Consider the following 57,368-nt stretch of genomic DNA (forward strand, 5'->3'; position numbering starts at 1 on the left):
CCGAACCTCGATCCGACGACGAGTGATTACGAGGGCGACGCGCTCGCCAAGATCGCCGCGAACTTCCGGGTCCACGACGACATCCGTCAGGCGGTCCGGGATCTCGTCGAGCTGCCCGCCTACCGGAGGATGCCATGAGCGCGTCTCGCCTCGGTTCCCTCTGCGCGCTCGCCGCGCTCGCCGCGGCCGCGTGCACGAAAGAAGCGCCGTCCGCCGATCCCCAGGCGCCGTGGGAAGCGCCCGCGGTCGCCGCGAACGGCGAAACCGAGAATGCCCCCGCGGACCTCGGCGGCGGCGCGCTGCCCGGCCCCGCGCGCGGGGTGCGGCGCCTGCGCATCGATACGCTCCAGGCAGCCATGAGCAAGGTCGCCGGAAATGACGTTTACGGCGCTCCCATCATCTGGCGTGTCAACAATCGGGACGGGTTCAGCGACCTCGCGTTCGGCAAGGCGCTCGGCCGGCCCGATTATCAAACGTCGACCGAGGAGAGCACGGTCTCGAACGCGCTCTACCTCAAGTTCGTCGGGGACGCGGCGCGCGACATCTGCATGCAGATGGCCAAGAACGACATGAAACGCTCGGATGCTTCACGCGCGCTCTTCCCGAAGGCGCCCGTGGACGGGACCGCGACCGACGCGCAGGTGAACGAGAACCTGCAATACCTCGTGCTCCGCTTCCTCGGCCTGCGCGTTTTGGCGGACGATTCGATGGTCACGAACCTGCGCGCGGTCTACGACGCGGGCGTTTCGAGCGTCTCGTCGCCGAACGGCGGCGAGATCACGGCGGCGGCCGAGGGATGGCGGGGCGTGTGCGTCACGCTCTTCGAGTCTCCCCTTTTCCACAACGATTGAGGAGGAACACGCCATGAGCCAGAAAGGCCAGATTTCACGACGCGCGCTCCTCGGCGCGCTCGGCGCCGCGAGCGGCGCGCTCCTCCTCGACGGCCTGCTCGGCCTGCGCCACGCGCGCGCGGACAACGTCGATCCGGACACCGCCCCGCTCCTCGTGATGTGCGAGTTCGCGGGCGGCTGGGACACGCTCTATTGCCTCGACCCGCGCAATCATCACGATTACGGCGAGTTCGCCGGCGGCATTTACACGGGCTTCGACATGGTCACCGATGGCCCGACGAAGAAGGTCATCGAGGACGAGACGGGCGGCACGGGCCTCGTGAAGCCCGCCGGCTCGAGCGTCGCCTACGGGCCCACGATGTCGAAGCTCGCGGCCGCGCATTACAAGGATCTCTGCGTCGTGCGTGGCATGAGCATGGGCACGCTGACGCACGAGGTCGGGCGGCGGTATTTCCTCACGGGCAAGTTCCCGCGGGGCCTCGCCGCGAGTGGCAGCTCGCTCGAGACGTGGTGGGCGGCGGCCTCGGGCCTGCTCGATCATCACGAGATTCCGAACCTCGTCACGGGCGGCGCGGAGACGTACAACGAGGGGCTCTCGCCGCTCGCGAGCGGCCTCTCGGTGCCGAGCTACAACGAGATGCTGCAGGTGCTCCGGCCGCTCAATGCTTCGCTCTCGCTCGACGGCAAGGTGGAGCAGGCGGCCTCCAAGTTCCACCACGTCGAGTATTGCCTGCACCAGCAGCTCGACGCCCGGGGCGGGCAGGTCTCGACGCACCTCTCGGCGTGGCGCTCGGCGCAAACGCTGGCGAACGGCGGGCTCTGGAAGCATTTCGATTTCAAACCGAACCCGCCAGCGACGAGCCAGCTCGCGAAGCTCTACGAGACGTTCGGCGTGAACCCGACGAACCCCGGGGCGACGCTCGCGGGCCAGCCGAAGGGCCAGGCCGCGCTCGCGGCGCAGGCGCTCGTGAATGGCATCTCGCAGGTCGTGCTCCTCAGGCTCGTCAACGTCACCGACGCCCATTTCGACGACGACTGGCCGTCGAACCACCCGGCGCGGCAGCGGGCCGGCTTCGACGCGGTGAGTGATCTCATCACGTACCTGAAGAACACGCTCGATAGCAATGGCAAGCCCTACTGGGACCGGACGACGCTGCTCTGCTTCTCGGAGTTCGCGCGCACGCCCCGGATCAACCCGCAGGGCGGACGTGATCACCACCTCGCGTCGGCCTGCCTCGTCGCGGGCAAGGGCATTCGAGGCAACATCGCGATCGGCGCGACGAAGGACACGAACTACGACGTACGCCCGATCAACCTCGATACTGGCGCGCCGGACGACGAGATGGGCACGGTCGTGAAACCGTCGGACGTGCACGCGACCATCCTCACGGCCGCGGGTTTGCCCTACGATCACATCTCGAATCAGGATCCGAAGCTCATCAAGGCGATGCTGAAGAACGCCTGATGGCCTGACGGAGAGAGAGGGCCTCGCCCGGCGAACGACCGGGCGAGGCCTTTTTCATTTCAGATGGGATCGAGCACGAGCGTCGGCGTCGAGAGGAACGGAAGACCGCTGCCGAGCTGCCCGTAATACGCCGCGCCCCAGCAGGAGAGCACGCCGTCCTGCGCGATACCGCAGGTGTGCTCGTTGCCGAGGGAGACGACCTTCCACGGGCCGAGGCTCGGAATCTTTTGCGGCGCATTGAAGCTCGACAGGTTGCCGAGGGCGAGCTGGCCGAAGGAGCCGACGCCCCAGCAATGGAGGTCGCCGTTTTTCTTCGTCGCGCAGGTGGTCAAACCCTGGCCGAGGAACGGCCGCGCCCAGTCGGTCGCATTGCCGACCTGCGTGGGCGTGGGGATCGGCGTGACGGCATTGCCGAGGCCGAGCTCGCCGTTGTTGTTGCGGCCCCAGCACCAGAGCGTGCCGTCGAGGCGCACGCCGCAGGTGTGGTTCGCGCCCGCGTCGATCGCCGCGTACGTCCCCGGAACGGGCTTCGGCACGTTCACGGGGGAGACCGTGTCGCCCTGGCCGAGGTGGCCGAGGTTGTTCAGGCCCCAGCAAAACACGTTGCCGCCCTCGCGGAGGCCGCAGGTGAAATCGCCGCTCGCCACGACGTCGAGCCAATTGGCGGGCTCGGCCGGGACGATCTGCTTTGGATCGGGCCGGGTCGTCGTCGAGGCGTCGCCGAGCTGGCCGCTCGCATTGCGGCCCCAGCACCAGAGGGTCTTGTCCTGACGCACGGCGCACGTGTGGTTGTACCCCGCGGCGATCTCGACCCAGGGCGAATCGTTGCCGACGGTGGTGTTGACCGCGGTGGGTACGTTCTGGTTCGTCACGACGGACCCATTGCCGAGCTCGCCATTTCCGTCGAGGCCCCAGCAATACGGGACGTCCGGGCCGCCGCCCTCGCTCGCGATGCCGCAGGTGTGCGTGCGCCCGAGTGTGATGCGCTTCCAGACCTTGCCCGCGCCGATCTCCACGGGCGTGGCGCGCGTGCGCGTCGTGCCGTCGCCGAGGTGGCCGTAGACGTTGCGGCCCCAGCAGAAGAGCTTTCCGCCGGTGCGAATGGCGCATCCATTGTCGAGCTGCGTGTCGACGCGCTCCCAGTCCGTATCGGCGGAGACGGGCGTGGCCTCGGTCCGGTCCGCGGAAAAACCCGCCCCGAGCGCGCCGCGGCTCGCCGAGCCCCAGCAAAGGAGATCGCCGGTCTGCCGGACGCCGCAGGCGAAACGCAGGCCGCTGGAGAACGAGATCCAGTCGCTGATGCCGGAGACGGGCGAGGGGGTCAGCGTGGGCCCCTCGTTGTCCGGCTGGCCGGTTTGTCCGACGCTTCCATCACCCCAGCAATGGAGCTCGCCGCTCTTTTTCTGGCCGCAGCCGGCGAGGTCACCGACGTCCAGGTTCGCGGACCAATCCGTGGCCATGTCCGCGGCCTTCGGCGAGACGACGGTCGCGAGCAAGCCGTCGCCGTTCTGCCCGAGGGAGTTCGTGCCCCAGCAATGGCGCGTTCCGTCGGTCTTCGTGGCGCAGGTGAAGGCATTGCCCGTCGACACGGTCGCCCAGTCGGTGGCGACGGTGAACTCCTGCGTGGGCACGAGCCGCTGCCCGGCGTTCGTACCGTCGCCGAGCTGGCGGGCATTGTTGAAGCCCCAGCAATGAAGCGTCCCGTTCGCCTTGACGCCGCAGGTGAACTCGGTCCCCGCCGAGACCATCGACCAGGGACCCGCGTCGACGAGCACGGGCGAGAGCGCGTTCGTCGTGGTGTTGTCACCGATCTGGCCGCGGTTGTTCTGGCCCCAGCAATAAAGCGCCCCGCCCGTGCGAATGCCGCACGCATGCGTCGAGCCGGCGCTCAAGGCGATCCAGTCCTCGTAGCCGCCCGCGCCGATGGCGGGTGTCGATTGCGCGACGCCGAGGCCGTCGCCGATCTGGCCGACGCTCCCCGAGCCGAAGCACGAGATGCGCTTGTTCTCGTCGAGCGCGCAGGTGAACGCGCCGCCCGCGCTCACGGAGACCCAGTTCGTCGCGCCAGAGGCGGGCACGGGGCGCAGAAAGACCTGGTCCGACGTGCCGGTGCCGACCTGCCCGCTCGTGTTGAGGCCCCAGCAATGCAGGGTCTTGTCATTGCGGATCGCGCAAGCGTGGTATTGACCCGCCGACACGGACGCGTACTTCGCGTCGCAGGTCTTGCCGTCGCCGGCGAAGCCCGCGGGGCACGCGCAATCGAACCCGCCCGGCGTGTTCGAGCACGTCGCGTTCGTGTCGCAGTCGTGGAGGAGCGTCGTGCATTCGTCGACGTCCACGCACGTCTTGCCGTCGCCCTCGTACCCGGGCTTGCACGTGCAGGTGAAATAGCCGGGGGTATCGACGCATTCCGCGTCGGGCGCGCAGTCGTCGAGGCCGAGCGCGCATTCGTCGACCGCGAACGGGTCGCCGCCCGCGCCGCTTCCGCCTGTGCCGCCGCTCCCGCCTGCGCCGCCGCTCCCGCCTGCGGTTCCGCCGCCGCCCCCGCACGCGGCGGCGGCGAGCGACACGAGGACGAACCACGCCCGAGCCCTTGCGCCTCGCAACATCGAAACCGATCTCCTTCAGCTCAACTCAATAGGATGCCGCAATGGGAACGGGCGCGAACGCGAGCCCGTCGCCGCGCGCATTTTGACCGATTTCCCCCGACCCCCAGCACGCGAGATGGCCGGCCTGCGTGACGCCGCAGCCGTGGCTGAAGCCGAGGGTCGCCGCGACGAACGCCCCGGAGAGCGCGGTCGGCACCTTGCGCTGGCCCGTATCCCCGAGGCCGAGCTGGCCGACGTTGTTCGCGCCCCAGCATTGCAATCCGCCGCCGACCTTGCCCGCGCACGTCGATGCGTTGGCCGCGATGACGAAGGCCCAATCCGTGGCCGAGCCGATCTGCACGGGGGACGGCCGGTCGACGTTCGTGTTGTCGCCGAGCTGGTTGTTCGCGTTCCGACCCCAGCACCAGAGCGTGCCGTCCTTCTTGATCGCGCAGGTATGGTTGATGCCGGCCGCCACGGGCCCCTTCCAGTCGTCGCCCAGCGAATACGGCGCGGTCTTGCCGGACGCCGGCGTTCCATTGCCGATCTGGCCTTCCACGTTGCGGCCCCAGCAATACAGCGTGCCCGTGGCCCGCGTCGCGCATGTGTGGTATTGACCGGCCGCGACGCTCACCCAATCGATGGGCGGGGCCTCACCGGCGACGAGCTCGAGCTGGATCAGGTTGCCGAGGGCCGGGTTTTTCATGCCAATCTGGCCCTCGTTCGTGCGCCCCCAGCACCAGAGCGCCCCGTTCGTGGCGATGGCGCAGTTGTGCTCCTCGCCCGCGGCGATCTCCTTCCACTGGAGCGCTTCGTAGGGTTTGCCCGTCTTCAGGATCTCGGCGAACGTCGTCGCCGGGGTGTTCGTCCCCCGGCCGAGCTGGCCCTGCGCATTGCGGCCCGAGCAAGCGAGCTTGCCCGTGGCCGTGATCATGCACGCGTGCTGGCGGCCGAGGGCGACCTTCGCGGCGGCCTCGAAATCGACCTTGGCCGGCTGAGAGCGGGTCTTGTTGTCGCCGAGGCCGAGCTGGCCGCTCTCGTTGTTGCCCCAGCATCGAAGCTCGCCGGCCCCGCTCGAGGCGCAACCCGACTCGCCATACGAGGTGACGCTCGTATGGGTCGTGTCCGCGCCGATGTTGGCGATTGCGGGCCATAGGCTCATCGCGCCGTCGCCGAGCTGGCCGAAGATGCGCGAGCCCCAGGTGAGCACGCGGCCATCCGAGGTGACGCCGCTGCTGTGCACGACGCCGACGGCGACATCGAGCCATTTCGTCCCCGGCGCGACGTCCATCGGCGCGGTCACCCAGCCCGGCGCCTCGCCCGAGATCTGCGCGGCCTGGTTGCGGCCCCAGCAATGAAGGGCGCTCTGATCGTCGAGCGCGCAGATGTGGAATGCATTGGCGCGCACCCGCTTCCAGGTCTTGCCCGCGCCGATCGCCACCGGCGCCGCCGTCGCGGGCCCGAGCGGCGTCCCGAGCTGGCCCTCGTTCCCGCGGCCCCAGCAATAAAGCCGCCCGTCCTTCTTCACGGCGCACGTGGTGAAGCCGATCGAGGCCGTCGCCCAGTCGGCGTCCGCCGCCATCGGCGCCGTCTCCACGAGGAACGGCGCGGTCACGGAGCCGCCGCCGACCTTCGAGACCTGCAGCTCGTTATTTTGCCCCCAGCAATAAAGCCGCCCATCCTGCTTCGTCGCGCACGTCGTGTCGCGGCCGGCAAAGACCTCTTTCCAGTCCTTGTCCGACGTCGCCGCGAGCGGATCGAGGCTCACGGGCGAGAGCTCGAGCTTGCTCTCGAGGTTGCCGATCCCGAGCTGGCCCGCCTGGTTGCGGCCGAAGCAGAAGAGCCCGCCGTCGCTCTCCACGGCGCAGCTATGGTTGTCGCCCGAGGCGACGCTCGAGAACGTGCGTTCGAGCGAAAGCCACGCCGGGAGCGTCTGGTTGTCGGTGTATCCGAGCCCGAGCTGGCCGAAGTTGTTCGTGCCCCAGCACCAGAGCGTACCCGTTTTCTTGATCCCGCAGGTATGGGCCGAACCCGCGACGACCCGGATCCAGTTGTCCGCTGCGCCGGCCTGCACGGGCGCCGGTTGGTTCGCGCCGAGGCCATTGCCGAGCCGGCCGCCGCCGCCCGCGCCGAAGCAGAAGATCGAGTTGTCCATGCGGCGCGCGCAGGTGTGATACGCCGCCGCGGTGATCTCGACGAACCGCTCCTCGCAGCCGGTCTTCGGATCGCCCACGGTGCCCGGCGGGCAACCGCAGGTGAACGATCCCACGGTATTCGTGCAAGCGGCGGTCGGATGGCAATCGTCGAGCTGCTCGGTGCACTCGTCGAGATCCACGCAATCGCCGCCGTCGTTCACGTAGCCCTTGTCGCAAACGCAGGCGCCGCTCGCGTCGCAGCTCGCATGGTCGCCGCAGGGCCCGCACGTCGCGCCGCCCGCGCCGCCCTGCCCTCCGGCGCCGCCCGTCGACGACGACGAACCGCCGCCCGCGCCGCCGGAGCCGCCGGTGCCCGAAGGCGTGCCTTCCGCGCCCCCGCCGGAGCACCCGGCGAGGACGATGGTTGTCCACAGGAAAGGAAAGAAAGCGCGCGCTCTTCGATGCATCTCCGCTATTTTCGGATGCTACGAAGCAAGCGGGACGACTGTCAACCCTCGATTCCGTGACATTCTCACTTCACGATGGTTGCGCAGCCGACGAGGACGTCGATCTCGGCCTTGGTGTCCTTCGCGACCTGCGAGCACGTCGCGTCGCAGAAGATGATCTGCTTCGGCGCCCCGGGGACGTCGTAGTACCAGGCGAGCCCCGCCGCGGGGCATTCGGCCGCGGATTTCACTTGCGGGATGACGACCGAGATCCCCGACTCCGGCGTGTACTCGACGTTGATCGCGTTGTAATCGATGTCCTCGCCCGGAGGAGGCTGCGGGATGAGGTACGAGCACGAGAGCGCGGCGCCGCGAATCTCGTTCATCGCCATGAGGAACTCCTCGGTCGCATTCTGGCTCCCGTCGACGATGAACGCCGACCCCGTCCCGCCGGCCGCGGCGACGCTGTTCAGGCTCGCGATGTCGCCGACGCCGATGACGAAGGTCTTGATGCTGGGCACGCCGCTGAGTGCATTCGCCGCGGCGGTGACGGAGCTGATGGCGGCCGTGCAGCCGGTCGGCTCCCCGTCCGTCGCGAGCACGACGACCGTCGTGTGCGTGGGGTTCAAGGTCGCCCATTGTTTGGCATAATCGACCGCGCCCTGGAGCGCCGGCCCGGTCGGCGTGCTGCTCCCGGACGGGGAATGGGCGTTGATCGAGTTGATGATCGTCGTCCCGACCGCCGGCAGCGGGGCGATCGGCACGTCGGGCTTGGCGTAGTCGGAGGGGTTGCACGAATCGCCGCCGGCGGTCGAGCAGGTCTTGATGGGGAAGCCGGGCGCGGGCGGGGCGCAGGGGCCGCAGGCGGCCGGCCCGCAATCGGCGTCCGTATTGCAGAATGGTATAACGGGACAGACGACCCCGCTCGACTGCGGGAAATACTGGATACCGACGCCGATCCCCGCGGCGGCAGGCTGCTCGACGAACGCCTTGAGGGCCGCCTTCGTCGAGGTCCACTTCGAGTTATCGTTCATCGAGGAGGACTGGTCGAACATGATGTACATGTCGAGCGGGACCTGCTCGGCCTTGTTCTTCGTGGCCGCGCAGCTATCGTTGCCGCCCGAGCCCTGGTTGCCATTGCCACCGGCGCCGGCCGGGATGAAGCCGCCGCCGTCGCCGCCATTGCCATTGCCCCCGGGGTTGCCCGCGCCGGAACCATTCTCACTGCTCGAATCGCCGAATTCGGTGTTGCCGCCCGTCGCCGAGCAGGCTGCGATCCATGCGCCGGACAGCGCCGCCGCGCAAACGACCCTCGAGACGCCCGAAGAAAACCACCCGTTTCGCATGCTTCTGCCCTCCGAGCGGCGGATCGGAACAGCCGAGCGGGCGTGACGTCAAGCCCGGCGAGCGGGTCGACGTCACAAAATCGACGCGGCTCCGGCACGCGTTCGTCAATGTCGTCGCAAATGTCCGCGGCGAGCACCCTCGCCGCCCCGCTGGCGCAGCGCGTCGCTCGGTTGGCGAGGTGCATGCCCCGCCGGCGAGGCGGGTAGAAGACTTGGCCCTCACCTCACGGCGAAGGTAGCTCCCCCCGATCATGGTGAACCTCGTCCCCGCCCCGGCGAGCGACCGTGCGCCGATGGCGCCTCCGCGCGAAGGCCGCGGCCGCTCGTTCCAGAAAGCAGCCGCCCCCGGCCTTTCCAGGTTCACCCGCGACGCGGCGCAATCCCGGAATCGAAGCCTCGATATCAGCTCTTTCCAGGTTCCGAGCGCGACGGTCCCCCATCCTCTGCCCGCTCGCCTCGAATGGCGTGCCCGTTGCCCCAAGGCGACAGGCGAGGCGATGATGGGTACACAGAGCACGTCCACGCGCGGGAGCCTGGTCGGGAATACCCTCGTCACGGTGGGCGCGCTGTCGAGCGCGTTCGGGGCGGTCGGATGGCTCTCCGCCCTGCGTTCCCCCTCGATCCTGACGATCGCGCTCGGGTTTGTCCTGTATGGCCTCTTGCCGCTCGTGGTGGGCGTCAGCTTCGTGTGGCGCGGCCTCGGCGTGATCGAGGAGGCCGAAGCCGCGCGGCGCGCGGACGCGGTGAGCCGCGCGGCGCTGCTCGACGCCCTGCGCGGCGGCGCGACGGCCCGCGAGGTCGCCGCGAGGCTCTGCATGCCGAGCGCGCGTGACGCCGAGCGCGCGCTCGACGGGCTCGTGCGGGACGACCTCGCGAAGCTCGACGTCACGGACGACGGCGAGCTCGTCTACCGGCGCGACCCGGAGACGCTCCTGCTCCACGACCACGACGTGAACTGACCCTTCAATCGAGGACGCGCCTCAGCGTGCGCTCGCCGAGCTCGCCCTCGGCCGCTTCTTCGAGCGCGCGCTTCATCGCCTCGTCCGCGCACGCGTCCGCGGCCACGCGAATGCGCACGCGCGCGTCGGGGTGCTCTGCGATCCGGAGCGCCATGGCCGCCCCGAGCCGCTGCCCCGGCGGCAGGTCCGGATCGTCGACCACGGAGAAGAGCTCCTCGTGCGTCACGGCGGATTTCCGGTATCCCGCGTCGAGCAGGAGGGCCTGGAGTTTGTCCTTCCATTCCGTGAACGACTTGCCCGCGGGATCGAGCTCCGCCCCCACGGCTGGGCCGCCCGCGCCGTTCGACCCGAGCGCAATTGCCAGGCGCAGCCGGCCGGCCACCGCCATGATGAAGCTCGGGTCGCCCGTCGCGACCTCGACCCGCCGGGTGGGCTTGCCTGCCGCGCCCACTTCGAGGAACAGCTCGCGTTGCTTCTCCTCGATCGTGTGGATGTGTGAATGCGGGATCCATTGATCGGCGAAGCCACCGCGGATGCGTAGCCCGTCGTTCCCCACGATGATCTCGTGCGGCCGCGTGAGCCGCACGATGAAGGTCATCGTGAGCATGACGGCCCAGGCGAAGACGCCCATCGGCCACCGGGCGGCGGGATATTCGGTGACGAGATAACCGAGGGGTATGAAAAAGAGGATGCAGACGATCGGGAGACTCACGCAACCCGTGACGAGGGGCCGGTATGCCGAGCCGCAGAGGACCGCCACGCGCCGCCGCGCCGCGTCGATGCCGAGCCGGTCGAGGAGCCGATGCGCCGCAATGCCGTCGGGGACCTCGGCCGTGAGGGCCGAACCATTGCGCAGGTAAAGCTCGACCCGCGGACGCTTTCCATCGAGGAGCGTGCCTGGAAGGACGAGCCCGCCTTCGATCGCCGCACGCGCGAAATGATGCTCCTTTCCGCCCTGCACGGCCACGAGGCCCTGGCCATCGACCCGGAGCACGCCCGAGCTTCGCAGCGGAAGCGATAACGACGTCAGGACGGCGCCTGCGAGCGACACGAAGGGCGCGACCAATAACCCGAGGACGCCGAGGAAGATGAGCAGCGCCGAGAGGGCCATCGACGTGTCGGCCATGTCCGCCCCCGCGATCGCCAGGATCGTCACGATGAGCCCGGGGAGCCCGACGAAGGCGCCGAATCCCGCGCGCATGAGCCACCCGCCGAGCCGGGGGCGGCGGTGTTCGATGGACGAGCTCGCGACGACGAGGGGCTTTGCGCTCATGGGGGCGGAGGGGCGGAGCCTATCATAACGACATCCGCGGACGGATTGTGTACATTGCCTCCATGGCTGACTCCGGACGCTCTCTTACGCGGACGCGGCGCCTCTTCGCCTCGTCTCTCGTCGTGTGCTGCTTCGTGCCGCTCGCCATCGCGAGCTGCAGCTCGGGGGACGCGGTGAACACGTCCACGACCACGGGCGGCACCGCGACGACCGGCGCGGGCGCGGGGAACGGCGGCGCGGGGAACGGCGGCACGGGGAACGGCGGCGCCGGGAGCGGAGGCGCGGGGGCCACGGGCGGGACGGGCGGTGCAGGCGGGACGGGCGGATCGTCGACGTCGAGCACGGGCCCTGGTGGCTCGGGCGGAGGGCCGGCGGCGAAGGTGGTCCGTCTGCTCGCGATCGGCGACACCGGCGAGGGCAACGAGGCCCAGCACGCCGTGGCCGATCGAATGAGCGAGAAATGCGAGAAGGTGGGCGGCTGCGACGCCGTGCTCGTGAACGGCGACAATTTCTACGACAACGGCGTGGCGAGCGTGGACGACCCGCAATGGGCCGAGAAATTCGAGCAGCCGTACGACCGGCCGCACCTCGAGGGCGTGCCGTTTTACGCGGTGCTCGGCAACCACGACCACGGGCCCACGTCGAGCGGGAACAAGCAAGCGCAGATCGACTATGCGTCCTTGCCGCTCGGGAGCGGCCCCGGGATGCGGTCGAGCGAGAAATGGCACATGCCGGCGGCGTGGTACGACGTGACGATCGGCCACGTGCACCTCTTCGCGCTCGACACGGTCGATTTCTTGAACGGGACGCAGAAGAACGACATGAGCACCCGGGTGAAGAACTCGAAGGCGACGTGGAAGATCGTCTTCGGCCACCACCCGCGGTTCACATCGGGCGAGCATTTCTGGGACAACAACCTGCTCGGCATCGCGGGCATGTTCGCGTTCCAGAAGGCGATCTATTGCGGCACGGACATGTTCATGGCCGGACACGACCACAACCTGGAGTTCATCGACAGGGGCCGTGACGGCGACTGCCCCGGCACGCATTTCGTGGTGAGCGGCGCGGGCGCGAAGACGCGCGACACGTTCGATTTCGTCCCGACGGACGAGAAACAGCTCTACTTCGCGGATGGCTTCGAAGGGTTCGCTTACCTGGAGTTCGACGGGCCGAAGCTCTCGTTCGAGTTCATCGACAGAAACGGCGCCGTGGTCTTCTCGAAAACGATGACGAAATGAGGATCCCCATGCTCTCCCCGCGCTCTTTGCTCCTGCTCGTCCCCGCCCTGCTCCTCGCCTGCCAGGATCCGCCGCCGGCGCCCGCGCCCGCCACGTCCGCGGCGCCCGCCGCCGCGCCCTCACCCACGCCTGCCCCGACGGCCGCGCCCGCGCCCACGCCCGAGAAGACGGCGGCCGCGCCGGAAAAACCCCCGGAGTGGATCACGGCGCAGCACGTGCTCGTCGCGTACAAGGGCGCGAAGAACGCGCCGAAGACGGTGACGCGGTCGAAGGCGGACGCGAAAAAGAGGGCGGAAGAGGTCGCCGCCAAGGCCAAGGCCGGCGATGATTTCACGGCGCTCGTGAAGGAGTATTCGGACGACGCGGCGACGGCGGAGAGGCTCGGGAGCCTCGGGAAGTTCAAGGCGGATGGAATGGTCAAACCCTTCAGCGACGCGGCATTCGCGCTGAAGGTGGACGAGACGAGCGGCGTGGTGGAGACACCGTTCGGGTTTCACGTGATCAAGCGCAATCAGTGAAACCCGAACGACGAGGGCGATCGTCTACTCGCCCTTCCACTCCGTCCGCTGCACGACGGGCAATTGCAGCGCGCGCTCGCGGTCGAGGTCGAGCGAGCCGAGGTGAATCGCGAGCGGCGATTGCACCCACTTGAAGATCGATTGCGTGAACAGACGCGCGAACTTCTCCGCCCACGCCGTGAGCACCGCCGGATCCCGGTCCGGGAACACGCTCGTCAGCGCGAGCGCCACCTCGTTCGGCGCGAGCTTCTCCGCGCCGTAAAGGTAGAGGCAAGCGTCGAGCACCTCGAACGGCATGAGCTCGGCCTCGCCCGACTGGTTCGCCGCGAGCTCGGGGCCCGCCGTGGTCTCCAGCGTCGCGCGGATGCCCGGATAACCGAACCGCTTCTCCAGCCGCTCGAGCATCGCGATGACCACGGTCTTCGGCAGGTTCGCGATCACGCTGAACGCGCCCTCCAGATCGCCGCCGACGGTCGTGTACCCGAGCGCCTTCTCGCTCATGTTCCCCGTTTGCAGAAAGAGCGCGCCGCTCGTGTTCGACCAGTTCCACATGCGCTGACCACGAATACGCGCCTGCACGTTCTGCTTCGTGAGCTCGGTCGGCTCGGGCCCGCCCGGTCCGAGCAAGGTGCGCGTCGCTTCGAGCTCGCGCACGAACGCGTCCTCGATCGGCACGACCATGAACTGGACGCCGAGGTCGGCGCAGATCCGCGCGGCCGCGTTCTGCGTCGCGTCGCTCGAATACCGCGACGGCATGTAAAACGCGCTGATCATTCTTCCCGCCGCCTCGTGCCGCGCCGCGCCTTCGAGCTCGGGGTGGAGCAATTCGGCGGCGCGATGCGCGACGAGCAAGGTGAGCAGCGAGTCGCGCCCGCCCGAGAGCGCGAGGCCGATGCGGCGGAAGGCGCCGATCTTGCGGTAATAATCGGCGACGCCGAGCGCGAGCGCGTCGTGGAAATCGTCGAGCAGCTCGTCGCGCGGCGTCTTCGCCGGCAGGCTCGCCGAGGGCAGGAAGAACGAGGTCCCGGGCGGCGGCGCGGGATATCGCAGCTTCGCTCGATCGGCCGTCTTCTCGCCCACCACCTGCACGGGCACGGGCTTCTGCTCGCGCCGGAAGGTCTCGAGGTCGCTCCGCCAGGTGCTCGCCTCGCGCCGGCTCCGGACCGTGCGATCGAGGTCGACGACGGTCGCCGCGTATCCCTCGCGGAACCGCTTCGCCTCGAGCATCGGCCGGCCGTTCTGATTGACGAACCCGCCGCCGTCGAAGACGAGCCCGTCGTTGCCGCCGACGAGGTTCGCGTACGCGATCGTGCACTGGTTGTCCGCGGCCCGCGTGGCGATCATCTCGCGGCGCGTGCCCCCGATGCCCGCGCGGAACGGCGAGGCCGAGAGGTTGCAGACGATCTCGGCGTCCGAGTAACAACGCCGCCGCATCGGTCCATCGGGCGACCAGATGTCCTCGCAGACCTCGACCGCGACGATGCCGAAATCGAACTGGAAGATCCGATCGCCGCAGAACACGCCGCGCGCCTCGCGGTCCATGTGCGGCATGCCGCGGGAGAAGACGCGCGACTCGTAGAAGACGTTGTACGTCGGGAGTTTTTCCTTGGGCACGAACGCGAGGATCTCGCCGCCGTGCACGAGCGCGCCGACGTTGAAGAGGTCGCCTTCGACGCCGACGGTCAAGCCGAGGGCGAACACCGTGCGGAGCCGCGCGGTCTCCGCGGCGAAGCGCTCGAGTTCACGCCGCTGGCTGTCCACGAACGCCTGCCACTGCACGAGGTCCTCCGCCGCGTACCCGCCGACGACCTGCTCCGGGAACACCGCGAGCGTGACGTCGTCCTCGGCCATCGCCGTCGCGAGGCGGATGCACCGATCCACGTTCGAGCGGACGGCGCCGACCGTCGCGTTCACGCTGGCAACCCCGATCTTCACGAGCCTCATGGGGGCCGAGCGTAGCAGTGGGATGACGCGAGCGTCAGCCGGCGTGTGCGAGGGTGTTCTACAGGCGCCGCGAGCGGCTCGAGGCTAGAGAGGCCGAGCGAGGCGTACACTGTACGCCGAGCGAGGCCGACCGACGCATCGAGCGTCGGGATGACGGCCTGCCACCGCTCGACCCCGTGCTCGTCCGAGGCAGAGACGTGCGCGTCGCATCGTCCCTGACAACCGGATAACCGAACCCCGACGAGAGCCACATGATGAAGTCTTCGCGGCCCATGCAGCCGCGAATCGTGCGGGGCGGGGTGTATTCGAACCGGAACGCCACACGGTTCGGCTCCTCGCCCGCGCTCACAGGAGGAGGCAAAGGCAGATGAGCGGGGCGAGGGCTGCGGCGCGACGGCATGGCAGGGAGAAGATACCGCAATCCACGCAGGAAAAGGGGGAGGCCAACGTGAACGTCTTGATGCTACTCGGGTCAAGAGCGCACGCCCAACGTCAGCCTCCGAGGACAATCCTTACCGGAGACAAACGTGGCTGTCAAGCCGTGGACAAACTTTTGGTTCCGGGACGAACGGGGCGGGGGAGATCACGTGCCGTCGATGCGGAAGAGCCACGCCTCAGTCGCTTCATGATTCTTCCGCGGCCCTGGGCCTCCGGGCGGCGCGCCTCCAGCGCGCACGAGGCGCTAAAGACTCGCGAACGCGCATCGGATCTCGTGTACCCTGGCCAGGGTGCACACGGGGGAGAGCCGCACATGACCCGGAACGCGCTCTGGCGGCCCTGCACGACGGGCCGGAGCGTTCCTCGGGCCCACCACGGAGCCCGAGCGGCTGTGTCATTTGAAGCTTGGAAACATGAGATCCTCCCCGCCGAGGAATGTCACCTTGCCGCCCGTCAACATTTCAATTCCTCGCACGTCGACGGGCACGCTTCCCATTGCCATGTGAAGCGCTTGCACTGAATCGACCCCCCAAACTTTCCGCTTTTCTCGCCGCCTACCGGGCCCGCGTATCTCGTACACGACGGACCAATCGTTTCCTTCTCTTTGAGGTGCGCTGATTCGCACCCTGACATTTTTAGGCTTTGACTCCTGGGAGTGGCGGAATTCGAGTATCCTCTCGGCAATGATCCTTTTTATCGTGGGCATTTGTCCTTCATTGCCTCTCGTTCGCAGGCGCGCCGACAGTTCGCCCGGTCCTCGTTCGATTGCGCCCAGCAAATGGCCCTATCCCTCGCACTTCGCAACTTGCGGCAGCGCGCATTATCCATATTCCAAATGGCTTCACACGCATTGTAACATGCCTCGAGGGGGGTATAGGCCGCATTCTTGCACCGTTCCCTCTCAGCTTCCTCGTCGGTATCATCCTTCAACGACACGGCCGCGACCACCACGAGCACCGCGACCGCGACGACGATCATCGTCCCAGACGACCCGACGACCACCGGGATCAACCTGATCACCTGGGGCAGCGCCCACGTGTTCGCCAGCAGGCCTCGCGTAGGCAAGAGGCCGCCGCGCGAGACCAGCTCGTCGCTGTCCGGCGAGAACCCCGCGTCCGCCATCGCCCCCAGCGCTTCCATCATGCACTGCTGGACGCCAGCGTCGTCGAGCCGCGGGCCCTTGGGCTTCACCGCCGTGACGCGGTCGCCCGTCAACTCGACCGCGAACGCGATCTCGTACGCGTTGTGCCGAAGCCGCTGGCCCCCGTCTTTGACGCACGCTTGAAGCGCCTGGACCGTCATCGGAGGGAGCGCGTGCCCGCTGCCCTGCCTGGGCGCGACGGCGTGCTCGTCGCTCGCCCCGCATCCCATCGGCAACATGGACACCGCCATGCACATAACGACCAAGGCCACCCCCGCAAGCCGCCGCTTCCGCACGAGCCCACCTCCTCGCCCTCGCCGCAGGTGGGGCAGGCTACGGAGACGCCGATGCCTCCGTCAACCGTTTCCCGGTGTTTTCCCGCTGTTTCACGCGCCAACATGCCTCGAGTCGTCCCGCGACGGCTCGCCACCCCATTTCGAACGCTTCAATCGCGTTCGCCACCGAGCGCCGCCCCGCCTCCGCCCGCGCTTTTCGAACAGCGAGAGTTCCTGACCCCCCGTCGCGGAGCCGAGCCGGAACGTCGACGCTCGACCACCTCGCGCCCCTCGCCGAAATCGCGGCGCTCGTATCGGCACGCCCGTCCGCGCGTCCAAAGACCGGCGGCGAAACGCGCGCGCCACGCGCCACGGGCGCCCCGAGCCGCGACGCGACCGCACGCGCCCCCCCTTCCCGCGCCCCTATCCCACCCCGTCGACGTTGCAACCCCACTTGCGCCGCCCCGAGCGCCCCCGGCCCGCGTTGCGACCCCACTTCGGCCCCCTCGAATGCCCCCGTGACGCGTCGCCGACCCGTTCGAGCCCTCCCGGCGAGGAAAGGGCGGCGTCGCCGACCCGTTCGAGCCCTCCCGGCGAGGAGAGGGTACCGTCGCCGGGCCGTCTCTGCCCTTGACGCCCGGTAAGCGCCCTCTCTAGCATCCGCCACCATGGTTGGAATCAAGACCCTGCCCGATACCGCGACCACGCCGACCGGCGAGAGCCATTTTCGCTTCATGGCGGCCCGCATCCGGCGCAACCCATACACGCAGGCGCTCGTCGCCGAGGTCGATGCATTCGAGCCGCGCATCGAGGCCGCCATCGCCGAGGAGCGTAACCTCCTCATCGCCGAGGCCTCCGCCGCCGCCGCCGTCCAGTTCGCGGATCACGACCTCGATGCTTCGGTCGATTTCGTCTCGGTGAACGTGGACAACCGTTCGCTCCTCGGGCAGCGCCTCTTCGGCCACCTGCGCCCGAGCGAATTGAAGCGGCCGGTCCTCGGCGGGCAGCTCGATGTCATGAAGACCTGGCCCGAAGCACTGGCGGAGGCCGATAAAGCCGTGCTGAAGGACCACGCGCCCGTGGTCGCCGCGCGCGCGCAGGCCGGCGAGGAGGCGGCGAAGGAAAAGAAGATCGCAGCGCAAAACCTGATCGACTTCCGGACCATCGGCACGCGCGTCAAGCTGAACCAGGACCACAACAAATTGCGGAAGTCCCTTTTCGGCAAGCTGGGCGAGATCCAGCACGAGCACAAGCTCGGCGCCGGCTGGGCGGAGTCGTTCTTCTTGCAGGATTCGGCCGAGGAGCTGAGCCCGAGCCAGCTCGACAAGAAGATTGGCGCGGCCACGGCGGAGCTCGACGCATTGAAGAAGCAGCGGGAAGCGCTCGCCGCACAGGAGGCGATGATCGCCGCCCAGCGGGCGCAGGCCGCCCAGCAAGAAAAGAAGGCGAAGCTCGAAGCGCTCCAGAAGCTCAAGGCCGACCTCGCGGCACAAGAGGCGGCGCTGCTCTCGGAGCTCTCGGAAGGCTGAGATCCCCCTACGACATCAACGGGGCATGAAGGTATCGGCGAGCGTGAGGAGCCGATCGATCTCGGACGGCGTGAGGTGAAGGTCGCTCTTCACCTGCGCGCCCTCCGCGCGGAACACGACGGGCGCGAAGAGGCGAACTTTCACGATCCCGAGGTTCAGCGAGGTCGCCCGGTCGATCGAGGCCGTCAGCGCCGCCGCGTCCGCGCTCGCCTGCACCGGATCGGTGCTCTCGCCCGTGCTCGACACGTCGACGCCGCCGTCGGCGGCGAGGCGCAGGCGCGCGACGGCGTAACGAATCGTGGACGGCACGCGCGGCGCCTGCGAGCCCGCGAGGCTACGCGAAGGATCGTCGGCAGTCGCGACGACGGCCTCGGGCCCCTCGGGATCCGGAAAACCACCCGTGCCCTCGAAGCGCGCCGCCTGCGGGGCGAGCGACTCCGGCAAGACCGCGAGGAAGCCTTCCTCGACGAGCGCGACGACGCGCGTCTGTCCACGCACCGTGACGCGCGCCGAGGGCACGCTCGCCGTCGTGATCCATTCCCCGCGCGGCTCGCTGCGGGCGATCATCGTGTTCAGGCCCTGGCGCGCGCGCTGGTCGTCGAGCTTGTGCTGCACGATCGCGACGGCGAGGTCGCTCTGCGTGACGCCGGTCGAGGCGACGTAGGCCGCGACGACGTCGCCGGTCGCGTCGATGCCCGTGCCTTCGAGCATGCTCCGGAGCGGGTTCATCGCGCGCAGGCGGAGCTCGAGCGGATGGCCTTTCAGCCGCTCGGGCCAGACCATCATGCCGACGCGGCCGTTCACGATCGAACGCGCGATCTCGGCGGCGTTCTTCGGCCGAGGCGGCGGGGGCGTGGCTGCTTCGGGGGCCTGCTCTTGCGACGCGCAGCCGAGGAGCCCAAATGACGTGAAGGGCGACGCGGCGAGCGCGAGCAGCAAGACAACCGAGCAAAAGCGCCTCGTCACCAAACCAGGTTAGCGAAAGCCCGGAGGGGATGCTAGGGGCCGAAGTCATGAGCCACGGTCCGAAAAAGGTGGGAATCCTCGTCGGCGGCGGGCCCGCGCCCGGCATCAACGCGGTCATCGGCGCGGCCACGATCCGCGCGGTCCTCTCCGGCTACGACGTGGTCGGGATCCAGGACGGATTCCAGTGGATCATGAAGGGCGACCTCGAGCACGCCCGGCCGCTCTCCATCGACGACGTGAGCCGCATCCATTTCCGCGGCGGCTCGTACCTCGGGATCTCGCGCGCGAACCCCACGAAGTCGCAGGACCTGCTCGAAGAGACCGTGCTCTCGCTGCTCCGGCTCGAGGTGGACAAGCTCATCACGATCGGCGGCGACGACACGGCGTTCTCGGCGTCGCAGGTCGCGCTCCAGTCGAAGGGGCGCCTGCGCGTGGTGCACGTGCCGAAGACGATCGACAACGATCTCGATCTGCCGGGACAGGCCGATACGTTCGGCTTCCAGACGGCGCGGCACATCGGCGTCGAGCTCGTCGAGAACCTGATGGTCGACGCGAAGACCACGCACCGCTGGTACTTCGTGGTCGCGATGGGCCGGAAGGCCGGGCACCTCGCGCTCGGCATCGGCAAGGCCGCGGGCACGACGCTCACGCTGCTGCCCGAGGAGTTTCCGGAGGGGCACGTGCGGCTCAAGACCGTGGTCGACCTGCTCGCGGCGGCCATCGTAAAACGCCTCGCGACGGGGCGCGCCGACGGCGTGGCCATGATCGCCGAGGGGCTCGTCGAGCGCATGGAGGAGCACGATCTCGAAGGGCTCGCGGGCGTGGAGCGCGACGCGCACGGGCACGTGCGGATCGCGGAGATCGCGTTCGCCGACATCCTGAAGGCCGAGGTGCAGAAGCGGCTGAAACAGTTCGGAGTCAAAGCGACGATCATCCCGAAGAACATCGGCTACGAGCTCCGGTGCGCCGATCCGATCCCGTACGACATGGAGTACGCGCGAGACCTCGGGTACTGCGCGGCGAAGTACCTGGCAGAGGGCGGCACGGGGGCGCTCGTGGCGATGGTGCAGGGCTCGTTCCAGGCCGTGCCGTTCGACACGATCATGGACCCGAAGACGGGCCGCATGCGCGTGCGGATGGTGGACATCGCGAGCGATCGGTACATGATCGCGCGAAGGTACATGCTGCGGCTGCGCAAGGACGACTTCGACGATTCGAGCCAGCTCGCGCGGTTCGCGAACGTGCTCGACATCTCGATCGAGGATTTTCAGAAGGAGTTCGGCTACCTCGTGGAGCACGAGCCGATCCCCCGCACGTTCTACCCCGACGAACGGCCGAAGCCGTCGATCGCGCCGCCGGGCAAGTGAGGCAAGAGCCGATGGAGCCCGTTTCGATTCGCCTCGCGCACGCGGGGGACGTGGAGACGCTCGCGCGACAGCACCGCGCGATGGCGCTCGAGACCGAAGGAAAAACCCTGGATCCGGAGACGACGATCCGGGGCACGCGCGCGGTGATCGAGGACCCGGCGAAGGGGTTTTACCTGGTGGCCGAGCGCGAGGGGCTGGCCGTGGGGCAGCTGCTCGTGACGTTCGAGTGGAGCGACTGGCGGAACGGGACGTTCTGGTGGATCCAGTCGGTCTACGTCGCCGAGGGCGCGCGGCGCACGGGGGTCTACCGGGCGCTGCACGATCACGTGCTCGCGAAGGCGCGGGCCGACAAGGGCGTCTGCGGCGTGCGGCTCTACGTGGACAAGGAGAACCACCGCGCGCAGGCGACGTACGCGGCGATGGGGATGCGCGCCGCGCATTACGACTTCTTCGAGATCGATTTCGTGCTCGGCTGAGCGCGACGTCAGAACGCGGGCAGCACGACGCGCGCGCCGGCGCGCAGCTCGAACGTGTACACGAGCGTGCGCGTCGCGTGCGCGCCGACCTCGACCGTGGCGCGCAAGAAGCCGTCCTTGTCGAGGGAGAAGCCGCCGGCGTCGGCGAGGTGGATCTCGACGTCCTCGATCTCGCTGACCGGGATCCGCTCGGTGACGAGGACCTTGCGCGCCTTGTTCGAGAGGTTCGAGAGGTAGAGCGTGACCTTGCGCTCGAGGCGTTGCGCGCCGGTGATCGCTTGCGTGTCGCGCTTCTCGTCCTCGCTCCGGCGGACGCGGATCGCGTCGTCGGGGCCGAAGCCGAGCTCGAAGGGCTCGCCCTTGCCCACGAAATCGAGGCGCGCGCGGCCGACGAGGCTCGCGCCGCGCGCGAGGCGCACCGGGCCCGCGAGCAGCGGCCCCGCGCCTTCGAGCGTGGCCGTGGCGCGCAGGTGCGCCGCGGGGGAACGCACGGCGACGACGGCGCGGGCGAGCTCGGCCTTCACGGTCACGCGGCCGATCTCCACGCGGCACGGGCGTCCATTCGAGGGGAGCGAGGCGCGCTCCTTGCCGGTGTAGGTGATCGGCTCGCCGCCGTCGTCGACGCCGGGCATCTCGGAGGCCGCGCGAGCACCGCGATCGAGGCCCGCGAGCTGGATCGACTGCTCGCGCGCGGCGACGACGATGTTGCGGCGCTCCTCGTCGGTCTTCTTGCGGGTTCCGAGCACGTCGTCCGCGAGCAGCGGCGGCGAGGCGGCGCGGGTAGGGCGCGCCGTGGAGAAGCGCAGCTCGACGTCGTCCCAGGTCTCGCCCGTGCGTTGCCACGCGGTCGCGTACGTGACGATCTCGACCGTGCCCGCGGTGGCCTCGGGCCCGTCCGCGACGAGGCGCGCGAGGTGCTCGGGGCGAAAGAGCGCGCAGGGCAGGCGGTAGGTGAGCTCGACCTCGACGTCGTCCGCCTCGGGGGCGTCGATCTCGACCTCGATCACCGCGTCGTACCGCGGTTTTTCCGCGCGCCCCTCGGCGAGGCGCGCCTCGGCGCGGCGACGATCGAGGTCGGCCTGCGCGCGCTCCTCGCGGACGCGGGCGACCTCGTCGAGCGAGGCCTGCGCGGCCGCGTCGATCGCGCGCCATCCATCACGGTACGAGCCCGCGACCTCGGGCTCCGATGCCTTGCGCGGGCCGAGCGAGGCGCTCTTCACCCATTGCGTGGCGAGCTCGTAATGGTGCTGCAAACCGCGCTGCAGGCGCTCGATCGCGCGGTCGGCGGCGGCGACGCGATCCCGAGCGGCGCGCGCCTCGCGTTCGAGCGCCTCGATCTCCTCGCGCCCGAGCACGCGCTCCTCGTGCGCGCGCCGGAGCACGCGGGCCGAGAGCACGCGCGCCTCGCCTCTCGTGATCTTCGCTTGCACCGTGCCGTCGTCGACGAGGAGCGAGACGCCGGCGATGGCCTCCCAGCGCGCGCCTTTTTCGGCGCGGAAGGAGGCGCGACGCACGACCTCGGCGCGGTCCTCGAACAGGGTGACGCGCGCGGCTCGGCTCGAATGAGCACGATCCTGCGAGGGCTTTTCCGAACGAACCTGCTCCACCACGGGCTCACTCACGGCGGTTTCCTCCGACGATCTCGCTCTTGGCAGGCAGCTTGATGCGATAGGCGTAGGTGATCTTCGACTTGCCGCTCGCGGGCACCTCGACGCGGAAACGGCGGCCGCCACGCACGGGCGCGCCGATGTCCGCTTGATCGTAGACCTCGGGCTCGGGCTCGGCGGACGTGAGTTTTACGGCGACGTCCTTGTCGTCGGTGACCGGGATCCGTTCGAGGATCTCGACCTGGATCGGCACGCCGAGCGACGAGGTGAGGTCCACGGTGACGTGGTGATCCACGACGGTGGATCCGCCGAGCAAGCCGGCCGAGCTCTCCTCGGTGCGGGCGTTTCGCGCGATGCGCACGCGATCCTCGACGCCGAGGCCGACCTGCACGTAACCGCCGCGATCGACGGCCGCGATCTCGGCGGTGGTGACGAGGGCGCCTTCGAGGAAGACATCGACGGGGCCGGCGCAGAGCGGCGCGCCGAGGGGATTTTCGATGCGGGCCTCGCGATAGACCTCGCTCGATTCGCGCGGGACGGCGCGAAAACGCGGGCTCGCAGGGCCCTCGCCGATCTTGACGTGCACGCGGTGCGGACGGCCGTTCGAGGGGACGTCGCCGCTTCCTTCCGCGTCGTAGCGGTGATCGAAGCGGCCGCGGGAGACGAGCGGATCTTGCGTGCGCGCAGGGTTCGGGAGGTTTCCGATGCGCTCGCGGGCGAGGCTCGCCTCGCGGCGCGAGGCGTCGTCGGGGATGCGGCCGAGGCGGCCGCGGCGCGGTTTGTCCTCGGCGGCGGCGAGCACGAGGGCGTCGAATTCGAGCCAGCTATCGTCGGGTTCGAGAGGCGGCGGCGGCGCGGATTCGTTGTTGGCGACGGCATCCTGTTCTTGGAGGAGGCCCTCGGGGCCGCCTCCGCCGGCGGCGACGAGCGCCGAGAGCGAGTACAGGACCTCCGCCTCCTCCGCCTTCGCCGCCTTTTTCGGCGCTGGCGCGGACCGGGCAGGCATGGGCATGGCCGCCGCCGCGGGCTTCGCCGCCGCCGGCATATCCATCGACGGGCCGTTCCCCGGGGCCGGGGGCGGCGCGCCGTACGATTGCGGCACCACGCCAGCCCTCGGCGGCCCGCCGAACGTTTGCTGGGGCGGCGGGGGCGCCGCGGGACGCGCGGCAGGCCGCGGAGGAGGCGTGTCGGTCCGCGCGGCGCGCGGCATCTTCGCCATGGCCGCGTCGTAGGATTCGAACATCGCGTCGAGCCCAGGCGGCGGCGGGCGATAACCGCGCTTCGCCGGGGGCTGCGCCCGGCCGAACCGGAGCGATTGAAGCTCGGGCAAACGTGCGTCGTGGACGAGGTCGGCGGTCGAGAGGGCGAGCTCGACGTCGTTCCAGTCCTCGCCCGAGTCCTGCGCGACGAGCGCGTCGAGCTCGAGCCGCACGCGCGTCGCGTTTTTCGTGAGCCATGCCTTGTACGTCGGCCACCAGCGCGCGGCGAGGACGACGTACTCGATTTCGAGCGCCTCCATCGCGCCCTGCCCCGCGCCGAGGCGTACATGGCAAGCGAGGGTCGGCCGGGACGCACCCGCGCGCTCCTCGGTGCTCGCCTGCGCTTCGGCGAGGCGCGCGGCGTCGATTCCGCGCTGGACGCGCTCGATCGAGGCCTCGATCTCCGCGAGGCGCGTATCGATCACGGCGAGCTCCTCCTGGGCGAGGCGCGAGGTCGCGAGGGCGTCCTCGATCCGCGCCCGGGGATTTCCCTGCCGCAGGCGCCGATCCATGCCGAGATCGAAGGACACACCGGCGAGCAGGTTGCGGCGGCCCGTGAGGTGCGTGCGCGTGTCGTTCAATGCGTCGCGCTCGGCTTCGAGGGCGCGCAGGCGTTCGCGCGCCGCGCCGGTCTTGGCAGGCCCTTCGGGGACGACGAACCGCGCGCCGACGGAGACGACCTCGCGGCCGCCCTTGGCGAGCGCGCGAAAGCTCGAAGGCTCGGAGAGCGGGGTGATGCCGGCGACGACGAGCTCGCACGGCTCGCTCGGGAGCGCGGCCGGGAGCGTGACGACCCGAGTGACGAGGGCGCCGCGCGCGTGCACGACGACGCGGCGGATGCAGCTGCCGAGGGCGAGCGAGGTCATGGGCGGAGAGAGGATACGCGACATCGCGAGGCGATTGCCCGCAAATCCGCCGCGTCGAAAAGGCTCAAGGAGCGAGGCGAGCCACGAACACGTCGAGCAGGCCCTGGCTCATGAGCGGCGCGGCCTGGGCATCGAATTCGATGGTGCCGGCGAATCCGCCCGAGAGGAGCATCCTCGAATCCGGCAGGGCCGCGATGCCAAAGCCGCGCTGCGCGTCCGCGTCGCCCGCCGTCCTCGCCCAGAGGAGCGCGCCGTCGGCCCCGGCGTATTTCGCGACGAACACGTCGGCGGTCCCCGCGGAGGGGACCGGGCCGGCGCCGAAATCGATGGCTCCCTCGAAGCTGCCGGTCACGACGACGTTGCCGGCCGCGTCGAACGCGACGCCCGCGCCGATCTGATCGCCGCCGGTCGCGTCGCCGATCTGTTTCGCAAAACGGAGCGCGCCTTCGGGCTCGAAGACGAGGAGGAATGCGTCCACCGACGTCGCGCTGGTGAACGTCGTGCCGGAGATCGTGATCGATCCGGCGAAGATCCCGGTCACCGCAATCTCGCCGGAAGGGCCGACCGCGACCGCGTAGGCGCGCTGCAGGAGCGCGTCGTCGCCGAGCTTGACGCTCCATTTCGCATTCGTATTCACGCCCGAGAGCCGCGCCACGAAGGCGTCGCCGCCGCCCGCGGATGAAAGGGCGCCGCTGCCGAGATCGAGCGACCCGTCGAATTCGCCCGCCACGACGACATCGCCGTCGGCCGTGAACGCGACGCCGTAGGCCGCCTGCGCAGAGGCGTCGCCGTAGACCCGGCTCCAGATGTGTTTGCCCTCGGAGTCGAGGAGGGCCACGAAAGCGTCGGCGCCGCTCGCCGTGAGCGGGGTGCCGCCGAAATGGACGACGCCCGAGGCTTCGCCTGCAATGGCGATCCAGCCGTCCGGCCCGGCCGCGACGGCATTCGCGAACTGGACTTGCTCGTCCCCGAACGCGCGCACCCAGCGCACGTTGCCCGAGGCGCCCACCGCGACGACGAAGGGATCGACGCCATTGCCTGCGCTCGTGATCGTCTTGTCAGCGCCGAAATCCATCGAGCCCTGGAACTCCCCCGCCGCGATGACGTCCCCGGACGTGGCCGCGACCGCGACGCCACGCGCCGCCGCCCAGCCGCCCATGGAGGGGACCTCCAGGCTCCACGTCGGGCCGAGGTTCGCGACGCGCCGGTCCACGTAAAACGTCCCGGTCTTCACGGTCCGGAACGTCACGTCGCCGTCGATCACGCCGGCCGTCGCATGGACGATTCCGTTCGTCGCGACCGCGAATGCCACGTCCGAGCTCGGGCCGCCGCGGGAGACGTGGAGATCGACGGTGCCCGTGCATCCGGGCGCGGCGCCGTCGCAATCCTCGTCGGCCTCGAACGCGCAATCCTCGGGCTGCGGCGAGACGAACGGGAGGCAAGGTCCAAAGGAGAGGCCGTCGGGCGTGCACGTGCGGGCGCCTTCCGCGCACGCGCCGAGTTGCCCGGTCTCGCAAGGCAGCGTGTCGCCGGGCGCGCAGAGGCACTCCTCGTCCCCGCGATCTTCGCCGTCGCAATCCTCGTCGTCGGGCGTGAAGCAATCCTCCTTGCGGGGAACGACCTCGCCGAGGCACGCGCCGAACGTGCGATCGATACGACAAACCTGCGTGCCCGCCTTGCAAGCCCCGACGCCGGCCGTGCCGAGCGGGCCCGTGTAGCAAGGCGCGGACACGCCGACGGTGCAAGGCGCGTCGGGGTCGTACGAGCCGTACACGTCGAGCGCGCAGGCCGAGGGGAGCGCGGAGGCGAAGAGCGAGACGAGCCCCACGGCGGCGAGGCGCAGGTAGGTTCGTCTTCGGCTGACCATGAAGAGGCTCCTCGGGGCGCGGCCCCAGCGACCGAGCGAGGAAAGGCGGAAGGGTATTCTACGGAATCCGGGCCCCTCGGATCAACTCCGCGGCGAATGTCGTCACGCGTCGGGGAGCGCGACGTTGATCCCGACGAGCCGCATGAGCCGGAGCGCGTTCGTGGTGGAGACGACGCCGGGCCGGAGCACGTAATCGAACGTCATCTTCCCGTCCTCGACGTGCTCCTCGAAATGCACGTTCTCGACCCGGCCGCCCGTCTGCGCCTCGAGGTCCGCGAGCGCGAGGTCGTGCGAGGTGACGGCGCCGATCGCGCCCTTGTCGAGGAGGTGGACGACGACGGCGCGCGCGCCGATGTGACGCTCGCGCGAGTTCGTTCCGTGCAGGACCTCGTCGAGGAGGAAAAAAACAGGCTCGCCGTGATCCGCCGCGTCGACCACGGACTTGAGCTTCTCGAGCTCGGCATAAAAATGGGACACGCCCTGCTCGAGCGAGTCGCTGATCCGCATGCTCGTGCGCACCGAGAGCGGCGTCATGCGGAGGGAGCGCGCGCACACGGGCGCACCCGCCTGCGCGAGCACGGCCGCGAGGCCCATCGAGCGGAGCCACGTGCTCTTGCCGCTCATGTTGGAGCCGGTGACGAGCATCCCGCGCCCCGGGCCGTCGATCGCGAGGTCGTTGTCGCATCGCGAGCGCGCCGGGATGAGCGGATGCCCGAGCCGCTCGGCCACGAAGCACGGCGGGCCCTCCTCGACGACGGGGAACGCGAACGTCGGATGCTCGTACGCGAACGCGCCGAGGCTCGCGAGCGCCTCGATCTCGCCGAGCGCGGTGAACCAGCCACGCACATGGCGCCCCGCGCGCAGGCGGAAGCGCTCGAGCGCGACGATGCAGAAGACGTCCCAGAGCAAGAAGACGTTCAGGAGCATATGCGCGAGCCCCGAGTGCCGGAGCTCGACGAAGCCGAGGACGCGCTCGAACGTGGCGAGCTCGCGGCAAGCCGAGGCGCCGTCGTCGCCGCCGAGCAAGGCCGAGCGGAGCTCGACGAGGCGCGGCGCGCGCAGCGGCTCGGCCTCGATGCGCGCGAAGAGGTCGCGGTAGCGGCCGAACGGAGCCTCCTTCGACGAGGCCTGCGCGAGCACGGGCTGGATCTTCGCGCTGAGGACGAAGAGGACGACGACCTGCAGGACGAACGGCACGAGGTAGGCCCGGCGGAGGATCGGCGGGAGCGCGCTGCCGAGGCCATGCGAGAGCGCGAAGAGGCCCACGGTGAGGGGCACGAGGACGAACGCCGCGCGCACGAGTGCACGAGACAAACCATCACGCAGCACGGGCTCGGCCTCGGCCCACGCGACGAGCGGCTCGGTGGAGCGGCCGCGCGTGCCCGCAGAGGCGCCGATCGTGGCGAGGTCTTCACGGAACGCAGGCAGGCCCGCGAGCTCGCGCACGGCCTCTTGTCGCGCGGCGATCTCGGCGGGCGAGGCGCGCTCGCCGATCCAGCGCGCGAGGGTCGTGGTGCCCGGCGCGGTGCGGGTCTCGTCGAGGAGGCGGAAGATCGAGGCGGATCCGAAGACGTCGAGGTCGATCGCATACGGATGGCGCGGCTCGGCCGCGGGCCCGTTCGAGAGCGCCTCGGGCAGTTTGCCGGCGAGGCGCGCGAGCGAGCGGTCCACGATCCCGAGCCTCGTCTGCACCTCGGCCTCGCGCGTGACGAGCGCGCCGTGCACGGCGACGACCGCGATGAAGACGGCCCAGCCGAGCGCGACGAGGACCCAGCCGATCGTCGGGAGCGAACGGAAAAACCCGTACCCGAGTGAGCCGAGGGCCACGAGAAAGAGGAGTCCGCGGAGGCCCGAGAGGCGCGCGGATCGGCGGGCGAGATCGTCCGCTTCGGCCGCGAGCGTGTCCCTGCGCGCCCGCTGGGCGGCGTGTGGATCGGCGGAAGTCGAAGTGGTTTCGGGCGCGTCGGACACGGCCGGAGCCTACCGCGGCGGGGGGCATGTACGCTCGCCCCATTTCGTGCAACCTTTCCGGCCCCGTGTTCGCCGCTCTTCCCTCGTCCGTCCCCCCCACGATCGTGCTCGCCGTGAGCGGGAGCATCGCCGCCTACAAGGCCGTGGAGGTCGCGCGTCTGCTGAAAAAAGCAGGGGCGCGCGTGATCCCGCTCCTCACCCGATCGGCGCGTGAGTTCGTGGGAGCTCAAACGCTCGCCGGCATCACGGGCGAGCCGGTGCACGAGGAGATGTTCGATCCGGGCTACCCCGGGGAAAAACACGTGGAGCTCGGGCGCACAGCGGACCTCGTGCTGATCGTGCCGGCGACGGCGGACCTCATCGCGCGGATGGCCGCGGGCCGCGCCGACGATCTCTTGACGGCGCTCGTGCTGTGCGCGCAAGGGCCCGTGCTCGCGGCGCCCGCGATGCATCCGCGCATGTGGGGGCATCCGGCGACACAACGGAACGTGGCGACGCTCGCGGCGGACGGGCGCGTTTCGCTCATCGGTCCGGTGGAGGGCGAGGTGGCCTCGGGCGAACGAGGCATGGGGCGGATGGCCGATCCCGCGGAGATCGCGCACGCGGCGCTCGCGGCGGTGGAGACGCGGGATCTCGCGGGGATCCGGATCGTGGTGACGGCGGGGCCGACGGTGGAGGATCTCGATCCGGTGCGGTTCCTCGGCAACCGATCGACAGGGAAGATGGGTTTTGCGGTCGCGGAGCGCGCGGCGTCGCGGGGCGCATCGGTGACGCTCGTCGCGGGGCCGGTCGCGCTCGCGACGCCGCGGGGCGTGACGCGGGTCGACGTGCGGGGCGCGCTCGCGATGAAGGAGGCGCTCTGGGAAGCGATGGGCCCGGATCTCGGGCGCGCGGACGCGCTGATCATGTCGGCCGCGGTGGCCGATTATCGGCCCGCCGAGCAAAGCGCGACGAAGCGGAAGCGATCGGCGGAGGCGCTCGAGATCAAGCTCATCCCGAACCCGGATCTGCTCGCGGAGGTGGGCGCGGCGCGGACGGGGGCGCGGCCGGTGCTCGTGGGGTTCGCCGTGGAGACGGCCGACGACGCGGGGATCGTGGCGTACGCGCGGGGCAAACTGCAGGCGAAGCGCGTGGACATGGTGGTCGCGAACCACGCGCAGGATTCGTTCGGCCGCGAGGACAACCGGGCAACGATCGTGACGGCGAACGGCGCGGAGGCGCTCGGGGTGATGTCGAAGCGGGATCTCGCCGATCGGATCCTCGATCGCGTGGCGCAGAGGTGCCGGTGAGCGAGGCTTCGGACGACGAGGTCCCGGATGAGGAGGCGGGCGCCGGCGAGGACGTGACCGAGGAGCCCACGTCGAAGCGGGAGGCGCTCTTCATCGCGGGCGGCGTGACCGTGGCGACCGCGCTCGCCGTGGGGTTCGCCTTCTCGGACGAGCACGCGGGCACGCCGTGGATGCTCGGCTCGCTCGTGATCGTGTACACGGCGCTCGCGGCGTTCACGGTGTGGCGCTTGCGCGCGCGGGATGAGCTCGACGAGCAGCTCAGGCCGCGCGGCGGAGATCTGACCGTCGGCGCGATCGTGGCGGCAGTGCTTTACGGCGTGGCGACGGGCGTGCACCTGCTCGTGACGTCACCGCCGTCGCCGCGGGCCGCGTGGATCATGCACGTCTACGCGACGCTCGGTGATCCGGCCGCGGAGGGGCGGCACCTGCTCGGCGGGGCGGTCTTCGTGGTGGCGGCCCTCGAGGAGCTCGTCTGGCGGGGCCTCGTGCAGCGCGCCTTGCTCGCGTCGTTCGGGTGGCTGCGCGCGTGGCTCTTGCAGGCGGCGCTGTTTGGCGTGGCGCACCTGCCGACGATGTTCCTGCTCGGCGATGCGCGCGTGGGGCCGAACCCGCTGCTCGTCGCGGCGGGCGTCGCGTATTCGCTCGTGTGGGGCCGGCTCGCGATGCGGATGGATCGCTTGCCGCCGGCGCTCTTCGCGCATGCGCTCTTCACGTGGGGCGTGTTCGAGTTCCCGATCTGGAGCCCCTGAAACACGAAGGCGCCCGCGGACGGCCCGCGAGCGCCTCTCACCGCGTTTCGATCGAACGCGCGAATCAGCCGTTCTTGCGATTGCGACGCCGCGCGACCGAGATGCCCATGGCCGCGAGGCCGAGCGCGATGCCCGTCACGGCGAACGGCGACTCGGTTTGTCCCGGTGACGCCGAGCAGCCGAGGCCGCTCGCCTCGCCCGAGCCCGAGCAGTCCGCGCCGCCGAGCGTGATCGTGCACTCGCCCTGCGCCTGGGCCGAGACGTCGACCTGCAGGCCCTGCTCGATGAGGGCGGTGATGCATCCCTTCACGTCGGAGGCGAACACGTACTGGTCGTTGCAGAAGAGCGCGCCCGTGGGCTCGCGGCACTGCACCCTGCATCCGCCTTCGAGCTTCGCGTAGCAGGTGAGGTCGCAATCCATGTTGATGTTCGCCGTGCACGCGCCCATGCAGCACGTGTCGCAGTGCTCGATGCAGTTGCTCGGCTGGACCTCGCACTGGCTGCGGCAACGGCTGGTGCAGCTCGCCTTCGCGTCGGTCACGCAATCGCGATCGGGGTACTTCGACTGGCAATCCGCGATGAACGGCTGCTCGCATTCGTCGTGGCAGCCCTGGATGCAATCGAGCTTCGAGGGGTCGCACTCCGCAATGCAGCTCACGCCGCAGTTATCGGTGCACGACGTCGACGCCGACGCGGTGCATCCGCCCTCGCAGCCGGCGGTGAACCGGAGCGACGTGCAGTCGGCTTCGCAGCCGCCCTCGACGCGGATCTCGCAGCCGAGGCCGTTCTTGTTGAAATCGAATTTCCCGCACGCGGCAGGGGTTTCGATGGCGAGCGCCTGCGAGGAGGCGAGGAGCAAGGCAGGGAACGCGAGGACCGAAAGCACGAGCTTGCCGAAGTCAGCCATGGGGTCTCCTTCCGATGCGAAGGCAGAGGGTATCAGGAACCGTTTGATCGAGGCCCACGCGATCACGCGGGCGACCCCGTAAGACGGTCCTTCCCCAGGCTCGTTGCAGAGCTCGTTCGAGTCCGAATGTTGCTCGGGCTCGCAAAAGGGCTCTTCCGATGCGGAAGAGCCCTTTCGTTCGTGCGACTCAGCCGGCGATGCGCGCGAGTTCGTCTTCGGAGACGTCGAAGTCGGCGTAGACGTTCTGCACGTCGTCGTGATCGTCGAGCGCGTCGAAGAGGTTCAGGCAGAGCTCCGCGTCACGCCCCTCGACCTGCTTCTTGTTCTTCGGGACGTACGCCGGGCCGCTCGACTTGACCGCGATCTTCGCGTCCTCGAGCGCCTTCACGACAGGGTCCGTGACTTCCACGCTGCACGTGAGCTGCCACTCCTCACCCTGGTCGGAGTAGTCGTCGGCGCCCGCGCCCACGGCGATCTCCATGAGCTGGTCCTCGGTCGCCGCGTCCTTCGCGAGCGTGATGAGGCCCTTGCGATCGAAGGCCCACGCCGCCGAGCCTCCCGAGCTCATCTGGCCGTTGCTCTTCTCGAACACCTTGCGGATCTCGGCGACGGTGCGGTTCTTGTTGTCCGTCATCACGTCGACGATGAAGAGCGTGCCGCCGGGGCCCGTGCCCTCGTAGACGATCTCCTCGTAGTTCACACCCTCCATCTCGCCGGTGCCGCGCTGGATCGCCCGCTTGATGTTGTCGGCGGACATCGCCTGGCTGCGCGCGTCCGCGACCGCCTTCCGCAGGCGCGGGTTACCGTCGACGTTGCCTCCGCCCATGCGCGCCGCGACGGTGATCTCCTTGATCAGCTTCGTGAAGATCTTGCCGCGCTTCGCGTCGAGCGCGCCCTTCTTCCGCTTGATCGTGGCCCATTTGGAGTGGCCGCTCATGCCTTCCCTGCTCCTCGAAAGTGTGCGCCCGGGGCGCACCGCACCGTAAAGCGCGCGGAAGGTAGCGAGATGGCCCCCCGGAGGCAACCTCGGCCTGCGCTCCCCCGGGCGTTTTTCCGACCCGGAGGCGGCCAGCGCGGGCGGACCTCGCTTGCTTTCGGGGCCGCGGTGGCGCACGTTCTGCGCCCCAAACCAAGAGCTTTGTGCTGGCCGGGACCTCGACCGAGAGGGCTCGGCCGGTGGACAGGCCGAGCCCAACCGAGAGATCCGAGCCATGCCCGTCATCGAAGAAAAACCCCAGGACGAGAAGCTGTTTCGCATCCGCCACTCGCTCGCTCACGTCATGGCGCAGGCGGTCCAGACGCTCTACCCGGGGACGAAGCTCGGGTTCGGTCCGGCGATCGACGACGGCTTCTACTACGACTTCATCCTGCCGAAGCCGGTGAACGACGCGGAGCTGCCCGCGATCGAGGCGAAGATGCGCGAGATCATCGCCGCGGCGCAGCCCTTCTCGCACGAGGACCTGCCCCTCGACGCAGCCCTCTCCCGCATCGAGAGCCAGATGGGCGAGCCCTTCAAGGCCGAGTACGCGCGGGAGCTCGCGAGCAAGAAGGGTCACCGCGAAATTAGTTTCTACACCAACGGTGGCTTCGTCGACATGTGCGAAGGGCCGCACGTCTCGAAGACGAGCGACATCCCGGCGGACGCCTTCAAGCTGCACGCGCTCGCGGGCGCGTACTGGCGCGGCGACGAGCGCAACGCGATGATGACGCGGATCTACGGCTACGCGTTCAACACGAAGGCGGAGCTCGACGAGTACGTCGCGGCCGTGGAGCAGGCCAAGCAGCGCGATCACCGCAAGCTCGGGGCGGAGCTGCGCATCTACGCGATCCGCGACGAGATCGGCAAGGGCCTGCCGCTCTGGCTGCCGAATGGCGCGGCGATCCGGCACGAGATCGAGAAGCTCGCGCACGAGATGGAGTTCCGCGCGGGCTACAAGAAGGTCGCGACGCCGCACATCACGAAGCGCGGCATCTTCGAGACCTCGGGCCACATCCCGCTCTACGAGGACGGCATGTACCCGCCGATGGTGCTCGAAGAAGAGGGGCGCGGCGCGGGCGGGCCCGAGGAGGCGTACTACCTCAAGCCCATGAACTGCCCGCACCACCACATGGTGTTCGCCTCGGAGAAGCACTCGTACCGCGATCTGCCGCTGCGCTACACCGAGTACGGCTCGGTCTACCGCTTCGAGCGCGCGGGCGCGCTCCAGGGCCTCACCCGCGTGCGCGGCATGACGATGAACGACGCGCACATCTACGTGACGCCCGAGCAGCTCAAGGAGGAGTTCCAGGCGGTCATGAAGCTCCATGAGCGGTACTATTCGCTGTTTGGACTGACGAACTACTTCATGCGCCTGTCGCTCTGGGATCCGGCGGATCCGAAGCGCGGGTCGAAGTACGTCGACGATCCGGAGAACTGGGCGCTCTCGGAGCGGCTCGTGACCGAGGCGCTCGAGGAGATGGGGGCGAACTACAAGCTCTCGCCCGGCGAGGCTGCGTTTTACGGGCCGAAGGTGGATTTCCAGTTCGTCACGGTGACGGGCCGCGAGTTCACGCTCTCCACGAATCAGCTCGATTTCGCGGTCCCGGCGCGCTTCGGGCTCGCCTACACGGACAAGGACGGCAAGGAGAAGACGCCGTACTGCATCCACCGCGCGCCGATGGGCACGCACGAGCGCTTCATCGCGTTCCTCATCGAGCACTTCGGCGGCGCGTTCCCGACGTGGCTGGCGCCCGTGCAGGTCGTGATCATCCCCGTGAGCGACAAGTTCCTCGCGTACGGCAAGAAGATCGAGGCGCTGCTCCGCGAGGATCTCGTGCGCGTGGAGCTCGACACGAGCTCGGCCACGATGGGCAAGAAGATCCAGGAAGGCGCGACGCGCAAAGTGCCGATCCTGCTCGTCGTCGGCGGCAAGGAAGAGACGGAGCAGACGGTGACCGTGCGCAGGTACGGCATCAAGGAGCAGAAGGCGATGCCGCTCGCGGGCTTCGTCGAGATGCTGTCGCAGGAGATCAAGGAGCGGCGCCACGTGAAGTCGTGGTAATCCTCGGGGGGACTCGATGATCCCCCCGGCGCGCCTCGCTTCGTTCGTCCGGGAGGCGCCCAAGCTCGCGCTCGTGATGCTCGCGCCCCTCGCGGGGTGTGTCCTCCTCGCCGACGTCGACGAACGTCGGATCCAAGAAGAACAGGCTTCGTCCTCCGCGTCGTCGTCGTCCTCCGCGTCGTCGTCGTCCTCCGCGTCCGCGGGCGGCGCGGGCGGGCAAGGCGGCGCGGGCGGCGCGCCGTCGTGCGCGAGCGACGCGGAGTGTCCGGGGCTCGTCTCCGCGTGCGGCGCGCCGCGGTGCTTCGAGGACGGCCGCTGCGGCTTCGACAACCAGCCGATCGGCGCGCCCTGCGACGAGGGCGGCGGGGCCGCGTGTGACGGCAAAGGAACGTGCGTGGCGTGCACGGCCGGCGTGCACTGCGCGAGCGGCAAATGCGGGCCGGATCGGACGTGCATTCCAGCGACGTGCAGCGACGCGATCGAGAACGGCGACGAGACGGACGTCGATTGCGGCGGTTCGTGCGTCGCGGATTGCGGGCCGGGCGCGGGTTGCGATGTGGACGACGATTGCGCGGGCGGGCTCTGCGAAGCGAACATCTGCGCGCCGACGTGCACGGATGGTGCGAAGAACGGCGCGGAGACGGGCGCAGATTGCGGCGGGCCCACCTGCCCCGCGTGCCCGCTCGGCGTGACGTGCGAGATCGACGCGGACTGTGTCTCCGGGTTCTGCGAGGCCGGCGTCTGCGCGGCGATCCCCACGTGCTCGGACGGCGCGAAGAACGGGGCCGAGACGGGCGTCGATTGCGGCGGGCCGGACTGCAAGAAATGCGGGCTGGGCTCGGCTTGCGAGGGCGGGATCGATTGCGACAGCGCCTCGTGCGTGGCGGGGGCGTGCGCGGGGCCCACGTGCGCGGACGGCGTGCAGAATGGAGACGAGGCGGGGGTCGATTGCGGCGCGGTTTGCCCGAGCGGATGTGCGCCGGGCGCGCCTTGCGTGAACGGGCTCGATTGCGCGAGCAAGATCTGCGAGGGTCCGGCGGGCAGCGCCGTCTGCTCCACGCCTTCCTGCTTCGACGGCGAGCACAACGGCGACGAGGCGAGCTACGATTGCGGCGGCTCGTGCGAGGTGAAGTGCCCGCCGTTCTACCCGTGCTTCGTCGACGCCGATTGCAAGGGCGGCGTGTGTGATCCCGAGAAGCTCACGTGCAAGCCGACGTGCACCGACGGCTACCAGAACGGCGGCGAGACGGACCCGGATTGCGGCGGCCCCTGCGCCAAGAAATGCCCCGAGAACGGCCATTGCGTGACGAACCTCGACTGCGTGCCCGATCTCACCTGCTTCCAGGGGCATTGCTTGCCATGAAGCGCCTCGGAGGCCTCGCGGCTCTCGCTGTCCTCGTGTTGACTTCGGGCGCGGCATTCGGAAATGGTCGGTTTCCTTCGGCCGGGCACGTGGAGGTCGATCCGATGGATCCGGCGCACGTGGTCCTGCGGGCGACGTACGGGCTCGTCGCGAGCACGGACGGGGGCGCGCGCTGGTCGTGGGTGTGCGAGGAGGCGATGTCGTTCGCGGGGATCTGGGACCCGCCGATCGGCATCACCGCGGGCGGCGCGCTGCTCGTGGGTTTGCCCGACGGGCTCTCGGTCTCGACGCCGGACGGTTGCGGCTTTTCGCGGGCAGGCGCGCTCGAAGGAAAGCTGGTCGCGGATCTCGCGGTGGACAAGACAAACCCGGCCCGCGCCGTGGTGCTGACGTCCTCGCCGAAGGGTTCGGGCTTCGAGACGAGGCTTTACTGGACCGAGGACGGCGGGGCGTCGTTCACGGACGTGGATGCAGTTTTCCCGGACAACCTGCACGGGTTGACGGTCGATCTCACGCCGGATCCGGCGATCGTGTACGTGAGCGGCGTGCTCGGCGGGCCCCTACCGATGGGCGTCGTGCTCCGCTCCGCGGACGGCGGGAAAACGCACGAGGTCACGCCGGTCCCCGGGAGCGACGACACGCACGGGCCTTTCATCGGCGCTGTGGATCCAGCGGACGCGAACAGTGTGTACGTGCGGCTCGACGGCGCGCCGGGAAGGTTGCTGCATTCGGCGGACGGCGCGAAGACGTGGGAGGAGATCTTCGTCGGGGAAGGGTCGCTCCTGGGTTTTTCCCTGTCGCCCGACGGAAGCGCGCTCGTCGTGGGCGGTGAAAAGGACGGCATCTGGCGTTCGCCGGCTCCCGCGTGGGCGTTCGAGCAGGTCTCACGATTGCACGCGCGGTGCCTGCGCTGGGCGGAGGCGGGCGTGTATGCATGCACCGAGCAGGCGCTCGACGGTTTTTCCGTGGGTTTGTCCGTGACCGCGGGCTCGACATTCGGCGCGGCCGCGCGCATCGCGGATCTGTGCGGTCCAATCCCCTGCCCCGCAGGCAGCACGACCCGCTCGACCTGCGAGCCACGTTGGCCGATCATGCAGACGACGCTGAATGCGATGTCGTGTGACAGCACCGGCGCGGGCGGGGGTGGAGCAGGCGGAGGGCCGATGGACGCGGGCGTGCCGCCCGGAGGCGCCCCGGCGCCCGAGCCGCCGGGCGATTGCGCATGTGGACTCGCGCGCGGCGGCACGGGCAGCGAGGCAAGCGTTTTTGGGGCGGCCCTCGCCGCCCTGGGTTTCATCGGAGCGCGGCGCGCGCGCCGAAGAGGATTTCGCACGTACGAGCCGAGAGGAAGACGACCGTGAATTGTCCCAAATGCAAAGCGGCGATGGCGATCGTGATATTCGAGGACGTCGAGGTCGATCGCTGCACGGCCTGCAAGGGCCTCTGGTTCGACAGCCGCGAAAACGAGCGGCTGAAGTCGAAGCGAGGCTCGGAGATCATCGATTCGGGCGATCCGAAGACCGGGCGGAAGAACAACACGATCCCGTACGTGCGTTGCCCGCGGGACGGCAATCCCATGGTGCGGATGGTCGACCCGGCGCAGCCGCACCTCTGGTACGAGACGTGCTCGACGTGCGGCGGCGCGTATTTCGACGCGGGTGAGTTCCGCGATTACAAGAACCTCACGGTGCTCGATTTCATCAAGGATCTGTTCGCAAAGCCGCGGGCTTGAGCCGACGTCAAACCCGGAAGGTGTCGCAGGCTTCGTCCGGAAAAACGCACCCGTAAGGCGGACAGTTGACTCCTCCATTGGGTGTGCTGATGCAGCGGCGATTGCGTCGCCAGCCGTCGGTCGGGTCGTCGATGGGAGGAGGAGGCGGCGGAGGCGGCGGGGGTTTGCGAACGACGGTTCGGCCTGCGTCCAGGGCGCCGGCATCCGCGGGCGCGACGTCCACGCGCGGGGGCAATTCGGGCAAGGGGGGCGGGTCGTTCGTCGGGGCCCCGACGAGGAAAGGGCTCGGGGGCGGCGGGGCCTCGCGCGCCCGGTCTTCGGGCTGCGGCGTGGGCCGCGGCGGTTCGGGCGGGGCGAGGGGCGCGGCGCTCGCAGAGGCATTCTCGGCGGATTCAGGTTCGACCGGGGACGCGTCCTCGGTTTTGCAGGCCGTGCCCGCGAGGGTCATGGCCATGGCCGCGCCGAGCGCATATCGCTGTGCGCGCGACATCTCCGCGGAAAAGGCCGGCGCTTTCGATTCTCGCGCGGCGGTGTCGAGCGCGAGGCCACAGAACGGACACGAGAGCTCGGACGAATAGACGTGCCGCTTGCAAGCCGAGCACAGGATCATCGTTCGCATGGCAAGGCGCCTCGGGGTCAGCGTCTGCCGGTCCGGTAGGCGTCGAGCTCGGCTTTGCGCTCTTCCCCGACCTCATCGAGTTTGCTTTGCCAAACCTTTCGATAGGGCCGGAGCGTCTGCACGAGCTCGCGGGCGATGACCAGGTTCCGGTACCATTTCGCGTCCGCGGGCACGATCGTCCACGGGGCGCGCTTCGTCGCGGTGCGCGAGATGGCGTCCTCGTAGGCCTCGGTGTACTCGCTCCACTTCTCGCGCTCCTTCCAGTCGCCGGGATTCAGCTTCCAGGCGGTGCGCGGGTCCTCTTCGCGCTCGAGGAGGCGCTTTTTCTGCTCGTCCTTGCTGATGTGCAGGAAGAATTTCAGCACGATCGTGCCGTGCTCCGAGAGCAGCTCCTCGAAATCGCGGATGTGGCCGAATCGCTCGCCCCAGATCTCGCGAGGGACGAGGTCGTGGACGCGCACGACGAGCACGTCCTCGTAATGGGAGCGGTTGAAGATCGAGAACTCGCCCTTGCGCGGCGTGTGGCGGTGGATGCGCCAGAGGAAATCGTGCTCGCGCTCCTCCTCCGTGGGCACGCCGAACGAGGTGACGTGCACGCCGCGCGGATTGAGCAGGCCCACGACGTGCTTGATCGCGCCGTCCTTGCCCGCGGTATCGCGCCCCTGCAAGACGACGAGCACCGAATGCGTGCGCGCGCCCCAGAGAAGATCCTGCAGCTCGAAGAGCTCTTCGCCGAGCTCCTCGAGCTCGCGCGCCGCCTCCTCGCGCGTCACCCCGCCGCTCGGCGATTCGCTGATCGCGCCGAGATTCACCTTCTCCCCGGTCTTGTCGAACGTGACGACGCCCACGCGCTCTCTCCTTTCGAGGTCCGATGACCACGGGGCCCGCCCCGCAAACCGAGCAAACGCAAAGATCCGCCGCACGTCAAGGGCCATTCGTGTATCGTCGGAGGTCGCATGGTCAGCGCGAGCGGGACGGATCTGGCGGCGAAAGCGGAGACGAAAGCGCCGCTGCTCGAGCGGCTCGGGGTGCTTTATTTCCGCCGGCTGTCGGCGGCCTTGCCCCGCGTCGCCGCCGCCGACGCCGTGAGCGTGCTGAACGCCGAGGAGCGCCGGCATCTCTCGGTCGTGGTGCGCGGCGCCGTGATCCGCGCGTGCCTCGCAGGCGCGCTGAGCGCGGCGCTCGCGGCGGGCGCGGAGGTGCTCGCGGAGCGGCTCTTCGGCGCCGAGCACGCGAGCTTCGATGCGGCCGCGCGATACTGGGCGCTCGTCGGCGGGGTGACGATCGTCGCGTCCGTGGCGGAGATCCTGTTCCTTTATTGGGATTCGCTGCGCGCCGTGCACCAGCTCTCCCGCGCCGCGGGGCTCGATCCCTTCGCGACCGAGGCGAGCGGCGACGGCGCGGCCGTGGCCACGGCGCTCGCGCGCGCGGCGCTCGAATTGCCGAACCCGACGGAGCGCGTGTTCGGGGTCGATCCGCGGCGCGAGGCGTCGAAGGTCAAGCTGGCGATCGCGTCGCTGCTCTACAAGGTGAAGGTGAGCGTCACCAATTTCGCGGTGAAGGTGCTCGTCCGTCGCATCGCGGGCCGCGCGCTCGTGCGTACGTGGCTGCCGTTCGTCGCGGTGCCGGGTACGGCCGCGTGGAACGGGATCGTTTGCTGGATCGTGCTGCGCGAGGCGAAGATTCGCGTGATGGGCCCGTCGGCCGCGCGCGAGCTCGTGGGCGCGATCTTCGATCAGGGAATCGCGCCCTCGGCCGAGGGGCGACTCGCGCTCGTGCGCGCCGTGGCGAGCTCGATCGTGCGCACGGAGGATCTGCACCCGAATCTGCATGCGGTGCTCGTCGAGGTCCTGCGGCGCGTGGACGATCCGCTTCCGGAGGGGATCGACGATTCGCGCGTGTTCCTCGACGTGCTTTCGCGCCTGCCGCCCGCGGAGCAACGAATGGCGCTGCAGGTCCTGCACGCGGCGGCGATCATCGACGGCCGCTTCACGAGCGCCGAAAAACGGCTTCTGCGCGAGGCGCAAGCCGCGTGCGGGAGAGCACCGGACGTGAAGCCGGCCGAGCGGCTCCGGCGCGCGTTCGTGGTCGGCGCGGGATCCCTCGACGAGCAGATTCGCGCGCTCCTCTGATCCGGGAATTCAGCGCGGCGCCGGCAGCTTGCCGGTGACCACCCCGAGATCCACGAACGCGCGGTCGGTCATGACCACGAAAGGCCGCTCTTCGAGCCGGATCTCGCCATTTCCGTCGTGCTCGACGATCTGGAGCTTGCCCATGCCGTAGCCCATCGGGCCCTTCGAGTAGTAATGGGCCTGCAGGCGATACGGATAGGCCGCGGCGCGGCCGTCGATGGCGAAGCATTCGGGGCCATATCCGGTGGTGACGTCGGCGAAGAGCTCGCCGCCGGAGCGGAGCTTTCGGTGGCTGTAATAAGCATGGCCGCGGCGGCCGTCGCGAATGTGGAAATCGACGTCGTTCGCGTCCGTCTCCCACGTGAGGACGAACCGGAGCGAGGGGCGCGTGGCGAGGGGGACGCCGAGCGCGCTCAAGGTTTTCTGGACCTCGGCGCGGCGCTCGGGTTTGGCGCGTATGAGCGCGGCGGCGAGGATGCCGACGTCGTCGGCGAGGACGCGGCGAACGCCGGCGAAGCGGCCGCTCGGATAACGACGCGCGAAGGCGGCGGTGATGACCTCGAACGCCTCGGCGAATTTTCCGGCGCGGGCGAGCGCATACGCGAGGAGCCGGTGCCCCGAGGGATGATCGGGGCGCGACGCGACGGCCTTTTCGTAGGTGTCGACGACGAGGAAGGGGACGCCGTCGGCGCGAGGGCCAATTCGTTCGAGCCGCGCGCCGGCGAAGCGGCGGAGGTCCGCGCGGGACGGGAAGAGGTCGATGATCGAGCCATAGGCACGCGCGGCCTGAGGGAGGTTGCCGAGCCCCTCGAACGATTCGCCGAGCGCGACGAGCGCGAGCGCGTCGCCCGGCTCGGCCTCGCGCCACGCAGCGGCGAGGGCCAGCGCTTCGGCGTGTTTCTTCGACTGGATCAGGCTCATGACCTCGGCGAATTTGCCCTCGTAGGGCAGGACGCCGGAGTCACTCGCCTCGTCGTCCTCGTCGTTCTCGAATTCGCGCGACGGCGGGGGTGGGGGCGGAGGCGGCGGGCGCCAGGACGGCGGGCGCCGGGGGCTCGGCCCGTCGAAGGGATTCAGAATCGAATCGGCCTCGACGCTGCGGGGGCGGGACGCGCCCGCGGGCGCCGCCGGGGCGGGCTTCGCGGCCGCGCGGGGCGGGCTCGCGGGGCGCGGGGACGGGGCCGGCTCGGCCTCGACGGGTTCGGGTTTCGCCTCCCGCGCGAGCTCGTCCCGCGAAAGGGTCTCCGATTGCGGAGGAGGAGACGGCGGGGCCGCTTCGCCCGCCGGCGCCGCGGAGGGCTCGGCGGACGGCGCGCCGGTATCCTCCTTTTTTTCCGACCCCTCGGTCTGGTTCTTTTGCTCGGCCACCTTCGCGGGTTCGTCCGGGGACGTGGCCACGGTCACGGGGCCGCCTTTGCGGCTTTGCAGCTCGACGCCCGAGCGGCCGACCACGAGGATGTCCGCGAGCGCGGTCCGGTCGATGCCAAAACGAGCGTAATCGTTCTCGGTCTCCAGGACGAGCAGCGCCGTGAGGTCGGAGAGGACCCGGAAGCGCGTCGAGAGCGAGACGATCTCGCGCCCGATCGCCGCGCGCCGGGCCTCGTCCGGCGCCGCCTCCATTTCGAGGGAGAGGCGCTCGATTTTCGCCCGCGTCGCCGCGCGTTCGAGCAGCGGGCGCTCGGCGAGCTCCGTTTCGACCTTCGTCCGCGCCGTGCCGGAAGGGCCCTTCACCTCGACCTCGAACGGCGCGCTCGGCGGGATCTCCGCATACACGAGCGCCTCGTCGCCGGGCTGAATCGCGTCGAGTTTTTCCGGGTACACCCATTTCGCCCCGGGCACCCGCACCTCGAGGCCCGAGACGGTGGCGCGGCCGAGGCGATCGGCGAGCGCGCGCGGGCCCTCCGCCGCGTCGAGGACCACGCCGTCCTGCGGGAACGTGCCCGTCGTGAGCCTGCGGAGGAGCGCCTCGTCGCGGATGCCGCCGGCCACGATGGCGTCGAGCCTGCGAATGCCGGCGTCTCGCAATTGCTGGAGCTCGGACGTGATCTCGCCGGGCGTCGTGGGCCCGGCCGTGGGAATGCCGTCCGTGAGGAGCAAGGCGCGGCTGAAGCGGCCGCCCTGCTTCTTCGCGTACCCCGCCGCGCTCTCCAGCGCGAGCCCGAGGTCGGAGGCGCCGAGCGCTTTTCGCTGCAGAATGGCCTCGATCTCCTTGCGGCCGAACCCCTTCTTGGGGCCCATGTACACGGGTTCGAGCCCTTGATCGAAGCAGGCGACGGCAATGGGCATGTCGCTGCCCGGCGCATCCGGCAGGGCCGCGAGGAGCGCGGCGAGGCGCTCGGCCTGCGTGGCGAGGTCGAGCGCGCGCGAGGCGCTCGTGTCGAGCAGGACGAGGAGATCCCGGACCGGCTCGGGGCGATTCTCGGCAATGGGCGTGACCCGCGCGACCGCGAGCTCCTCGTGGCGCAGGCCGACGGCCTTCGCGCCGGCCGCGAGCGGGAGCACGAAATCACGGTCCGGGGCGAAGTCGGCCTGCTTGAAGGAATGAATGCGGCGAACGGGCTCGCCCTTGTCCCCACGGCGACGCTCGATGACGCGCATGTCGAATTTGCCCATGCGCGGCAGGCCCCGGAGATAGGCGCGGTACGGATCGGCGCGCGAGGCGAGCGATTGCGAATAGGAGACGATGATCTCCTTCTCGCCCGAGGCCGGAATGGGAAACACCCGGGCCTGGAAGCGGTTGCCGGCCTGCTTTTCGAGCAGCGCCGGGTCGGCCCTGCGGTGGAGGAAATCTTCGTAGGCGACGCGCGCCGCTTTGAGCTCGACGACCTCGCCTTCCTTCCAGCCGTCCGCGTTTTTCATGGCGAACCGGCTGATCGTGGCCCCGGGCGGCAGGACCAGCTCGAAGCGGCCTTCGATGGTGCGATCCTCCGGGTTCTTGAAGGTGAAATGCAGCTCGGTGAACGCGAGCGGATCCTCGACGGCCGCCGCGACTTCGAGCGAGCTGATGACGAGGCCGACGCCGTCGGGCGAGGTGAGCGAGACGGGCGCGCCGCCGCGCTCGCCCCCGGCGACCTCGAGCGATTGTGCCGGCTGCTCCTCCCAGCGCACGGGGACGATCGCGAGGTCCCCGGAGGCGCGCCCATTCCCGTCGGAAGCGCCGCCGAACTCCGCGGACTGCGGGCCCGTGACGATCGTGGGTCCCGGGCCGCAGCTCGCGAGGGCCTGAGCGAGGACGAGGAGGGCGAGACGGGAAAGGCGGCGGCGGCGCATACGGTCGAGAATACGCCCACCGCCGGGCGGAGCGGAAGCCGATCTCGCGAATCAGCTCGCCTTGACCGTGATTTGCCTGGGCTTCTGCACGGATACCTTGGGCAGGCGGACCTTGAGGACGCCCTGGGCCACCTCGGCCGTGATCCCGTCGGCCACGATGCCCTGCGGGACCAGGAAGGTGCGCGAAAAATCCCCGGTCCGGCCCTCGACGGCGAGGGCGTTGCCGTCCGGCGCGCTCGCTCGCTTGCCCGCAATCGTGAGCTCGTTCTTGTCGAGGCGCACCGCGATGTCGCCGGGGCCGACGCCGGGCAGGTCGGCGACGATCAGGAGCTCGGTCTTGTTCTCGAAGATATCGACCGCGGGCGCGACGCCACGCCGCGTCTCCAGCGTCTCGGCCTGGCTCTCCCGCTCGTCACGGCTGATCTGCGCGTTCATGGCTGCTCTCTCCTTTTCCATTTCGTTCCAGAATCGATTTCACGAGGCCGTTTTCACGGCGATCTGCCGGGGCTGCGCCTCGGGCGACTTCGTGAGCGTGAGCGTGAGGACGCCGTCCTTCAGCACCGCGCTCGCCTTCTCCGCAGAGACCTTGCAAGGCAAGGCGACGCTGCGCGAGAACTTCACGGGGACGCGCTCCTTCTTGTGGATCGCATACCCCTCCGGGACATCCGCCTTCCGCTCGCCGGAGAGCGTGAGCACGTCCTGATCGATCTCCAGCTTGATGTCCGATTCTTTCATTCCGGGAACGTCGGCCGCGATGACCAGCGCGTCGCCCTTGTCGTACACGGAGAGCCGCGGCCACGTCGCGACCGTGCGCGAGGTATGGCCGGCCTCGAAGGGCTCGAAGAAGAAAGCGGATCGCGGCCAGGCGGCCCCGCGCGAATCGTACTCGTCGAAGAGCCGGTCCATCCTCCGGCGAAGCTCGTCCATTGCAGCAAAGGTCCTGTTCACGTCGCCGAATCGCATCAACATGGTTCGCCTCCGTATGCCCTCACAGGGCGTGGCTCCGCCCCCACGGACCCCGAGCGCCGCCGGCAGGGCGAACCATGCCCATACCGCGGACACCCTCCCGGGCCCGTCTCGTGCACCCATCCCAAGGGCGGAGAATCGTTCTCGATTCGCTGCCGCCACTCGGGTTCGGACGCAGTGCAATCTCTACATGGGTCGGCCGCTGTCAAGACCAGGTCCGAGAAGCCGCCCCCAACCGCCGGTTCCCCGCCCTCTCGCCCGTCCCCGAGGGCCCGACCGTATGAACACGAAACAAAGGTTGACTTCTACGTCGAACCTTGTACAAAGCGTATACAGCCTTGACGTGACGCGTGCTACGCGGAGGAATCGGCGATGCGTTCGAGGGGAAAAGCTTCGAAGTTCATGACGGCGGCCGCCCTCACGGCCGCGCTCGTGCCCGGCGTCTCCCTTGCCCTGCCCAAGGAAGGCGCCGAAGCCCCCAATGCCCGGGTAGAGGACGCCGACGGTCGCGCGCTGCAGATGAGCTCTCTCAAGGGCAAGCCGATCCTCATCGTATACGAAGACAAGGACTCCGCGGCGCAGAACCAGCCGCTCAAGGACGACCTATCGAAGCTCGCCCAGGGCGAGAAGTACAAGCAGAAAATCGCGCTCGCCGCGGTCGCCGACGTGAGCGGCTACGACTGGTGGCCCGCGAAAGGCTTCGTGAAGGACGCGATTCGCGAGGAGTCGAAAAAGCAGAAGACCACGATTTATTGCGACTGGGACGGCTCGTTCGGGAAGGCCTACGGCATTCGCAAGGGCGTGAGCAACGTGATCCTCGTCGGCAAAGACGGGCGCGTGCTCTTCGCCGGCTCGGGCGCGCTCGGCGCTGCCGATCGGAAGAAGCTCATCGAGCTGCTCGGCGCCCAGGTCGAAGGCTGAACGTCACCGCGCGATCATTCCTTGCTCGCCCGCGGCGAACGCTTCCGCTTCTGCGCGGCCACGACGCGCTCGATCGTCTGCCGTGCCGCCGCGAGGTCGCGGCCGACGCAGATGCCGCCGCGGTCCTCGATCCACGCGCGCATGGCCTCCGAGCCGTCGCCGCCGACGACCCACGCGGCGCCGCGGCAAGCGTCGGCGTACGCGTCGACGAGCTCCCGCGCGCGCGGCGGAGGCGGGGCCATGGTGACGCTGAGGCCGACGATGTCGGGCGCGAGCGAGTCGACGACGCGCGCGATGGCCGGCGGCGGCGTGCGCGCGCCGAGCATGAGCGTGCGAAAGCCCCACGAAGCGAAGCGCAAGCCGACGCCGTAGAGGCCGAGGACATGATCCTCGTCGGCGAAACAAGCGAGGGCGACGCGGCGCGTGGCGTCCGCGGGTTGCGCGAGGCGCAAGAGGTGGATGAGGGTGCCGCCGAGCACGTTGGAGGCGAGGTGCTCCTGCGCGACGGTGATCGTGCCCGCGTGCCAGAGGTCACCGATCTCGCGCAGCGCAGGGCCGATCGTTCGTTCGAAGATCGCCACGGCGGGGCCGAGGGTGAGGGTCTTCGAGACCTCTTCCTCGAGCACGTCGAGGTCGAAGCGGCGCGTGGCCTCGACGATCCGATCACTCGCGGCGGTGAAGGGATCGGTGTCGAGGGGCACGGCGCCGGACGGAGGCACGGTGGGCGCGGCGACGATCGCGGGCTCGCTGAGCAGGAGGCGCGCGGATTCGGCCGGCGCCATGCCCGCCTTCACGAGGTCGCGCATCTTGACGATGAGCGCGACGTCCTCCTCGCTGTAGAGCCGGTAGGCGGAGGGCGTACGCGACGGCGCGGGGACGCCGTAACGACGCTCCCAGGCGCGCAGCGTCGCAGAGCTCACGCCTGTCAGTTCCGAGACGGTGCGGATTCGGTAGAGGCTCAACGGATCGCTCTCCACGGTCGCCCCGACCGATCGTCAGGACCGACCAAGAGAAACCTTTGTCAAACTTGATACAGACCTTATATTGTCCGCATGCAAGGTTCAACCCCCAAGCCTCACGCGGTCGTCATCGGCAGCGGTTTTGGTGGTCTGGCCGCGGCGGTCCGGCTGGGCGCGCGTGGCTACCGGGTGACGGTGCTGGAGAAGCTCGATGCCCCGGGCGGTCGAGCCTATGTCCACCGGATCAACGGTTTTACCTTCGACGCGGGGCCGACGGTCATCACGGCGCCGTTCCTGCTCGAGGAGCTGTGGACGCTCGCGGGCCGGCGCATGAGCGACGACATCGACATGCGACCGGTCACGCCCTTCTACCGTATACGGTTTCATGACGGCGTCGTGTTCGACTACACGGGGGACGCGGCTGCGATGCGCAAGGAGGTCGAGCGCCTCGCGCCGGGGGACGTGGAGGGGTACGAGCGGTTCATCCGCACGAGCGAGGAGATCTTCAAGGTGGGCTTCGAGGAGCTCGCCCACGTGCCGTTCGGCTCGTGGTGGGACATGGCGAAGATCGTCCCCGCGATGATGAAGCTCGAGAGTTATCGCTCGGTCTACAACCTCGTCGCCAAGCACGTGCAGAACGACCGGCTGCGGCAGGTGATGAGCTTCCACCCGCTGCTCGTCGGGGGAAACCCGTTCTCGACGACCTCGATCTACACGCTGATCGCCTTTCTCGAGCGCAAGTGGGGCGTGCACTTCCCGATGGGCGGCACGGGCGCGCTCGTGAAAGGGCTCGTGCGCCTGATCGAGGGCCAGGGCGGCGAGGTGCGGTGCAACGCGGAGGTGAAACGAATCCTGCTCGCCGGACGGAAAGCCCGCGGCGTGCTTCTCCAGAGCGGCGAGACGATCGAGGCGGACGTGGTGGTGTCGAACGCGGATTCGGCCTGGACCTATCGCCATCTCGTCGACGAGCACGTCCGCAAGCGCTGGACGAACGAACGTTTGGAGAAGCAACGATACTCGATGGGGCTGTTCGTCTGGTACTTTGGGACCAAACGAATGTACGAGAACGTCGCACATCACACGATCTGCCTCGGCCCGCGTTACGAGGGGCTGCTCGACGACATCTTCCAGAGGCACGTGCTCGCGGATGATTTCAGCCTTTATCTGCATCGGCCAACGGGGACGGATCCGTCGCTCGCGCCCACGGGCTGCGACACGTTTTACGTGCTCTCGCCCGTGCCGAACCTCGCGAGCGGGACGAACTGGGAGAGAGAGGCGGAGCCTTACCGGAAGCGGGTCGAGCGCTACCTCGCTTCCACGCTGATGCCCGGGCTCGACAAGGAGATCGTGGCGTCGCGCGTGACGCACCCGCAGGAGTTCCAGGACCGGCTGCTCTCGTTCCGCGGCGCGGCGTTCGGGATGGAGCCGGTGCTGACGCAGAGCGCGTTCTTCCGCCCGCACAACGAGAGCGAGGACGTGGAGCGGCTCTACATCGTGGGCGCGGGGACCCATCCAGGCGCGGGTCTACCAGGCGTGCTCTCTTCGGCGCGGGTGCTCGACAGGGTGGTGCCCGATGCAGCCTCGCTCCATTGAACATGCGATGACCCACGGCGCGCCGCTCCTCCCCTCGTCGGCCGAGCGCGCGGCGTCGGCCGGCGACATCGCCGCGTGCCAGGAGCTCTTGCGGAAGGGCTCGAAGAGCTTTTTCGCGGCGTCGCTCTTGCTGCCGAAACGGGTGCGCATGCCCATGCTGCCGGTCTACGCGTTCTGCCGGGTGGCCGACGACGTGGTGGATCAAGCGAGCGAGCCGGGCGCGGTGGAGGCGCTGACGGCGCGGCTCGCCGCGGCGTACGAGGGAAAGCCGCACGACTCGCCGGTCGATCGGGCGTTCTCGGACGTGGCGCGCGCCTACGGTCTGCCGCGCGAGGTGATGGAGGGCCTCATCGAGGGGTTCGCCTGGGACGCCGAGGGGCGGCGGTACGAGGCGCTGTCGGATCTGCACGCGTACTGCGCGCGCGTGGCCGCGACGGTCGGCGTGATCATGAGCGTGCTCATGGGCGTGCGCGATCCGAGGGCGATCGCGCGCGCGTGTGATCTCGGCGTCGCCATGCAGCTCACGAACATCGCCCGCGACGTGGGCGAGGACGCGCGAAACGGGCGGGTGTACCTGCCGCTCGCGTGGCTCGACGAGGCCGGAATCGACGTATCGAAATGGCTCGCGCGGCCGGTGTTCACCACGGCGCTCGGCGGCGTGGTGGAGCGGCTTCTGCAGCACGCGGCGGCGCTTTACGCCCGCGCGGACCTCGGGATCGCGATGCTGCCGCGGGACTGTCGGGCCTCGATCCGCGCGGCGCGCCTGATCTACTCGGACATCGGGCGCGTGGTCGCGCGCACGGGATTCGACTCCGTGACGAGCCGCGCCTACGTGCCGCTCCGGCGCAAGTTGTGGCTGCTCTCGCGCGCGCTCGTCGCGCCCACACCGAGGCCGCCGCTCCCGTTCGTCACGGCGGACGCGAAGGTCGACCCGCCTCCGCTGCCGGAGGTGCGGTTCCTCGTCGATGCCTGCGCGCGAGCTGTGATCTCGCAATGATCCCTGCACGCAAGGTGTCCTGGTTCAACGCCTGGTTCTCGGGCCATGCGCGCTCGCGGATCCAGGCGACGTTCGGCGAGGTGCGCGCGCAGGGGCTCGATCGGGCGCGGGCGCTCGCGAGGGAGGCACCGCTGCTCGTCGTCTCGAACCACACGTCGTGGTGGGATCCGCTCGTCGCGATGCACGTCTCGACGCACCTGCTCGGCACGGACGGCTACGCGATGATGGACGCGAAGAACCTCAGGCGTTTGCCGTTCTTCGCGCTCGTCGGCGCGTTCGGGGTGGACCTCGACAAACCCACGGACGGCGCGCTCGGGATGCGCCACGCGGCGCGGCTGCTCGACGCGCCGGGCAAGCTCGTCTGGGTGTATCCGCAGGGGCAGGAGCGGCCGATCACGGAGAGGCCGCTCGGGTTTCGCCCGGGTTCGGCGGAGATCGCGCGGGTCTCGCGCAAGGCGCGCACGGTGCCGGTGGGGCTCCGGTACGAGTTCGGCGGCACGGAACGGCCGACGTTGTGGCTCTCGTTCGGCGAGCCCGTGAAGGCGGAGCGGGACACGACGAAGGGCCGCGCGGCGCAGGAGGAGGCCGTGGAGGCGGAGCTCTCGCGTATCGAACGTGCGGTGCGCGGCGAGGATGCGGAGAGCTTCGTGGTGGTGTTTCGCGCGGCTCCGGCGCGCGTGGGCGGCGTGCTCGAAGCCATGCTCGCCGCGATGACGCGGCCGTGGGTGATGCGGGCGCCGAAGGCCGCGTCGCCGCTCAGCGCCGGGGACGCTCGTACGAAGGCGACCTCATCGCCGCCTTGATCGCCTCGCGCAGGTTGCTCCGCACCGTCGTCTTCGTGAGGTCGGCCCCGAGCGCGACGAGGGTCTGCGCCACGGCGGGGCGGACGCCCGTGATGATGCTTTGAGCACCAAGGAGCGTCGTGGCGCGGATGATGCGCAGGAGGTGATCGGCGGTCGCTTCGTCGACGGTCTCGACGCCGGTGAGGTCGAGGATGACCTGCGACGCGGCGAGCGAAACGACGCTCTCGAGGAGCCGCTCGGTGATGTCCGCGGCGCGCGCCTCGTCGAGCTGACCCACGACGGGGAGCGCGAGCACGCCGTCCCAGACCTGGATGATCGGCGCGGACATGGAGTGGATCGTCGAGCGCTGCTGCTCGATGATCGCGAGCTTCTCCTGGAGCTCGAGCTCGCGCTTCTTCTGATCGTCGATGTCCTGGAAGGCGCCGAAGATCCGCACGACATGGCCGTCCTCCACCTGTGCGTGGCCGGCCGCGCGGACCCAGAGCCTTCGCTTGGTGTAGGTGACGAGCTCGAGCTCGAGGTCGAACGGCTCACCCGCCCCCGTGCACCGCTCGACCGCCTTCGAGATCGCCGGGACCCACTCGGGCGCGTAGAAGTTGATCGCCGTGTCGAGCTCCGGCGCGAAGCCCGACGGCGTCTCGTGGATGCGGTACGTCTCCTCGGTCCAGAAGAGCTGGTTCGAGCGGCAATCGAGCTCCCAGCCGCCGACCTTGGCGAGCGCCTGCGTCTGCTGCAGGAGGATCACGGTGCGCCGGATCGTGTCGTCGCTCAGGGTGCTCGGGTCGACGTCACGACCGACGGTATCCTCACGGCGAGCGTGCTGGGCAGGCTGGTTCATAGGACCTCAAACGATTGAAGCTGTGACGACCGGACCTCCCCGCCGGCTCCATCGATATCACGAAACCAGAGGGGTAGAACGCCGCCCCGAATGCGCTTTTTCGTGCGAAATTCGCCAAAATCCCGACGACACGCGGGGGCCGTGGTGCGCACCGCCAAGGCGGCGACGGTATTACGAGGACGTAGGTTCGATTTTCTGGAGAAGCATCGCCCAGAGCTCCATGGCCGCGGCGGCGACGAGCGCGACGGCGATCCACGCGAGGCCCGAGCTCATGGCTTCACGGCGGAGGGCTTTTGCAAAAGGCCGGTGCGATCGACGACGAGGACACGATCGCGCCAGGTGACGGTGCGAGATCGCAGGGCGCGCGCAAAGGCGAGGGCGAGCACGACGTCGGCGAGGACGGCATCCCGCAGCGCGGAGAAGAGGCCGACCGGGCGGCCCGCGGCCCGCGCCGCGACGAGCGCGATGGCGAGGCGCGCGAGGAGCGCGAGGAGCGCCGCGCCCAAGGCGACCTGCGGTACGACGAAGGCGAACGCAGCCGCGAGCAGGACGATGGGCCAGGTGGCGAAGAAGAGCGCCGGGTAGCTCCACAGGAGGAGCGGGCGCTGCGCGCGGATCACCGTGAGCCACCGGGAGAAGCGGGCGATGACGTCCTCCCACGATCGACCCTGGGCGAGCGAACGCGCGACGATCGGCACCGCCACGACCGAGCCACCTTTTTCGCGGACGCGCCGCGCGATCTCCATGTCCTCGCCGAGGTAGTCGACGAGCGAGCCAAAGCCGCCGATCGCGGCGAGCGCGCTCGCGCGGATGGCGAAGAGCTTGCCGACGAGGCCACGCGGATCGAGCCGCGCGAGCACCGGGAAGGCGTGGAGCGAGGCGCCGAGGACGGCCGCGGAGGCGTGATCGCCGAGCGTCCGCGGAGGCGCATGCTCGGCCGGCGGCGCCCACGCGACCCACGCTGGCGAGGCAGAGGCGAGCGGCGCGACGAGGGCATCGAGGTCGACGCCGGCGAGATCGACGTCGCTGTCCGTGACGATGAGGACGTCGGCGCCCTCGGCCGCGGCCGCGAGTTGCGCGGCCTTGCGGTTCGGTCCGCCGTCGCCGGTGAAGACGATCTCGGCCTCGATGCCGGCGCGCGTGAGCGCCTCGGCGGCCCTCTGCGCCGCGGGCAAGGCGAGGTCTCCCGCCTCCTCGATCGCGAAGCGACAACGGACGTCGAAGGAGCGCTTCGCGCGGGCAAGCGAGGCGAGCGTATGTTCGAGCGAGGGCTCGCTGCCCGCGCACGGGCGCACGACGAGGACGGTGGGTTTTTCCTTCCCGACGGCCGCCTCGGCGCCTTCACGCAGGGCGGCGCGCGGGGCGAACGTCGTGCGCCGGACGGCCTCGAGCGACGTCGAGGCGACGGCGAAGGACCAGCCGAAGAGCAGGAATCCGAGGAGGCTCGGGACGTCCGTCGCCATACGTCATAACGAGACGCGTCGCATCCGATACGGCAGCATGAACTGCACCACCCGGGTCCGGAACCGATCGAGCGAGAGCGCTTCGTGCACGCCGTGCGCGTGTTCGCCGAGGTAACGGCCCGAGAGCTGCGAGCGCGCATAAAAGGGCGTGTCTTCGAGCGTGCGCACGAGTCGCGGGGACGTGCCCGGCTCGACCCGGACGAGGCGCTCCATGCCCCAGAGCGTGCGCGGCACGCGCGCGCTGGCGAGCGGCTCGAGCGGCTCCGAGCGCCCGTCGGCGCCGAAGCTGTGCTGGATGAGATCACGGGTTCCATCCCGACGAACCGAGTCGTATGTCACGACCGTGCGGCGGCGCGTGGTGGCGCGGCTCCAGTTCCACCCGGAGAAGCCGTCTTCGAGCGGCTCGTCGCCGAAGTTGGAGTCGACATACGCGAGGCCCGTCCAGCGCGTGCATTCGGGGTGGCGGATGTCGACCTCGGCCCGGGCGATCGGCGCGATGGGGGCCCAGCGATGGCGGCCGTTCGTGTCGAGGACGAACGATGCATCGGCGACCGCGAACGGATGGATCCGCACGGTGCCGGAGACACGTCCGGGCAGCGGCGCGGTCTTTTCTTCGAAGCGCACGAGGAAGGTGTCGTCCTGCCATTCCATCGAGCTCGGGCCGATGACGAGCGCCGTGCGATAACGACGCACGTCGGTCCCGCCATGCTCGGTGAACGACCACGCGTCGCGCTCAGGGCCATACAGCGCGACGTTCATCGAGCAATGGGCGAGCGGGTCCGCCGGGCCGCGCTTGCGTGCGGCCGCGTAAAATGGCGAAAACACGCTGCCGAGCAGGCCGATGATCGTGACGCCGCGACGGCCGTCGTCGCTGAGCGCGTCTAGATACCACCACGCATAACCGTTTCGCGCGATCGGCTCGTCGAAGCGAGGTCCTCGAACACGGCTCTCGCGCAGAGGCGCCCGCTCAAGGCCGCCATCGGCACGCCCGCCCCCGGATGGGCGGCTCCCCCCGCCAGGTAGAGCCCCGGGATCTTCGTGCGCGACGCCGCCCGGGCGAACGGGGACCTCCACCCGTGCGACACCGGGCCGTACAGGGCCCCCCCCGTCCCCGGGAACATGCGATCGAACTCGCTCGGTGTCGTCACGACGGGCGGCGCGGCAAACGGCGGAAAGACGAGACCCGCCCGCTCGAGGAGCGAGAAAGCTCTTGTTTCGCATTGCTTGATCTCCGAAGGGGTAAGGGCGCGCTGATCCCCGCGGGCCGGGGCATTGACGAGGCAAAGAAAACGCTCGGGGCCCGGATGCGCGCGATCCCCGTCGTCGCGATCCTGGGCGCAGACGTACACCGTGGGCTCCCGGGGCAGGGTCCCGCGGTCGAAGAGGTCGCGGAACTCCTCGTGATAGTCCTTCGAGAAGAATACGTTGTGGCGCGTGAGCGGATACGCGCCCCGGGCCTCGGCGACGAAGGCCCAGGTGACGGCCGAGAGCGAGCGCTCCGCGGGGGCCGGAATGGCGCGTCTCCCGGGCGCGCCGAACATTCCCTGGAAGAGCGCCGCGGGGTCGCCATTGTGGACGACGAGATCGGCCTCGAGACGCTCGCCCGAGGCGAGGCGCACGCCGGCGACGCGGCTCCCGGCGACGACGAGCTCGGTGACGTGCTCGCCTGTGCGAATCGTGACGCCGAGGCGCTCGGCGACCCGCGCGAGCGCCTCGGCAACGCGGTACATGCCGCCCTCGACGAGGTAGACGCCGTCGCGCTCGACCTGGGCGATCACGTTGAGCGTGGCCGGCGCGAGGAACGGCGAGGAGCCGCAATACGTCGCGTACCGGCCGAAGAGCTGGCGCAAACGTGCGTCTTGAAAAAACTCGCCGAGGGCCTTCCAGAGGGTGCGGTGGCCGTCGATGTCGAGCATTCCCTGGATGCCGAGCGAGCCGACCGCGACCATCGCCGACGTGAGGCTCGGGCGCTCCGAGCACAGAAATGGCTTCTGGACGGTCTCGTAAATGCGCTGGGTGTATGCGCAGAACCTACGGTATCCCTCGCCCTCGGCGCGGCCGGCGAACGTCGATATAACCTCGACGGAACGGTCGAGATCGGCGTACAAATCAAGTGTGGGACCTTCTGCCCAGGCGTGTCGCGCCAGGATTTCGGCCCGCCGAAGCGTGAGCTCGGCGTCGAGCGAGGTCCCCGCCGCGGAGAAGATCTCCTCGAGGACCCAGCGCATGGTCATGACCGTGGGCCCGGCGTCGATCGCCCGGCCGGCCACCTCGACCTGCCGCATCTTGCCGCCGACCCTGGGCGCACGTTCGAGGACCACGACCTCGATCCCCTGGCGAGCAAGTTCCAGCGCCGACACGAGGCCGCCAACGCCGGCGCCGATCACCACCGCACGGCTGGTCCCATTCGCCATGAGCCCGTTCCTACAACAACCTTGGACATCTGTCTAGAGTTTGTTCATTATGTCGCAGCAAACCCTTGACAAGGGTTCAACATCCATGGACGATACCCCTCGCATGGACGTATCCAGTCGCGTCGAGTGCGCTCTGCGCGCTGCCCTCGATCCCATGTGTGCCCCGGGCGCACCGCCCCGCCTCGCGGCCGCCGTCTACCACTCGGTCTTCCCGGCAGGCGCTCGCATCCGCCCGCAGCTCTGCCTCCGCGTCGCGATCGCCTGCGGGGAGGACGTCCCAGGCCTCGCCGACGGCGTGGCCGCGGCCATCGAGCTTCTGCATTGCGCGTCGCTCGTCCACGACGACCTGCCCTGCTTCGACGCCGCCCTGACCCGGCGCGGCCAACCTTCGACACACCGTGCCTTCGGCGAGGCGCTCGCGGTGCTCGCCGGCGACCAGCTCATCACCCTCGCCTTCGAGACCCTGGCCCACGCGTCCGCCGCGTCGCCGCTCCGCCTGGGCAAGCTCGTGACCACGGTCAGCCGCGGCGTCGGGATGCCCTACGGGATCATCGCGGGTCAGGGCTGGGAGAGCGAGTCGAACATCCCCGCGACGCTCTACCGAAGGGCCAAGACGGGCGCGCTATTCGAAGCCGCCGCGGTGGGCGGCGCGCTCGCGGCCGGCGCCGATGCAGAGGAGGCCGAGGCATGGCGCGGGTTCGGCCAGCGGATCGGCGAGGCCTACCAGATCGCCGACGACATGCTCGACGTGCTCAGCGACGCGGCGAGCGCCGGCAAGCCCGTGGGCCGCGACGCTGCGCTCGGGCGCCCGAACGCGGCGAGCGACCTCGGCCTCGGCGCCTCGACGCACCTCTTCGAACAGCTCGTCGACGCGGCGATCCTGTCGATCCCCGATTGCCCCGGCCGCGAGGATCTTTCCCGCTGGGCCACGCAGGTCGTCGATCGCATCCGCCGCCGCGCCCACGTGGCCGTGTCGCAAGGCGCGCAGGGCGAGCAGCCCGAGCTCTGATCAGGCGATCTCGGGCTCGACGTCGGGCTCGGAAGGCGCAGGCGACAGGCGCTTCGAGCCGCCGCGAGGTTCGCCACGCAAGGCCGGGATCCGCAGGACGAACACGCTGCCCTTGCCGTCCTCCGTGATCGGGCTCTTCACCTCGATGCTGCCGCCGTGGCTCTCGGCGATGTGCTTGACGAGCGCGAGCCCGATGCCGCTGCCGCGGATGCGCTGCTCGCCCGCCCCCCGCCCGCGCACGAAGCGCTCGAAGATGCGCTCTTGCTCCTCGGGATCGATGCCGGGGCCACGATCACTCACGCGCACGACGACGGAGCCGTCGTCCGAAGCGACGTCGACGTCGACGCGGCCGCCGTCCTTCGCGTACTTGAAGGCGTTGTCGAGCAGGTTGATGATCGCGAGCTCCATCGCGCGGGCGTCGATCATCGCCTCGGGCATCCCCTCGGCGCTCGCGAGGTGCACGACGATGCCGTCGCGCTCGGCGCGGTAGCGATAGACGTCGACGGCGCGGACGACGACGTCTTCGAGCCTGCCGGGCGCGAACTCGTACGCGGCCTTGCCGCGCTCGACCTTGGCGAAATCGAGGACGTTCTCGATGAGCGCGGTGAGCCGCTCGCTCTCGCTCACGATGATCTGGAGGTACTGCCGGCGCTTGTCCTCGCTGGCCACGCGATCGGCGAGCAGGATCTCGCCGAACATGCGGACGAGCGCGAGCGGGGTCTTGAGCTCGTGCGAGACGTTCGCCACGAAGTCGCTCTTCAGCGCGGCGAGCCTGCGCTCCTTGATCGAGGCGAAGATCACGATCATGACGCCGACGAGCACGACGATGGCGGCGAAGCCGACCATGCCGAGCTCGACCAGGCGCTGCCGCTCGACCTTGTCGCCGAGGTCGTCGGCGCTGGTGAGCGCGATCTGGAGGCGCCAGTTGTAGAGCGTGGTCGGGAACGGACGGCCGACGGTGAACTCGCCGGCCTTGATCGGCGGGCCGAACACGATGCGGCCCTCCTCGTCGGTGATGTTCATGCGGCTGTTGCCGCGATCGATGTCGCGGTAGAGCCGCGGGAAGACGTCGTGCACGAGGCGCGGGACGTCGTGCCAGGCGACGACGAGGTAACGCCGACCCGCGTAGGAGCGCTGCCAGTAGCTGATCAGGATGCTCTGCTGATCGATGATCTGGTGCAGATGGCGCAGCTCCTCCGTGTTGCCCTCGAAGTTCAGGCTGGAGAAGAGCTTGCCGAGCAGCAGCCGCCGGAACGCGTCGTCCTCGCGGCCCGGCGCGCGCGAGGCGAAGGCGAGCACGTCGCGCGCGTCGTGGCTCAGATCGAGCACGAGGATCGCGCGCACCGTGGGCGTCTCGCGCGACGCCGTGGGCAGCCACCGGCGCGCGATCGTCGTCAGGTTCGCGATGTCGACGTGCGCGGCGACGACGTTGTCCTGCGCGATGATGAGCTTGTCGAGCCGATCGACGCGCTCGTCGGCGAGGGTGAGCGTCGCGTCGAAGACCGTCTGCTGGCGGGCTTTTTCGATCTGGAGCGTGGTGCGCAGCGCGATGCCGCCGAGCACGAGGACGGCGAAGACGATCGCGGGGACGATCGCGAAGTAGAGCAGCCGTTCGCGCAGCCCACGACGCTGCATGGACGGTCTCCCGGGCGCCGCGCGACTAGCGCGCCGCCGCCTTGTTCGCCGTGGCCCGGATCTTCTCGGGATCGAGCACGACGCCCTGGATGGCGAGGAACTCCGCGAGCTCCTTGCCGACGTAGGTGAGCGCGTTGCCCTCG

General features: G+C 69.5%; 46 protein-coding genes (2 of these 46 cut by a window edge). 21 read left to right on the forward strand and 25 right to left on the reverse strand.

The window, feature by feature from the left end; genetic code table 11:
• The 3 genes in view from QHF83_RS24235 to QHF83_RS24245 are tightly spaced (at most 13 nt apart) and all read left to right on the forward strand, a layout consistent with a single transcriptional unit that may run on beyond the window.
• A protein-coding gene (locus QHF83_RS24235; protein WP_282420293.1) for a hypothetical protein crosses the window boundary here: on the forward strand, window positions 1–138 show its final stretch. The gene continues 1,521 nt to the left of window position 1, outside the view; the window shows 138 of its 1,659 coding nt (coding positions 1,522–1,659); its start codon lies off the left edge, out of view; its stop codon occupies window positions 136–138.
• Window positions 135–851: a hypothetical protein gene (locus QHF83_RS24240; RefSeq protein ID WP_282420294.1), complete on the forward strand. Its 717-nt coding sequence runs from the start codon at window positions 135–137 to the stop codon at window positions 849–851. The genes QHF83_RS24235 and QHF83_RS24240 overlap by 4 nt, the downstream gene beginning before the upstream one ends.
• Window positions 852–864: 13 nt before the next feature.
• Window positions 865–2,316 carry a DUF1501 domain-containing protein gene (locus QHF83_RS24245; protein ID WP_282420295.1) on the forward strand — a complete coding sequence of 484 codons (1,452 nt, stop codon included), beginning with the start codon at window positions 865–867 and terminating at the stop codon, window positions 2,314–2,316.
• Window positions 2,317–2,375: 59 nt separating this feature from the next.
• Here QHF83_RS24245 and QHF83_RS24250 read toward each other — a convergent pair whose 3' ends face one another.
• From QHF83_RS24250 to QHF83_RS24260, 3 genes are all read right to left on the reverse strand, one after another.
• The gene (locus tag QHF83_RS24250) at window positions 2,376–4,925 is read right to left on the reverse strand and encodes an EGF domain-containing protein (protein ID WP_282420296.1); all 2,550 of its coding nucleotides are present in this window, start codon (window positions 4,923–4,925) and stop codon (window positions 2,376–2,378) included.
• 25 nt (window positions 4,926–4,950) lie between these two features.
• On the reverse strand, window positions 4,951–7,506 hold the full coding sequence (locus tag QHF83_RS24255; protein ID WP_282420297.1) for an EGF domain-containing protein: 2,556 nt from the start codon (window positions 7,504–7,506) through the stop codon (window positions 4,951–4,953).
• Window positions 7,507–7,571: 65 nt separating this feature from the next.
• Window positions 7,572–8,831: a vWA domain-containing protein gene (locus QHF83_RS24260; protein ID WP_282420298.1), complete on the reverse strand. Its 1,260-nt coding sequence runs from the start codon at window positions 8,829–8,831 to the stop codon at window positions 7,572–7,574.
• Between the two features lie 497 nt (window positions 8,832–9,328).
• Between QHF83_RS24260 and QHF83_RS24265 the strand changes: the two genes are divergently transcribed.
• Window positions 9,329–9,790, forward strand: a complete 462-nt coding sequence (locus tag QHF83_RS24265; protein ID WP_282420299.1) for a hypothetical protein — start codon at window positions 9,329–9,331, stop codon at window positions 9,788–9,790.
• Between the two features lie 4 nt (window positions 9,791–9,794).
• On the opposite strand, the gene QHF83_RS24270 is transcribed toward QHF83_RS24265, so the two are convergent.
• Window positions 9,795–11,063: a hypothetical protein gene (locus QHF83_RS24270; RefSeq protein WP_282420300.1), complete on the reverse strand. Its 1,269-nt coding sequence runs from the start codon at window positions 11,061–11,063 to the stop codon at window positions 9,795–9,797.
• 62 nt (window positions 11,064–11,125) lie between these two features.
• Between QHF83_RS24270 and QHF83_RS24275 the strand changes: the two genes are divergently transcribed.
• Both QHF83_RS24275 and QHF83_RS24280 read left to right on the forward strand, forming a co-directional pair.
• Window positions 11,126–12,301 (forward strand): metallophosphoesterase, encoded by a 1,176-nt coding sequence (locus tag QHF83_RS24275; RefSeq protein WP_282420301.1) that lies wholly within the window; start codon window positions 11,126–11,128, stop codon window positions 12,299–12,301.
• An 8-nt stretch (window positions 12,302–12,309) separates the two neighbouring features.
• A complete protein-coding gene (locus QHF83_RS24280; protein ID WP_282420302.1) occupies window positions 12,310–12,819 on the forward strand; it encodes a peptidylprolyl isomerase in 510 nt (169 codons plus the stop codon).
• 24 nt (window positions 12,820–12,843) lie between these two features.
• Here the strand turns inward: QHF83_RS24280 and nadE are convergent, their stop codons facing one another.
• Together nadE and QHF83_RS24290 are read right to left on the reverse strand one after the other, a co-directional pair.
• Window positions 12,844–14,763, reverse strand: a complete 1,920-nt coding sequence (nadE, locus tag QHF83_RS24285) for an NAD(+) synthase (RefSeq protein WP_282420303.1) — start codon at window positions 14,761–14,763, stop codon at window positions 12,844–12,846.
• 1,131 nt (window positions 14,764–15,894) lie between these two features.
• Complete coding sequence (locus QHF83_RS24290) at window positions 15,895–16,593, reverse strand: hypothetical protein (RefSeq protein WP_282420304.1); 699 nt, start codon at window positions 16,591–16,593, stop codon at window positions 15,895–15,897.
• A 692-nt stretch (window positions 16,594–17,285) separates the two neighbouring features.
• On the opposite strand from QHF83_RS24290, the gene QHF83_RS24295 reads away from it, so the two are divergent.
• Window positions 17,286–18,146 (forward strand): hypothetical protein, encoded by an 861-nt coding sequence (locus tag QHF83_RS24295; RefSeq protein ID WP_282420305.1) that lies wholly within the window; start codon window positions 17,286–17,288, stop codon window positions 18,144–18,146.
• Between the two features lie 15 nt (window positions 18,147–18,161).
• Here the strand turns inward: QHF83_RS24295 and QHF83_RS24300 are convergent, their stop codons facing one another.
• Window positions 18,162–19,112 carry a hypothetical protein gene (locus tag QHF83_RS24300; protein ID WP_282420306.1) on the reverse strand — a complete coding sequence of 317 codons (951 nt, stop codon included), beginning with the start codon at window positions 19,110–19,112 and terminating at the stop codon, window positions 18,162–18,164.
• A gap of 47 nt (window positions 19,113–19,159) precedes the next feature.
• On the opposite strand from QHF83_RS24300, the gene pfp reads away from it, so the two are divergent.
• Window positions 19,160–20,479, forward strand: coding sequence for a diphosphate--fructose-6-phosphate 1-phosphotransferase (gene pfp, locus QHF83_RS24305; protein ID WP_282420307.1), 1,320 nt, complete (start codon window positions 19,160–19,162; stop codon window positions 20,477–20,479).
• An 11-nt stretch (window positions 20,480–20,490) separates the two neighbouring features.
• Entirely contained in the window at window positions 20,491–20,955 is a 465-nt protein-coding gene (locus QHF83_RS24310) for a GNAT family N-acetyltransferase (protein ID WP_282420308.1), read from the forward strand.
• A gap of 8 nt (window positions 20,956–20,963) precedes the next feature.
• Here the strand turns inward: QHF83_RS24310 and QHF83_RS24315 are convergent, their stop codons facing one another.
• The 4 genes from QHF83_RS24315 to QHF83_RS24330 form a co-directional block, all read right to left on the reverse strand.
• Complete coding sequence (locus QHF83_RS24315) at window positions 20,964–22,577, reverse strand: DUF4139 domain-containing protein (protein WP_282420309.1); 1,614 nt, start codon at window positions 22,575–22,577, stop codon at window positions 20,964–20,966.
• Window positions 22,570–24,687, reverse strand: a complete 2,118-nt coding sequence (locus QHF83_RS24320) for a DUF4139 domain-containing protein (RefSeq protein WP_282420310.1) — start codon at window positions 24,685–24,687, stop codon at window positions 22,570–22,572. Before QHF83_RS24320 ends, QHF83_RS24315 begins: the two co-directional genes overlap by 8 nt.
• A 64-nt stretch (window positions 24,688–24,751) precedes the next feature.
• Window positions 24,752–26,554, reverse strand: coding sequence for a hypothetical protein (locus tag QHF83_RS24325; protein ID WP_282420311.1), 1,803 nt, complete (start codon window positions 26,552–26,554; stop codon window positions 24,752–24,754).
• Between the two features lie 102 nt (window positions 26,555–26,656).
• Complete coding sequence (locus tag QHF83_RS24330) at window positions 26,657–28,525, reverse strand: MutS family DNA mismatch repair protein (RefSeq protein ID WP_282420312.1); 1,869 nt, start codon at window positions 28,523–28,525, stop codon at window positions 26,657–26,659.
• 65 nt (window positions 28,526–28,590) lie between these two features.
• Here QHF83_RS24330 and coaBC point away from each other — a divergent pair, with 65 nt between their 5' ends.
• Together coaBC and QHF83_RS24340 are read left to right on the forward strand one after the other, a co-directional pair.
• Entirely contained in the window at window positions 28,591–29,814 is a 1,224-nt protein-coding gene (gene coaBC / locus QHF83_RS24335) for a bifunctional phosphopantothenoylcysteine decarboxylase/phosphopantothenate--cysteine ligase CoaBC (protein WP_282420313.1), read from the forward strand.
• Entirely contained in the window at window positions 29,811–30,563 is a 753-nt protein-coding gene (locus QHF83_RS24340; protein ID WP_282420314.1) for a CPBP family intramembrane glutamic endopeptidase, read from the forward strand. Before coaBC ends, QHF83_RS24340 begins: the two co-directional genes overlap by 4 nt.
• Before the next feature lie 64 nt (window positions 30,564–30,627).
• On the opposite strand, the gene QHF83_RS24345 is transcribed toward QHF83_RS24340, so the two are convergent.
• Together QHF83_RS24345 and QHF83_RS24350 are read right to left on the reverse strand one after the other, a co-directional pair.
• On the reverse strand, window positions 30,628–31,470 hold the full coding sequence (locus tag QHF83_RS24345; RefSeq protein ID WP_282420315.1) for a hypothetical protein: 843 nt from the start codon (window positions 31,468–31,470) through the stop codon (window positions 30,628–30,630).
• Between the two features lie 187 nt (window positions 31,471–31,657).
• Window positions 31,658–32,407 (reverse strand): YebC/PmpR family DNA-binding transcriptional regulator, encoded by a 750-nt coding sequence (locus QHF83_RS24350; RefSeq protein WP_282420316.1) that lies wholly within the window; start codon window positions 32,405–32,407, stop codon window positions 31,658–31,660.
• Window positions 32,408–32,681: 274 nt separating this feature from the next.
• On the opposite strand from QHF83_RS24350, the gene thrS reads away from it, so the two are divergent.
• From thrS to QHF83_RS24370, 4 genes are read left to right on the forward strand one after another with little or no spacing between them, the layout of a single operon-like run.
• Window positions 32,682–34,511: a threonine--tRNA ligase gene (gene thrS / locus QHF83_RS24355; RefSeq protein ID WP_282420317.1), complete on the forward strand. Its 1,830-nt coding sequence runs from the start codon at window positions 32,682–32,684 to the stop codon at window positions 34,509–34,511.
• Between the two features lie 16 nt (window positions 34,512–34,527).
• Window positions 34,528–35,874, forward strand: coding sequence for a hypothetical protein (locus QHF83_RS24360; RefSeq protein ID WP_282420318.1), 1,347 nt, complete (start codon window positions 34,528–34,530; stop codon window positions 35,872–35,874).
• Window positions 35,871–37,235 carry a hypothetical protein gene (locus tag QHF83_RS24365; RefSeq protein ID WP_282420319.1) on the forward strand — a complete coding sequence of 455 codons (1,365 nt, stop codon included), beginning with the start codon at window positions 35,871–35,873 and terminating at the stop codon, window positions 37,233–37,235. The genes QHF83_RS24360 and QHF83_RS24365 overlap by 4 nt, the downstream gene beginning before the upstream one ends.
• Complete coding sequence (locus tag QHF83_RS24370; RefSeq protein WP_282420320.1) at window positions 37,232–37,606, forward strand: zf-TFIIB domain-containing protein; 375 nt, start codon at window positions 37,232–37,234, stop codon at window positions 37,604–37,606. The genes QHF83_RS24365 and QHF83_RS24370 overlap by 4 nt, the downstream gene beginning before the upstream one ends.
• A gap of 7 nt (window positions 37,607–37,613) precedes the next feature.
• Here the strand turns inward: QHF83_RS24370 and QHF83_RS24375 are convergent, their stop codons facing one another.
• Both QHF83_RS24375 and QHF83_RS24380 read right to left on the reverse strand, forming a co-directional pair.
• Window positions 37,614–38,225 carry a hypothetical protein gene (locus QHF83_RS24375; protein WP_282420321.1) on the reverse strand — a complete coding sequence of 204 codons (612 nt, stop codon included), beginning with the start codon at window positions 38,223–38,225 and terminating at the stop codon, window positions 37,614–37,616.
• A gap of 17 nt (window positions 38,226–38,242) precedes the next feature.
• Window positions 38,243–39,073: a PPK2 family polyphosphate kinase gene (locus tag QHF83_RS24380; protein WP_282420322.1), complete on the reverse strand. Its 831-nt coding sequence runs from the start codon at window positions 39,071–39,073 to the stop codon at window positions 38,243–38,245.
• Between the two features lie 108 nt (window positions 39,074–39,181).
• On the opposite strand from QHF83_RS24380, the gene QHF83_RS24385 reads away from it, so the two are divergent.
• The gene (locus QHF83_RS24385; protein ID WP_282420323.1) at window positions 39,182–40,357 is read left to right on the forward strand and encodes a hypothetical protein; all 1,176 of its coding nucleotides are present in this window, start codon (window positions 39,182–39,184) and stop codon (window positions 40,355–40,357) included.
• A gap of 9 nt (window positions 40,358–40,366) precedes the next feature.
• On the opposite strand, the gene QHF83_RS24390 is transcribed toward QHF83_RS24385, so the two are convergent.
• From QHF83_RS24390 to QHF83_RS24400, 3 genes are read right to left on the reverse strand one after another with little or no spacing between them, the layout of a single operon-like run.
• Window positions 40,367–43,627 carry a VIT domain-containing protein gene (locus tag QHF83_RS24390; protein WP_282420324.1) on the reverse strand — a complete coding sequence of 1,087 codons (3,261 nt, stop codon included), beginning with the start codon at window positions 43,625–43,627 and terminating at the stop codon, window positions 40,367–40,369.
• Between the two features lie 51 nt (window positions 43,628–43,678).
• A complete protein-coding gene (locus QHF83_RS24395) occupies window positions 43,679–44,062 on the reverse strand; it encodes an Hsp20/alpha crystallin family protein (RefSeq protein WP_282420325.1) in 384 nt (127 codons plus the stop codon).
• 39 nt (window positions 44,063–44,101) lie between these two features.
• Window positions 44,102–44,596, reverse strand: coding sequence for an Hsp20/alpha crystallin family protein (locus tag QHF83_RS24400; protein ID WP_282420326.1), 495 nt, complete (start codon window positions 44,594–44,596; stop codon window positions 44,102–44,104).
• A 369-nt stretch (window positions 44,597–44,965) separates the two neighbouring features.
• Between QHF83_RS24400 and QHF83_RS24405 the strand changes: the two genes are divergently transcribed.
• Complete coding sequence (locus QHF83_RS24405; protein WP_282420327.1) at window positions 44,966–45,514, forward strand: YtfJ family protein; 549 nt, start codon at window positions 44,966–44,968, stop codon at window positions 45,512–45,514.
• Between the two features lie 14 nt (window positions 45,515–45,528).
• On the opposite strand, the gene QHF83_RS24410 is transcribed toward QHF83_RS24405, so the two are convergent.
• On the reverse strand, window positions 45,529–46,491 hold the full coding sequence (locus QHF83_RS24410; RefSeq protein ID WP_282420328.1) for a MerR family transcriptional regulator: 963 nt from the start codon (window positions 46,489–46,491) through the stop codon (window positions 45,529–45,531).
• 75 nt (window positions 46,492–46,566) lie between these two features.
• Between QHF83_RS24410 and QHF83_RS24415 the strand changes: the two genes are divergently transcribed.
• From QHF83_RS24415 to QHF83_RS24425, 3 genes are read left to right on the forward strand one after another with little or no spacing between them, the layout of a single operon-like run.
• Window positions 46,567–48,066, forward strand: coding sequence for a phytoene desaturase (locus tag QHF83_RS24415; protein ID WP_282420329.1), 1,500 nt, complete (start codon window positions 46,567–46,569; stop codon window positions 48,064–48,066).
• 7 nt (window positions 48,067–48,073) lie between these two features.
• A complete protein-coding gene (locus QHF83_RS24420) occupies window positions 48,074–49,063 on the forward strand; it encodes a phytoene/squalene synthase family protein (protein ID WP_282420330.1) in 990 nt (329 codons plus the stop codon).
• Window positions 49,060–49,866 carry a lysophospholipid acyltransferase family protein gene (locus tag QHF83_RS24425; protein WP_282420331.1) on the forward strand — a complete coding sequence of 269 codons (807 nt, stop codon included), beginning with the start codon at window positions 49,060–49,062 and terminating at the stop codon, window positions 49,864–49,866. Before QHF83_RS24420 ends, QHF83_RS24425 begins: the two co-directional genes overlap by 4 nt.
• Here the strand turns inward: QHF83_RS24425 and QHF83_RS24430 are convergent.
• From QHF83_RS24430 to crtD, 4 genes are all read right to left on the reverse strand, one after another.
• Entirely contained in the window at window positions 49,820–50,704 is an 885-nt protein-coding gene (locus QHF83_RS24430) for an STAS domain-containing protein (RefSeq protein WP_282420332.1), read from the reverse strand. The two genes, QHF83_RS24425 and QHF83_RS24430, sit on opposite strands and share 47 nt — an antisense overlap.
• A gap of 269 nt (window positions 50,705–50,973) precedes the next feature.
• Window positions 50,974–52,167: a glycosyltransferase gene (locus QHF83_RS24435; RefSeq protein WP_282420333.1), complete on the reverse strand. Its 1,194-nt coding sequence runs from the start codon at window positions 52,165–52,167 to the stop codon at window positions 50,974–50,976.
• A gap of 3 nt (window positions 52,168–52,170) precedes the next feature.
• The gene (locus QHF83_RS24440; RefSeq protein WP_282420334.1) at window positions 52,171–52,992 is read right to left on the reverse strand and encodes a carotenoid 1,2-hydratase; all 822 of its coding nucleotides are present in this window, start codon (window positions 52,990–52,992) and stop codon (window positions 52,171–52,173) included.
• Between the two features lie 56 nt (window positions 52,993–53,048).
• Complete coding sequence (crtD, locus tag QHF83_RS24445) at window positions 53,049–54,581, reverse strand: 1-hydroxycarotenoid 3,4-desaturase CrtD (protein WP_282420335.1); 1,533 nt, start codon at window positions 54,579–54,581, stop codon at window positions 53,049–53,051.
• Window positions 54,582–54,666: 85 nt separating this feature from the next.
• Here crtD and QHF83_RS24450 point away from each other — a divergent pair, with 85 nt between their 5' ends.
• Window positions 54,667–55,590 (forward strand): polyprenyl synthetase family protein, encoded by a 924-nt coding sequence (locus tag QHF83_RS24450; RefSeq protein WP_282420336.1) that lies wholly within the window; start codon window positions 54,667–54,669, stop codon window positions 55,588–55,590.
• Here the strand turns inward: QHF83_RS24450 and QHF83_RS24455 are convergent, their stop codons facing one another.
• Both QHF83_RS24455 and QHF83_RS24460 read right to left on the reverse strand, forming a co-directional pair.
• Window positions 55,591–57,225 (reverse strand): HAMP domain-containing sensor histidine kinase, encoded by a 1,635-nt coding sequence (locus QHF83_RS24455; protein WP_282420337.1) that lies wholly within the window; start codon window positions 57,223–57,225, stop codon window positions 55,591–55,593.
• Between the two features lie 25 nt (window positions 57,226–57,250).
• Window positions 57,251–57,368: the 3' end of a GAF domain-containing protein gene (locus QHF83_RS24460; RefSeq protein ID WP_282420338.1), read on the reverse strand. The gene runs 413 nt beyond the window's last position; the window shows 118 of its 531 coding nt (coding positions 414–531); the start codon falls outside the window, past its right edge; the stop codon is at window positions 57,251–57,253.

The organism is Polyangium sp. 15x6 (assembly GCF_029960785.1).
Taxonomy (GTDB): Bacteria; Myxococcota_A; Polyangia; order Polyangiales; family Polyangiaceae; genus Polyangium.

Bases quoted from the DNA above. Each gene is read 5' to 3' on its own strand.
- QHF83_RS24250 (WP_282420296.1), bottom strand. From the start codon at position 4,925: ATGTTGCGAGGCGCAAGGGCTCGGGCGTGGTTCGTCCTCGTGTCGCTC.
- crtD (WP_282420335.1), bottom strand. From the start codon at position 54,581: ATGGCGAATGGGACCAGCCGTGCGGTGGTGATCGGCGCCGGCGTTGGC.
- QHF83_RS24360 (WP_282420318.1), top strand. From the start codon at position 34,528: ATGATCCCCCCGGCGCGCCTCGCTTCGTTCGTCCGGGAGGCGCCCAAG.
- QHF83_RS24450 (WP_282420336.1), top strand. From the start codon at position 54,667: ATGGACGATACCCCTCGCATGGACGTATCCAGTCGCGTCGAGTGCGCT.
- QHF83_RS24260 (WP_282420298.1), bottom strand. From the start codon at position 8,831: ATGCGAAACGGGTGGTTTTCTTCGGGCGTCTCGAGGGTCGTTTGCGCG.
- QHF83_RS24295 (WP_282420305.1), top strand. From the start codon at position 17,286: ATGGTTGGAATCAAGACCCTGCCCGATACCGCGACCACGCCGACCGGC.
- pfp (WP_282420307.1), top strand. From the start codon at position 19,160: ATGAGCCACGGTCCGAAAAAGGTGGGAATCCTCGTCGGCGGCGGGCCC.
- QHF83_RS24240 (WP_282420294.1), top strand. From the start codon at position 135: ATGAGCGCGTCTCGCCTCGGTTCCCTCTGCGCGCTCGCCGCGCTCGCC.
- QHF83_RS24425 (WP_282420331.1), top strand. From the start codon at position 49,060: ATGATCCCTGCACGCAAGGTGTCCTGGTTCAACGCCTGGTTCTCGGGC.
- QHF83_RS24400 (WP_282420326.1), bottom strand. From the start codon at position 44,596: ATGTTGATGCGATTCGGCGACGTGAACAGGACCTTTGCTGCAATGGAC.
- QHF83_RS24365 (WP_282420319.1), top strand. From the start codon at position 35,871: ATGAAGCGCCTCGGAGGCCTCGCGGCTCTCGCTGTCCTCGTGTTGACT.
- QHF83_RS24430 (WP_282420332.1), bottom strand. From the start codon at position 50,704: ATGAACCAGCCTGCCCAGCACGCTCGCCGTGAGGATACCGTCGGTCGT.
- QHF83_RS24325 (WP_282420311.1), bottom strand. From the start codon at position 26,554: ATGGTCAGCCGAAGACGAACCTACCTGCGCCTCGCCGCCGTGGGGCTC.
- QHF83_RS24420 (WP_282420330.1), top strand. From the start codon at position 48,074: ATGACCCACGGCGCGCCGCTCCTCCCCTCGTCGGCCGAGCGCGCGGCG.
- QHF83_RS24290 (WP_282420304.1), bottom strand. From the start codon at position 16,593: ATGGCGGTGTCCATGTTGCCGATGGGATGCGGGGCGAGCGACGAGCAC.
- thrS (WP_282420317.1), top strand. From the start codon at position 32,682: ATGCCCGTCATCGAAGAAAAACCCCAGGACGAGAAGCTGTTTCGCATC.
- QHF83_RS24320 (WP_282420310.1), bottom strand. From the start codon at position 24,687: ATGACCTCGCTCGCCCTCGGCAGCTGCATCCGCCGCGTCGTCGTGCAC.
- QHF83_RS24375 (WP_282420321.1), bottom strand. From the start codon at position 38,225: ATGCGAACGATGATCCTGTGCTCGGCTTGCAAGCGGCACGTCTATTCG.
- QHF83_RS24270 (WP_282420300.1), bottom strand. From the start codon at position 11,063: ATGAGCGCAAAGCCCCTCGTCGTCGCGAGCTCGTCCATCGAACACCGC.
- QHF83_RS24265 (WP_282420299.1), top strand. From the start codon at position 9,329: ATGATGGGTACACAGAGCACGTCCACGCGCGGGAGCCTGGTCGGGAAT.
- QHF83_RS24455 (WP_282420337.1), bottom strand. From the start codon at position 57,225: ATGCAGCGTCGTGGGCTGCGCGAACGGCTGCTCTACTTCGCGATCGTC.
- QHF83_RS24395 (WP_282420325.1), bottom strand. From the start codon at position 44,062: ATGAACGCGCAGATCAGCCGTGACGAGCGGGAGAGCCAGGCCGAGACG.
- QHF83_RS24275 (WP_282420301.1), top strand. From the start codon at position 11,126: ATGGCTGACTCCGGACGCTCTCTTACGCGGACGCGGCGCCTCTTCGCC.
- QHF83_RS24280 (WP_282420302.1), top strand. From the start codon at position 12,310: ATGCTCTCCCCGCGCTCTTTGCTCCTGCTCGTCCCCGCCCTGCTCCTC.
- QHF83_RS24255 (WP_282420297.1), bottom strand. From the start codon at position 7,506: ATGCATCGAAGAGCGCGCGCTTTCTTTCCTTTCCTGTGGACAACCATC.
- QHF83_RS24435 (WP_282420333.1), bottom strand. From the start codon at position 52,167: ATGGCGACGGACGTCCCGAGCCTCCTCGGATTCCTGCTCTTCGGCTGG.
- QHF83_RS24345 (WP_282420315.1), bottom strand. From the start codon at position 31,470: ATGGCTGACTTCGGCAAGCTCGTGCTTTCGGTCCTCGCGTTCCCTGCC.
- QHF83_RS24390 (WP_282420324.1), bottom strand. From the start codon at position 43,627: ATGCGCCGCCGCCGCCTTTCCCGTCTCGCCCTCCTCGTCCTCGCTCAG.
- QHF83_RS24415 (WP_282420329.1), top strand. From the start codon at position 46,567: ATGCAAGGTTCAACCCCCAAGCCTCACGCGGTCGTCATCGGCAGCGGT.
- QHF83_RS24350 (WP_282420316.1), bottom strand. From the start codon at position 32,407: ATGAGCGGCCACTCCAAATGGGCCACGATCAAGCGGAAGAAGGGCGCG.
- QHF83_RS24245 (WP_282420295.1), top strand. From the start codon at position 865: ATGAGCCAGAAAGGCCAGATTTCACGACGCGCGCTCCTCGGCGCGCTC.
- QHF83_RS24310 (WP_282420308.1), top strand. From the start codon at position 20,491: ATGGAGCCCGTTTCGATTCGCCTCGCGCACGCGGGGGACGTGGAGACG.
- QHF83_RS24405 (WP_282420327.1), top strand. From the start codon at position 44,966: ATGCGTTCGAGGGGAAAAGCTTCGAAGTTCATGACGGCGGCCGCCCTC.
- nadE (WP_282420303.1), bottom strand. From the start codon at position 14,763: ATGAGGCTCGTGAAGATCGGGGTTGCCAGCGTGAACGCGACGGTCGGC.
- QHF83_RS24385 (WP_282420323.1), top strand. From the start codon at position 39,182: ATGGTCAGCGCGAGCGGGACGGATCTGGCGGCGAAAGCGGAGACGAAA.